Origin of the sequence: Nonomuraea sp. CA-143628 (assembly GCF_050942315.1) — a bacterium.
Lineage (GTDB): Bacteria > Actinomycetota > Actinomycetes > Streptosporangiales > Streptosporangiaceae > Nonomuraea.
Window position 1 is genome coordinate 617,587 of the sequence record NZ_CP192072.1, and the last position, 54,865, is coordinate 672,451.

The 54,865-nt window shown below is 69.6% G+C and carries 58 protein-coding genes, 1 tRNA gene and 1 pseudogene (2 of these 60 running past the window's edge); 38 read left to right on the forward strand and 22 right to left on the reverse strand.

Annotation, left to right across the window (positions count from 1 at the left end; all coding sequences use genetic code 11):
- Positions 1-306, forward strand: the 3' portion of a protein-coding gene (locus tag ACQP2T_RS02970) for an acyl-CoA synthetase (RefSeq protein WP_433514653.1). Its footprint begins 1,179 nt before the window's first position; the window shows 306 of its 1,485 coding nt (coding positions 1,180-1,485); the start codon falls outside the window, past its left edge; the stop codon is at positions 304-306.
- A 24-nt stretch (positions 307-330) separates the two neighbouring features.
- Entirely contained in the window at positions 331-633 is a 303-nt protein-coding gene (locus ACQP2T_RS02975) for an ArsR/SmtB family transcription factor (RefSeq protein ID WP_433514654.1), read from the forward strand.
- A gap of 61 nt (positions 634-694) precedes the next feature.
- On the opposite strand, the gene ACQP2T_RS02980 is transcribed toward ACQP2T_RS02975, so the two are convergent.
- Entirely contained in the window at positions 695-1,600 is a 906-nt protein-coding gene (locus tag ACQP2T_RS02980) for a hypothetical protein (RefSeq protein WP_433514655.1), read from the reverse strand.
- A 118-nt stretch (positions 1,601-1,718) separates the two neighbouring features.
- On the opposite strand from ACQP2T_RS02980, the gene ACQP2T_RS02985 reads away from it, so the two are divergent.
- The gene (locus ACQP2T_RS02985; RefSeq protein WP_433514656.1) at positions 1,719-2,573 is read left to right on the forward strand and encodes an AfsR/SARP family transcriptional regulator; all 855 of its coding nucleotides are present in this window, start codon (positions 1,719-1,721) and stop codon (positions 2,571-2,573) included.
- On the opposite strand, the gene ACQP2T_RS02990 is transcribed toward ACQP2T_RS02985, so the two are convergent.
- The gene (locus tag ACQP2T_RS02990) at positions 2,477-3,493 is read right to left on the reverse strand and encodes a GlxA family transcriptional regulator (protein WP_433514657.1); all 1,017 of its coding nucleotides are present in this window, start codon (positions 3,491-3,493) and stop codon (positions 2,477-2,479) included. The two genes, ACQP2T_RS02985 and ACQP2T_RS02990, sit on opposite strands and share 97 nt — an antisense overlap.
- 71 nt (positions 3,494-3,564) lie before the next feature.
- Between ACQP2T_RS02990 and ACQP2T_RS02995 the strand changes: the two genes are divergently transcribed.
- Together ACQP2T_RS02995 and ACQP2T_RS03000 are read left to right on the forward strand one after the other, a co-directional pair.
- Positions 3,565-3,879 carry a cupin domain-containing protein gene (locus ACQP2T_RS02995; RefSeq protein WP_433514658.1) on the forward strand — a complete coding sequence of 105 codons (315 nt, stop codon included), beginning with the start codon at positions 3,565-3,567 and terminating at the stop codon, positions 3,877-3,879.
- 89 nt (positions 3,880-3,968) lie between these two features.
- The gene (locus tag ACQP2T_RS03000) at positions 3,969-4,343 is read left to right on the forward strand and encodes a protein-tyrosine phosphatase family protein (RefSeq protein ID WP_433514659.1); all 375 of its coding nucleotides are present in this window, start codon (positions 3,969-3,971) and stop codon (positions 4,341-4,343) included.
- Positions 4,344-4,353: 10 nt separating this feature from the next.
- Here ACQP2T_RS03000 and ACQP2T_RS03005 read toward each other — a convergent pair whose 3' ends face one another.
- From ACQP2T_RS03005 to ACQP2T_RS03015, 3 genes are all read right to left on the reverse strand, one after another.
- Entirely contained in the window at positions 4,354-4,938 is a 585-nt protein-coding gene (locus ACQP2T_RS03005; protein WP_433519703.1) for a DUF305 domain-containing protein, read from the reverse strand.
- Between the two features lie 105 nt (positions 4,939-5,043).
- Positions 5,044-6,207, reverse strand: coding sequence for a pyridoxal phosphate-dependent aminotransferase (locus ACQP2T_RS03010; protein ID WP_433514660.1), 1,164 nt, complete (start codon positions 6,205-6,207; stop codon positions 5,044-5,046).
- A gap of 115 nt (positions 6,208-6,322) precedes the next feature.
- Entirely contained in the window at positions 6,323-7,858 is a 1,536-nt protein-coding gene (locus ACQP2T_RS03015; protein WP_433514661.1) for an FG-GAP-like repeat-containing protein, read from the reverse strand.
- 108 nt (positions 7,859-7,966) lie between these two features.
- On the opposite strand from ACQP2T_RS03015, the gene ACQP2T_RS03020 reads away from it, so the two are divergent.
- From ACQP2T_RS03020 to ACQP2T_RS03065, 10 genes are read left to right on the forward strand one after another with little or no spacing between them, the layout of a single operon-like run.
- A complete protein-coding gene (locus ACQP2T_RS03020) occupies positions 7,967-8,734 on the forward strand; it encodes a GntR family transcriptional regulator (RefSeq protein WP_433514662.1) in 768 nt (255 codons plus the stop codon).
- 51 nt (positions 8,735-8,785) lie between these two features.
- Positions 8,786-10,075, forward strand: a complete 1,290-nt coding sequence (locus ACQP2T_RS03025; RefSeq protein ID WP_433514663.1) for an ABC transporter substrate-binding protein — start codon at positions 8,786-8,788, stop codon at positions 10,073-10,075.
- A gap of 2 nt (positions 10,076-10,077) precedes the next feature.
- Complete coding sequence (locus ACQP2T_RS03030; protein ID WP_433514664.1) at positions 10,078-10,989, forward strand: carbohydrate ABC transporter permease; 912 nt, start codon at positions 10,078-10,080, stop codon at positions 10,987-10,989.
- Positions 10,986-11,786, forward strand: coding sequence for a carbohydrate ABC transporter permease (locus ACQP2T_RS03035; protein WP_433514665.1), 801 nt, complete (start codon positions 10,986-10,988; stop codon positions 11,784-11,786). Before ACQP2T_RS03030 ends, ACQP2T_RS03035 begins: the two co-directional genes overlap by 4 nt.
- Entirely contained in the window at positions 11,783-13,783 is a 2,001-nt protein-coding gene (locus ACQP2T_RS03040; RefSeq protein WP_433514666.1) for a GH36-type glycosyl hydrolase domain-containing protein, read from the forward strand. The genes ACQP2T_RS03035 and ACQP2T_RS03040 overlap by 4 nt, the downstream gene beginning before the upstream one ends.
- A complete protein-coding gene (locus ACQP2T_RS03045; protein ID WP_433514667.1) occupies positions 13,780-14,652 on the forward strand; it encodes an ROK family protein in 873 nt (290 codons plus the stop codon). The genes ACQP2T_RS03040 and ACQP2T_RS03045 overlap by 4 nt, the downstream gene beginning before the upstream one ends.
- The gene (locus ACQP2T_RS03050) at positions 14,649-15,413 is read left to right on the forward strand and encodes a sugar isomerase domain-containing protein (protein ID WP_433514668.1); all 765 of its coding nucleotides are present in this window, start codon (positions 14,649-14,651) and stop codon (positions 15,411-15,413) included. The genes ACQP2T_RS03045 and ACQP2T_RS03050 overlap by 4 nt, the downstream gene beginning before the upstream one ends.
- Positions 15,410-16,102 (forward strand): SDR family NAD(P)-dependent oxidoreductase, encoded by a 693-nt coding sequence (locus ACQP2T_RS03055; protein ID WP_433514669.1) that lies wholly within the window; start codon positions 15,410-15,412, stop codon positions 16,100-16,102. The genes ACQP2T_RS03050 and ACQP2T_RS03055 overlap by 4 nt, the downstream gene beginning before the upstream one ends.
- A complete protein-coding gene (locus ACQP2T_RS03060) occupies positions 16,099-17,316 on the forward strand; it encodes an FAD-dependent oxidoreductase (RefSeq protein ID WP_433514670.1) in 1,218 nt (405 codons plus the stop codon). The genes ACQP2T_RS03055 and ACQP2T_RS03060 overlap by 4 nt, the downstream gene beginning before the upstream one ends.
- Complete coding sequence (locus ACQP2T_RS03065; RefSeq protein WP_433514671.1) at positions 17,313-18,257, forward strand: phosphotriesterase family protein; 945 nt, start codon at positions 17,313-17,315, stop codon at positions 18,255-18,257. The genes ACQP2T_RS03060 and ACQP2T_RS03065 overlap by 4 nt, the downstream gene beginning before the upstream one ends.
- Here the strand turns inward: ACQP2T_RS03065 and ACQP2T_RS03070 are convergent.
- Positions 18,254-19,081, reverse strand: coding sequence for an alpha/beta hydrolase family protein (locus ACQP2T_RS03070; protein ID WP_433514672.1), 828 nt, complete (start codon positions 19,079-19,081; stop codon positions 18,254-18,256). The genes ACQP2T_RS03065 and ACQP2T_RS03070 overlap by 4 nt on opposite strands.
- A 75-nt stretch (positions 19,082-19,156) precedes the next feature.
- Here ACQP2T_RS03070 and ACQP2T_RS03075 point away from each other — a divergent pair, with 75 nt between their 5' ends.
- The gene (locus ACQP2T_RS03075; RefSeq protein ID WP_433514673.1) at positions 19,157-20,455 is read left to right on the forward strand and encodes a M28 family peptidase; all 1,299 of its coding nucleotides are present in this window, start codon (positions 19,157-19,159) and stop codon (positions 20,453-20,455) included.
- Between the two features lie 35 nt (positions 20,456-20,490).
- Here the strand turns inward: ACQP2T_RS03075 and ACQP2T_RS03080 are convergent, their stop codons facing one another.
- Together ACQP2T_RS03080 and rph are read right to left on the reverse strand one after the other, a co-directional pair.
- Complete coding sequence (locus ACQP2T_RS03080; protein ID WP_433514674.1) at positions 20,491-21,120, reverse strand: TetR/AcrR family transcriptional regulator; 630 nt, start codon at positions 21,118-21,120, stop codon at positions 20,491-20,493.
- A 122-nt stretch (positions 21,121-21,242) separates the two neighbouring features.
- A complete protein-coding gene (gene rph / locus ACQP2T_RS03085) occupies positions 21,243-23,873 on the reverse strand; it encodes a rifamycin-inactivating phosphotransferase (protein WP_433514675.1) in 2,631 nt (876 codons plus the stop codon).
- Positions 23,874-24,104: 231 nt separating this feature from the next.
- Between rph and ACQP2T_RS03090 the strand changes: the two genes are divergently transcribed.
- Entirely contained in the window at positions 24,105-24,719 is a 615-nt protein-coding gene (locus ACQP2T_RS03090) for a TetR/AcrR family transcriptional regulator (protein WP_433514676.1), read from the forward strand.
- 393 nt (positions 24,720-25,112) lie between these two features.
- On the forward strand, positions 25,113-25,547 hold the full coding sequence (locus ACQP2T_RS03095; protein WP_433514677.1) for a hypothetical protein: 435 nt from the start codon (positions 25,113-25,115) through the stop codon (positions 25,545-25,547).
- A gap of 209 nt (positions 25,548-25,756) precedes the next feature.
- Here ACQP2T_RS03095 and ACQP2T_RS03100 read toward each other — a convergent pair whose 3' ends face one another.
- The 4 genes from ACQP2T_RS03100 to ACQP2T_RS03115 form a co-directional block, all read right to left on the reverse strand.
- Entirely contained in the window at positions 25,757-26,023 is a 267-nt protein-coding gene (locus tag ACQP2T_RS03100) for an ECF-type sigma factor (protein ID WP_433514678.1), read from the reverse strand.
- Between the two features lie 17 nt (positions 26,024-26,040).
- Positions 26,041-26,268, reverse strand: coding sequence for a hypothetical protein (locus ACQP2T_RS03105; RefSeq protein ID WP_358539000.1), 228 nt, complete (start codon positions 26,266-26,268; stop codon positions 26,041-26,043).
- 412 nt (positions 26,269-26,680) lie between these two features.
- Positions 26,681-26,917: a hypothetical protein gene (locus tag ACQP2T_RS03110; RefSeq protein WP_433514679.1), complete on the reverse strand. Its 237-nt coding sequence runs from the start codon at positions 26,915-26,917 to the stop codon at positions 26,681-26,683.
- Positions 26,914-27,141, reverse strand: a complete 228-nt coding sequence (locus ACQP2T_RS03115; protein WP_433514680.1) for a hypothetical protein — start codon at positions 27,139-27,141, stop codon at positions 26,914-26,916. The genes ACQP2T_RS03110 and ACQP2T_RS03115 overlap by 4 nt, the downstream gene beginning before the upstream one ends.
- A 123-nt stretch (positions 27,142-27,264) precedes the next feature.
- Between ACQP2T_RS03115 and ACQP2T_RS03120 the strand changes: the two genes are divergently transcribed.
- The gene (locus ACQP2T_RS03120) at positions 27,265-27,519 is read left to right on the forward strand and encodes a GntR family transcriptional regulator (protein WP_433514681.1); all 255 of its coding nucleotides are present in this window, start codon (positions 27,265-27,267) and stop codon (positions 27,517-27,519) included.
- A 672-nt stretch (positions 27,520-28,191) separates the two neighbouring features.
- Here ACQP2T_RS03120 and ACQP2T_RS03125 read toward each other — a convergent pair.
- A complete protein-coding gene (locus ACQP2T_RS03125; protein ID WP_433513742.1) occupies positions 28,192-29,610 on the reverse strand; it encodes an IS1380 family transposase in 1,419 nt (472 codons plus the stop codon).
- A gap of 643 nt (positions 29,611-30,253) precedes the next feature.
- On the opposite strand from ACQP2T_RS03125, the gene ACQP2T_RS03130 reads away from it, so the two are divergent.
- The 3 genes from ACQP2T_RS03130 to ACQP2T_RS03140 all read left to right on the forward strand — a co-directional run bounded on the left by ACQP2T_RS03130 (position 30,254) and on the right by ACQP2T_RS03140 (position 32,604).
- Positions 30,254-30,766, forward strand: coding sequence for an NUDIX hydrolase (locus ACQP2T_RS03130; protein ID WP_433514682.1), 513 nt, complete (start codon positions 30,254-30,256; stop codon positions 30,764-30,766).
- 147 nt (positions 30,767-30,913) lie between these two features.
- Positions 30,914-31,411 (forward strand): SigE family RNA polymerase sigma factor, encoded by a 498-nt coding sequence (locus ACQP2T_RS03135; protein ID WP_433514683.1) that lies wholly within the window; start codon positions 30,914-30,916, stop codon positions 31,409-31,411.
- The gene (locus tag ACQP2T_RS03140; RefSeq protein ID WP_433514684.1) at positions 31,411-32,604 is read left to right on the forward strand and encodes a hypothetical protein; all 1,194 of its coding nucleotides are present in this window, start codon (positions 31,411-31,413) and stop codon (positions 32,602-32,604) included. Before ACQP2T_RS03135 ends, ACQP2T_RS03140 begins: the two co-directional genes overlap by 1 nt.
- 213 nt (positions 32,605-32,817) lie before the next feature.
- Here ACQP2T_RS03140 and ACQP2T_RS03145 read toward each other — a convergent pair whose 3' ends face one another.
- Positions 32,818-33,747: a LysR family transcriptional regulator gene (locus ACQP2T_RS03145; RefSeq protein ID WP_433514685.1), complete on the reverse strand. Its 930-nt coding sequence runs from the start codon at positions 33,745-33,747 to the stop codon at positions 32,818-32,820.
- A gap of 100 nt (positions 33,748-33,847) precedes the next feature.
- On the opposite strand from ACQP2T_RS03145, the gene ACQP2T_RS03150 reads away from it, so the two are divergent.
- Positions 33,848-34,651, forward strand: coding sequence for a TIGR03619 family F420-dependent LLM class oxidoreductase (locus tag ACQP2T_RS03150; RefSeq protein ID WP_433514686.1), 804 nt, complete (start codon positions 33,848-33,850; stop codon positions 34,649-34,651).
- A 102-nt stretch (positions 34,652-34,753) separates the two neighbouring features.
- Here ACQP2T_RS03150 and ACQP2T_RS03155 read toward each other — a convergent pair whose 3' ends face one another.
- Positions 34,754-35,290, reverse strand: a complete 537-nt coding sequence (locus ACQP2T_RS03155; RefSeq protein WP_433514687.1) for a DUF1345 domain-containing protein — start codon at positions 35,288-35,290, stop codon at positions 34,754-34,756.
- Between ACQP2T_RS03155 and ACQP2T_RS03160 the strand changes: the two genes are divergently transcribed.
- The 8 genes from ACQP2T_RS03160 (at position 35,274) to ACQP2T_RS03195 (ending at position 42,152) form a co-directional block, all read left to right on the forward strand.
- Positions 35,274-35,456: a hypothetical protein gene (locus ACQP2T_RS03160; RefSeq protein WP_433514688.1), complete on the forward strand. Its 183-nt coding sequence runs from the start codon at positions 35,274-35,276 to the stop codon at positions 35,454-35,456. The genes ACQP2T_RS03155 and ACQP2T_RS03160 overlap by 17 nt on opposite strands.
- 323 nt (positions 35,457-35,779) lie before the next feature.
- On the forward strand, positions 35,780-36,319 hold the full coding sequence (locus tag ACQP2T_RS03165) for a hypothetical protein (RefSeq protein WP_433514689.1): 540 nt from the start codon (positions 35,780-35,782) through the stop codon (positions 36,317-36,319).
- Positions 36,320-36,457: 138 nt separating this feature from the next.
- Positions 36,458-37,165 carry a GNAT family N-acetyltransferase gene (locus ACQP2T_RS03170; RefSeq protein ID WP_433514690.1) on the forward strand — a complete coding sequence of 236 codons (708 nt, stop codon included), beginning with the start codon at positions 36,458-36,460 and terminating at the stop codon, positions 37,163-37,165.
- Between the two features lie 140 nt (positions 37,166-37,305).
- The gene (locus ACQP2T_RS03175) at positions 37,306-38,187 is read left to right on the forward strand and encodes an alpha/beta fold hydrolase (RefSeq protein ID WP_433514691.1); all 882 of its coding nucleotides are present in this window, start codon (positions 37,306-37,308) and stop codon (positions 38,185-38,187) included.
- Between the two features lie 131 nt (positions 38,188-38,318).
- Positions 38,319-38,585: a hypothetical protein gene (locus ACQP2T_RS03180; RefSeq protein WP_433514692.1), complete on the forward strand. Its 267-nt coding sequence runs from the start codon at positions 38,319-38,321 to the stop codon at positions 38,583-38,585.
- 3 nt (positions 38,586-38,588) lie between these two features.
- Entirely contained in the window at positions 38,589-39,791 is a 1,203-nt protein-coding gene (locus ACQP2T_RS03185; RefSeq protein ID WP_433514693.1) for a phosphotransferase family protein, read from the forward strand.
- The gene (locus ACQP2T_RS03190) at positions 39,784-40,815 is read left to right on the forward strand and encodes a T3SS effector HopA1 family protein (RefSeq protein ID WP_433514694.1); all 1,032 of its coding nucleotides are present in this window, start codon (positions 39,784-39,786) and stop codon (positions 40,813-40,815) included. Before ACQP2T_RS03185 ends, ACQP2T_RS03190 begins: the two co-directional genes overlap by 8 nt.
- Positions 40,812-42,152: a lanthionine synthetase LanC family protein gene (locus ACQP2T_RS03195; RefSeq protein ID WP_433514695.1), complete on the forward strand. Its 1,341-nt coding sequence runs from the start codon at positions 40,812-40,814 to the stop codon at positions 42,150-42,152. Before ACQP2T_RS03190 ends, ACQP2T_RS03195 begins: the two co-directional genes overlap by 4 nt.
- Positions 42,153-42,212: 60 nt before the next feature.
- Here ACQP2T_RS03195 and ACQP2T_RS03200 read toward each other — a convergent pair whose 3' ends face one another.
- The 3 genes from ACQP2T_RS03200 to ACQP2T_RS03210 all read right to left on the reverse strand — a co-directional run bounded on the left by ACQP2T_RS03200 (position 42,213) and on the right by ACQP2T_RS03210 (position 45,431).
- Positions 42,213-42,983 carry a sulfite exporter TauE/SafE family protein gene (locus ACQP2T_RS03200; protein WP_433514696.1) on the reverse strand — a complete coding sequence of 257 codons (771 nt, stop codon included), beginning with the start codon at positions 42,981-42,983 and terminating at the stop codon, positions 42,213-42,215.
- A gap of 206 nt (positions 42,984-43,189) precedes the next feature.
- Positions 43,190-44,314, reverse strand: a complete 1,125-nt coding sequence (locus tag ACQP2T_RS03205) for a serine hydrolase domain-containing protein (protein ID WP_433514697.1) — start codon at positions 44,312-44,314, stop codon at positions 43,190-43,192.
- A gap of 85 nt (positions 44,315-44,399) precedes the next feature.
- A complete protein-coding gene (locus tag ACQP2T_RS03210) occupies positions 44,400-45,431 on the reverse strand; it encodes a patatin-like phospholipase family protein (RefSeq protein ID WP_433514698.1) in 1,032 nt (343 codons plus the stop codon).
- A 149-nt stretch (positions 45,432-45,580) separates the two neighbouring features.
- Here ACQP2T_RS03210 and ACQP2T_RS03215 point away from each other — a divergent pair, with 149 nt between their 5' ends.
- Entirely contained in the window at positions 45,581-46,363 is a 783-nt protein-coding gene (locus ACQP2T_RS03215; RefSeq protein ID WP_433514699.1) for a DeoR/GlpR family DNA-binding transcription regulator, read from the forward strand.
- On the opposite strand, the gene ACQP2T_RS03220 is transcribed toward ACQP2T_RS03215, so the two are convergent.
- Positions 46,364-47,683: a hypothetical protein gene (locus tag ACQP2T_RS03220; RefSeq protein WP_433514700.1), complete on the reverse strand. Its 1,320-nt coding sequence runs from the start codon at positions 47,681-47,683 to the stop codon at positions 46,364-46,366.
- Positions 47,684-47,830: 147 nt separating this feature from the next.
- On the opposite strand from ACQP2T_RS03220, the gene ACQP2T_RS03225 reads away from it, so the two are divergent.
- Complete coding sequence (locus ACQP2T_RS03225) at positions 47,831-48,715, forward strand: AraC family transcriptional regulator (RefSeq protein WP_433514701.1); 885 nt, start codon at positions 47,831-47,833, stop codon at positions 48,713-48,715.
- A 7-nt stretch (positions 48,716-48,722) separates the two neighbouring features.
- Here the strand turns inward: ACQP2T_RS03225 and ACQP2T_RS03230 are convergent, their stop codons facing one another.
- Positions 48,723-50,372, reverse strand: a complete 1,650-nt coding sequence (locus ACQP2T_RS03230; RefSeq protein ID WP_433514702.1) for a glycosylhydrolase-like jelly roll fold domain-containing protein — start codon at positions 50,370-50,372, stop codon at positions 48,723-48,725.
- On the opposite strand from ACQP2T_RS03230, the gene ACQP2T_RS03235 reads away from it, so the two are divergent.
- The 4 genes from ACQP2T_RS03235 to ACQP2T_RS03250 all read left to right on the forward strand — a co-directional run bounded on the left by ACQP2T_RS03235 (position 50,341) and on the right by ACQP2T_RS03250 (position 51,567).
- Positions 50,341-50,437 (forward strand) — tRNA-OTHER (locus tag ACQP2T_RS03235). The two genes, ACQP2T_RS03230 and ACQP2T_RS03235, sit on opposite strands and share 32 nt — an antisense overlap.
- A gap of 50 nt (positions 50,438-50,487) precedes the next feature.
- Entirely contained in the window at positions 50,488-50,763 is a 276-nt protein-coding gene (locus ACQP2T_RS03240) for a hypothetical protein (protein ID WP_433514703.1), read from the forward strand.
- A gap of 3 nt (positions 50,764-50,766) precedes the next feature.
- Positions 50,767-51,006 carry a hypothetical protein gene (locus tag ACQP2T_RS03245; RefSeq protein WP_433514704.1) on the forward strand — a complete coding sequence of 80 codons (240 nt, stop codon included), beginning with the start codon at positions 50,767-50,769 and terminating at the stop codon, positions 51,004-51,006.
- 414 nt (positions 51,007-51,420) lie between these two features.
- Positions 51,421-51,567: a hypothetical protein gene (locus ACQP2T_RS03250; protein ID WP_433514705.1), complete on the forward strand. Its 147-nt coding sequence runs from the start codon at positions 51,421-51,423 to the stop codon at positions 51,565-51,567.
- Here the strand turns inward: ACQP2T_RS03250 and ACQP2T_RS03255 are convergent.
- Positions 51,543-52,457 (reverse strand): annotated as a pseudogene (locus tag ACQP2T_RS03255) (hypothetical protein); the annotation flags it as partial. The gene ACQP2T_RS03250 and the pseudogene ACQP2T_RS03255 sit on opposite strands and share 25 nt — an antisense overlap.
- A gap of 236 nt (positions 52,458-52,693) precedes the next feature.
- Here ACQP2T_RS03255 and ACQP2T_RS03260 point away from each other — a divergent pair.
- Entirely contained in the window at positions 52,694-54,604 is a 1,911-nt protein-coding gene (locus tag ACQP2T_RS03260) for an amino acid transporter (RefSeq protein ID WP_433514706.1), read from the forward strand.
- Positions 54,605-54,610: 6 nt separating this feature from the next.
- Here the strand turns inward: ACQP2T_RS03260 and ACQP2T_RS03265 are convergent, their stop codons facing one another.
- Positions 54,611-54,865, reverse strand: partial view of a serine hydrolase domain-containing protein gene (locus tag ACQP2T_RS03265; protein ID WP_433514707.1) — the final stretch only. Its footprint extends 819 nt past the window's final position; only the last 255 of its 1,074 coding nucleotides appear in the window; its start codon lies beyond the right edge, outside the window; its stop codon occupies positions 54,611-54,613.

A 54,865-nucleotide genomic window follows, 5' to 3' on the forward strand; every position in this document is an offset into this window, starting at 1 on the left:
AAGGACATGTTCATCTCGGGTGGGGAGAACGTCTACCCGGCGGAGGTGGAAGGCGTCCTCTTCGAGCACCCGGCGGTGGCCGAGGTCGCCGTGGTCGGGGTGCCGGACGAGACGTGGGGCGAGGTCGGGCGGGCGTTCGTGGTCGGCGGGGCGGCGGTGACGGCCGACGAGCTGCGGGAGTTCCTGGACGGGCGGCTGGCCAGGTACAAGATCCCGCGCTACTTCGACCTGGTGGACGAGCTGCCCCGGACCGGATCGGGCAAGATCCAGAAGGCCCAGCTGCGAGATCGGCCGCTGGACAGCTAGTTAGCTAATTGCCACAATGCCCTGGTGCTGGATGTGGACCTGGTCAAGGCGCTGGCCAACGACAAGCGGCTGCTGATCCTCGAGTGGCTGCGCGAGCCCGAGCGGCACTTCCGGCCGCAGCGTGACGGTGACCTGGTGGCGGACGGGGTCTGCTCGCTGTTCATCGCAGAGAAGCTCGGGGTGAGCCAGCCGACCTGCGGCGGGCATCTGAAGGTGCTCAGCGGGGCAGGGCTGGTGCGCGGGAAGAAGATCAAGCAGTGGGTGTTCTACCGGCGTGACGAGGACCGCATCGCCGCCGCCAAGGCGGCGCTGGGCGGCGATTGGTGATCCCCGACGCGGACCGTGGGGCCGTGCACACGAGCCCATGGTCCGTGTGCACGGCACTCCGTTACGGGCAGGGGACGATCTGCTCGGCCGGGCCGCCGACCTGGACCCAGTTGGTGCCCGAGCCGGTCCACTTGTAGACGCCTCTGCGGTCAGGGCTCAGGCCGTAGATGTCACCGTTGGTGACCGCCCAGTCCCAGCCGGGACCGCCGACGAGCTCCCAGGCGTAGGGCGTGTTGAGGTAGCGCCAGATGCTGCCCCGGTCCGGGGAGGTGGCGAACAGGCCGAAGCCGCCGCCGTACAGCCAGTTGGCCGGGCCGCCGACCTGGGTCCAGTCGGTCCCGACGCCGTTCCACCGGTATACACCGCTGCGGTCAGGGGCGAGGCCGTAGAGGGCGTTTTTGGTGACAGACCAGGTGGTACCGGGGCCGCCCACGTTCTGCCAGAGGTTGGGCGTGTTGAGGTAGCGCCAGATGCCGCTGCGGTCCGGGGAGGTGGCGAACAGGCCGAAGCCGCCGCCGTACAGCCAGTTGGCCGGGCCGCCGATCTGGGTCCAGCTGGTGCCGGAGCCGTTCCACTTGTACACGCCGCTGCGGTCGGGGGCGAGGCCGTAGAGGGCGTTTTTGGTGACGGACCAGGTGAGGCCGGGGCCGCCGACGTTCTGCCAGGTGTTGGACGTATTGAGGTAGTGCCAGATTCCGCTGCCGTCGGGCGAGGTGGCGAACAGGCCGAAGCCGCCGCCGTACAGCTTCCTGGCGGGCCCGCCGATCTGTGTCCAGCTGGTGCCATCGTCGTCGTAGCGCCACACGCCCGCGCTCCCCGGGGAGAGCGCGCAGATGGTGTGGGCGACGGTGGCGGAGGCCGGTGTCGCCACCAGGCCCACCATGGCCATGACCAGGGCGAAGAGCCCGGCGATTGTCCTGATTATGCGTGCCCTGGCCGACAGGCCGGGTTTGACGGTCACCCTCATGTTGATCCCTCCTGGGTGGAAACTCCGTCAGGGTGCCATCACGGGCTGTAATGGAGCTCCAACCAGGCTGGAACGGGGTATGAGACGACGGGGGCTGGTGGTGCGGAAGGGGGCAGGCATGCGGGTGAGACTGTTGGGGCCGGTGGACGTGCTGGTGGACGACGTCCCGCGAAGGGTGAGGGGGCTTCGCCGCACGGCCGTGCTCGCCGCGCTGGCGCTGCGGCCCGGTGCCGTGGTCAGTGTCGATCTCCTGGTCGAGGCGGTCTGGGGTACGACGGCGCCGGCCTCGGCCGCCACGACCGTGCAGTCCCATGTCTCCTACCTGCGCGGCGTGCTCGACCGCCGGGAGGCGATCACGGCCCGCCGGCCCGGCTACCTGCTGGACCTCGGCGAGCGGGAGGCCACCGACGTCCAGACCGCCGAGCGCCTCATCCGGCAGGGCATGGAGCCCGCGGCCCCGGAGGTACGGGCCGACCGCCTGCGGGCCGCCGTGGCGTTGTGGCGGGGCGCGCCGCTGGCCGAACTGTCCGGGCTGGCCTGGTTCGACGAGCAGGCCCAGCGGCTGGAGCAGCTGCTGCTGGAGGCGCGCCACGCCCTCATCGACGCGCGGCTGGCCCTCGGGCAGGATCGTCAGCTCGTCCCCGAGCTGACGGACCTGAGCAGGCAGCATCCGCTCCACGAACAGGTGCACGCGCAGCTGATGCTCGCGCTGTACCGGGCCGGTCGGCAGGGTGAGGCGCTGGCCGTCTACCAACGGCTGCGCCGCACTCTGGTCGACGAGCTGGGCATTCATCCCAGCCAGCCGCTGCGGGACCTGGAGGTGGCCGTGCTGAGACAGGACCCCGTCCTGGACCGGCCTGTTTCGCCGTCGCCCGCTTACCTGAGACGTTGCCCCGCCTTGGCGGCCGGCTGCTCCCGGCCCTGGCCGGACGGTGGCTCGGTCCGCGTGCGCAGGTGGAAGGCGCGCCGGTAGGCGGCGGGGGTGGTGCGCAGGGCGTCGTTGAAGCGGCGGCGGAGGTTCGTGGCCGAGGATAGGCCAACCCGGGCGGCGATCGCATCCACGGACAGGTCCGTCTCCTCCAGGAGCGCCCGCGCCCCGGCGATCCGCTGGGCGAGCACCCACTGCCCGGGGCTGGTGCCGAGCTGGGCGGTGAACATCCGGGCCAGCGTCCGGGTCGACACACCGCCGCGGGCCGCCAGGTCGTCGACGGTCAGTGGCTCGCCGAGCCGCTCCGCCGCCCACTCCAGCAGGGGCGCGAGCGAGTCGGGCGCCCGGTCACGCGATGGCGCGATGGCGTACTGGAGCTGCCCGCCCTCCCGGTGCGGCGGCATGACCATGTGGCGGGCCACCTTCGCGGCGTACGCGGCGCCGTGGTCGGTCCGTACGAGGTGCAGGCACAGGTCGATCCCCGCGCTGGTGCCGGCGCTGGTGGCGACGTCGCCGTGGTCCACGTACAGCACGTCGGGATCGACCGGGACGGCGGGGAAGCGCTCCGCGAGCTCGGCCGCCAGCCGCCAGTGGGTGGTGGCCCGCCGCCCGTCGAGCAGCCCGGCCTGCGCCAGGACGAACGCGCCCGAGCAGATGGCGGCGATCCGCGCGCCGCGCCGGTGCGCCCGGCGGAGTGCGGCGAGTACGGCCCCCGAGGCCGTGCGGGTCTGCCAGCCGGGGATGACGACCGTGTCGGCGCACTCCACCGCGGCCAGGCCCTCGGTGACCGTGATCGAGTAGCCGGCCAGGGTGGGTACCGGTCCCGGTGTCTCGGCGCAGACGCGGAAGTCGTAGAGGCGGGCCAGCCCGGGCCGTACGGTGGCGAACACCTCGGCGGCGCAGCTCAGCTCGAACGTCGCCTGGGGTGGGCTGGCCAGCGCGACGACGCGATGCTCCGACGACATGGCAGAAAAGTACTCTATGACGTCTTTTCTGGCACTGGGTGGGTGCCTGTCGCGCTCGCCAGGATGGCGGCATGGAAACGGACCGGCAGGCAATGCACATCGACGACGTGGAGCCGGTGGAGGTGGCGCCCGGCATCATCAGGCGGCGGCTCACCGCGACCGGGCTGGCGCGGGGCTGGCTCATCGACTTCGCCCCCGGCACGCAGTGGCCCGAGGTGGACGTACACGAGAGGGAGGAGCGTTACTACGTGCTCAGCGGCGAGGTGATCGAGGGCGAGACGCGGTACAGGGAGGGAAGCTACGTGGTGTTCGCCGCGGGCAGCCGTCACCAGCCGCGGACCGAGGTGGGAGCCCGCATGCTCGGTATCAATTTCCTGGTCAGCTGATCGGGGGCAAAAATGGAGATATGACCGACGCGCAGCTTGTGGGAGCGATCCGACTCCCCGATGGAACCTATGTTCGCGGCCGTGGCCTGTTGGACGAGCCGCCTACCGGGCCTGCCCCCGACTACGGCCTCTACCTGGGGACCTCGCGGTTGCGGAAGCGCGGCGGGGCCGGGTTGTCGTGGCCGCACCACTGGATCGACTGGCCGGACTTCCTGCTGCCGCGCGACCGTGACGGCGCGGTCGGCCTGATCCGCTCGCTGCACGAGCAGGCCAAGGCCGGTCGTCAGGTGGAGGTGGCCTGTGGACACGGCGTCGGCCGTACCGGCACCGTCATCGCCTGCCTGGCCGTACTGTCCGGATTGTCCCCGGACGAGGCGATCACCTGGACACGGGAGCACCACAACCGGCGGGCGGTCGAGACCCCGTGGCAACGCAAGTGGGTGACGCGCTTCCCGATGAGCTGAAGGCCCGGTTTCAGAGACGCTCGACGATCGTCTGGAGCTGGGCGACCTCGTCCCGCTGGTGGGTCGCCATATGAGTGGCCACCTTCTTGACCTTGGGGTCGGACCCCTCGGCCTCCTGGGTTCGGACCATCTCGATCGCGCCGTTGTGGTGCACGATCATGTGCCGGGCGAACAGCTTGTCGAACTTCTTGCCCTTGGCCTTCCTGAGCTGCTCCATGGCCTCCTCGGAGATGAGACCCGGCATCTCATGACCCACGTGGCTGGACATCTCGGGCTTGTTCCACGCCGTCAGCCAGCCCTTCATGGTCTGGATCTCCGGCTCCTGGGAGACCTTGATCTTCTCGGCGAGCTCCGTGACCTCGATGTCGCTCGCGCGGGACGGCGCCAGGCCGGCCATCTCCACCGCCTGCTCGTGGTGCGGGATCATCATCTGCGTGAACATGACGTCGGCGTCGTTGAACACGACCGACGGTGCCACGGACGTCGTGGCGGCGCCGCCCGACCTGCCGTCCTGGCCGGTCATGTCGTTGCCGCCGCACGCCGTGAGCAGGGCGAGTGTGCCCGTGGCGGCGGTATAGGAGATCTTGCGTTTCATGCGCACCGCGACGCGATCCCTTCTCGGTCCAGTACTGGGGAGGGCCGGGTGCCGCGCCCGGGTGGACGGGCGCGGCACCACGAATGTGGGGTTACCGCCGGTGGGTCAGGCGGACAACGGGTTCACGGCTCGATGGTGCAGGCCGGTGACGGGGATCTCGTGCAGGCTGCCGGAGTACAGATACTGGGTCATGCCGACCAGTAATCGCCGTACGTCCTCCTGCGGCCGGACCACCAGGCGAAGGAACTGGCTGGTCGTGCCCAGCTTGTTGCCGCACTCGCGTACGTACACGCCGTGCTCGGAGAGCAGGTGGTCGCGCAGCGGCACCCCGTCGTGCCCCGGGGGCAGCTTCACCAGCAGGAAGTTGCCCTGCGAGGCGTAGACGGTCAGCTCCGGCATCGCGCTGAGCTGGTGGAACATCGCCCGCCTGTCCTGAGCGAGCCGCCTGAGGCTCTCCTGGTACTCGGGCCGGCACTGCTTCATCATGAACACCACGACCTCGGCGAACGAGTTGAGGTTCCACTTGGGCAGCGCGTCGCGTACCTTCCCGGCCAGCGCCGGGTTGGCGACCATGTAGCCGAACCGGATGCCGTGCAGCCCGAAGTTCTTGCCCAGGCTGCGGAGCACGATCACGTTGGGCCGGACCGCGGCCTCCGCGGCCACGCCCGGATACGGCTCGGCGTCCACGAACTCGCCGAACGACTCGTCGACGATCACCAGGTCCAGGTCGATGAGCAGGTCGAGCAGGCGCAGGACCTCGTGCTTGGGCAGGTACCCGCCGTCGGGGTTGTTGGGGTTGCAGATCACCGCCACGCGGGAGCCGCGCATGCGGACGAAGCGTACGAAGTCATTGACGTCGAGGCCGAAGCCGTGGCCCTCCATCAGCGGGTACATGTCGACCCGCTTCCCGGTCTCCATCGGCTGGTCGGTCCAGCGGCCGAAGGTGGGGATCGGCACCGCCAGGCTCTCCTTCACCAGCAGGTGGTCGATCCAGGTGATCAGCTCGGTGGATCCGTTGCCCATCGCGACCGTCTTGGGGTGGAGCCCGAGGGTGGAGCAGAGCTCCGCGGTGATCGTGTCCGCGTCGCTCGGATAGAACTTGAGGATCGTCTCCAGGTTCCTCCCGAGATGCTCGAATATTTCCGGGGTCGGGAAGTAAGGGTTACACGGGATGCAGAAGTCCACCGGGGCAAGCTGACCCGATGATCCGCGCAGCAGTGAGAAGTACGAAGGGCTGTGCGCCTGCGCTCGCAAAAGGCTGAGCTCCACGACACCTCCTGGGGCACGTGTCCGGACGTGAGTAGGTACGCGGGGCTTTGGGAGTCGGTTCAGCCGAAACTGATCTTTCGGCCCGTGCCTTCGCCGGGGCAGCTCACTGTCGGCCCTATTTGGCGGACCACATTCCCAGGTGGGAGCCCGTGTCGGACGCCTGGATGGCGGCCGGGTCGAACGAGAGGGCGCCGTCGGTGGTCAGGCCGCCGGGTGAACCGGGCAGCACCCAAGCCGCGCCGGTCTCGGCGACCGTGCGGCTCTCTCCGGCGCTCGGCTTGGCCGGGCCGTCCTCTCCAGGAGGGCCGACGCCTGGCTTGGCCCCGCTGTCCTCGCTGGGGGCGCCCACGCCGAGGTCGGCGCGGCCGTCGCCGTTGAGGTCGCGCAGGCTGACGGAGGCGCCGAACCGGTCCCCGTCCTCGGCGGTCCCTGGGACACCCGGGCTGGCCTGGGTGAACAGCCGCGCCCCGGTCGGGCCCCCCTTGCCGCCTCTGAGCAGCAGCACAGCGCCGCCACCGGTCTTGCCGGGCACGCCTGCGGCGATGTCGGCGTACCCGTCGCCGTCCACATCCCCGGCGGCCAGATCGAAGCCGAACTGGTCACCTCGCTCGCCGCTCCCCGGCACGCCGGGGCTGTCCTGAGTGAAGGTGCGGGTACGGCGGCCGGGGCCGTCCGGCGAGCCGTACAGGACCTTGATGGTGCCTTCGTCGGACTTCAGGGTGTCGACGAAGCCGCTGGGGATGACGCGCAGCACCAGGTCGCCGTAGTGGTCGCCGTCGAGGTCGCCCACGGCCCCGGTGGCCGCCGCGTCCAGCCGTCTCGGCCGTCCGGCGAGCCCTTGCGGGCCGCCCTTCCAGAACAGGGACGGCTCGGCCGTCTCCTCCCAGGCGTGCGTGGTGACCAGGTCGTCCTTGCCGTCGCCGGTCAGGTCGCCGGCGACCAGCCTGGTCGGCTGCTCGTAGGTCCCGTCCAGGATGACCTTGCGGGCCGGGCGGCCGTCACGCGGGAGCGGGCCGTGGAAGACGTTCACCAGACCCCGCTCGCTGGTGGCGGCCAGGTCGTCACGGCCGTCGCCGTCGAAGTCGCCGACCGCCAGCTCCCGGCCCTCGGTCGGGTCGACCAGGTCCGGCGGGACGTCGGTGCGCGGGGGGTCGATCAGCGGGGTGCCCAGCGCCAGCCCGTCCTTGCCGCCCCACAGCAGGGTGACGAACCGCCGGTCCAGCTCGAAGGGGTTGTACGAGCTGACCGCCAGGTCGGTGTAGCCGTCGGCGTCGAAATCACCGGCGGCGGTGCGCGCCCCGAACGCGTCCGCGGCCACGGGATCGCCCGCCACGTTGGAGCTGTCGAGGTGCAGGATCCGGCGCCGGGCGGGATCTACACCACCAGCCGCGCCATACAAGATGGCGATATATCCGGCTTTGAGGATGTGGCCGACCGTGCCCGCCGGGGCCGAGACCGCGTAGTCCTCGAAGCCGTCACGGTTGAAGTCGACCTTGGCGGCGGTGAAGCCGACCGGGGTGGCGGTGAACCGGGCCGGGGCGGCGGTGCTCGGCAAGCTCGTGGCAGGCCGGGCGGCACTGTCAGAGGGCCTGGATTCGGCACCGCCCAGCACGAGGGACGCGCAGATCACCGTACACATGACGCCCCGCACAGACCCTCCACCGGCGCTAGACCTCAGCACGATACACAACGAGTGGTTGACACCATCCGGGTCGAGCGGAAAAGATACGGTCGTCCGTACAACTTAGGACGTGAGCGTATGACCGACTGGGAACGCCGGCTGGCCCTCGACCCGTCAGCCGTGGTGCCGCTCTACTACCAACTGCGCGAGCGCCTGAGGGCGGCCATCCGCGACTGCGAGCCCGACACGCCCATCCCCGCCGAGAAGGACCTCATGGCGTACGCGGGCGTGAGCCGGGCGACGGCCCGCCGGGCGATCGGCGACCTGGTGCAGGAGGGCCTGCTGGTGGCCAGGCAGGGCAGCGGCACCTACACCGCGCCGCTGGCCGTGGCTCCCGAGCTGGGCGCGGGCCCGGTCGGCTTCACCGAGACGATGGCGCGGCTCGGCCGCAGGCCGACGACGCAGGTGCTCAAGGCCCATCTGCAGCCGGCGGGCGCCGAGGTCGCCGTGGCGCTCGGTGTCCGGGAGACGGAGCAGATCGTCTTCGTCGAGCGGCTGCGCCTGCTCGAAGGCGCGCCCTGCATGCTGGAGAGCGCCCACCTGCCCGCCGAGCTGGTGCCCGGCATCCTCGACGAGGACCTGACCGGCTCGCTCTACGACCTGCTGCGGGTGAAGTACGGGCTGTCCCCCGCCAGCGGCAGGGAGACGATCGGCGCGGTCAACGCCGACTACCGGCTCGCCCAGCTGCTCCATGTCCCCATGGCCGCGGCCCTGCTCGCGACCGCCCGCAACACGTGCACCGAGAGCGGTGTCGCGCTCGAATACACCATCCGCCACGCGCGCGGCGACTTCGCCGTGTTCTCCGTGGAGCTCAACGACGCCAAGAACGCCCTGATGGGCCAGTAACCCCCCAAACAGTCATCTACCTGGACGGCATCGCCGTTCCGGAGGTTGAGCATGTCCATGATGACCCGGCGCAACTTGCTCAAGACCGCCGCACTGACCACGGCGTCCGGCCTGCTGGCCGCCTGCGGCTCCGCCGATCCGGTGGCCTCGGTGCCCGCCGACGGGGTGCCGCGCGGGAAGATCTCCGTCTGGCTGCACCAGACCAAGGCGTACGACGCGGTGTTCACCCCGTTGCTGCGCAGTTACATGCAGGAATTCGGCGGCGTCGACATCACCCCGCTCTACGTGCCCGTGGACAAGCTCGACGCCAAGCTGCTGACCGCCTTCGCCGGTGACGTGCCGCCGGACCTGTTCAGGATCGGCGGCTGGACCATCCCGGGTCACGCGCGCAAGGGCCGCCTCGCCCCGATCATCCCCAAGGCCATGGGCGTGGCCGACGAGAAGGCGCTGGTCCAGGACTACGACGAGCACGCGATCAGCTCGTTGTCGTACGAGGGCAGGCTCTACGGCGTCCCCACCGACTACACGATCTGTTACCTCTACTACCGCAAGGACAGGTTCAAAGAAGCCGGCCTCGATCCAGACAAGCCGCCCACGACCTGGGAAGAGGTCGCCGAATACAGCAAGAGGCTGACCTCGGCCGACGGCAAGAAGGTGGGCCTGCAGTGGATCCTGGGCAATCCGCAGTGGACGCTGATGCAGCTGCTCGCCCTGGTCAAGGGGAAGGGCGGCACGATACTCAGCCCCGACGCGGGCAAGGCGACGCTGGCCAGTGACGCGGGGGTCGAGGCGCTGCGTTACTACGGGAGCCTGGGCAACCCGAAGCTGTCGAGCCCGCTGTCCGGCTTCGGGCTGTTCGCCACCGGTGAGGCGGCCATGCTGGTCTCCGGGCTGTTCGCGATGGACCTGTTCCCGACACTGAACCCCAAGCTGACCTTCGGCAACGTCTTCGACATCGCGCCGATGCCGCGCTGGGACGCGGGCAAGCCGGTCGCCCCGGCCTACACCTGGGGGTGGGCGGTGGCCAAGCAGTCGAAGCTGCAGTACACCGCCTGGCACTTCGTCGACTACCTCCAGCGCCAGGACGTCGCGGCCAAGCAGCTCAAGGACGCCAGCATCCTCACCCCGGTCAAGGGCTGGGAGAAGTTGTCGGGCGCCGACCAGAAGGCGCTGGACATCATGGCGGACGCGGCCCCGTACGCCGACTTCGGCCCGCAGACGCCGGTGTGGAACGAGATGGCCAAGGCGCTGACCGACGCGGCCGACGCGGTGGCCTTCGGCAAGAAGACGCCCGAGCAGGCGGCGGCGGACTTCGACCAGGCCATGCGGATGACGCTGTGACGGTGTCCTTACAACTGGTGCCGCCCGTCACGCAGGTCTCGGGCAAGGGCCAGCGGTGGGCGGAGGCGCGTACCGGCGGCCTGCTGGCCCTACCGGCGGCGGTCTACTTCCTGGTCTTCTGGCTCGTGCCGTTCGTCGCGGCCGTGTATCTCAGCTTCACCAGCTACGACTTCGCCGGGACGCCCGAATGGACCGGCCTGGACAACTACCGGAGGATGCTCGGCGACCCCGGCTTCTGGAACTCGGCCCGGGTCACCGCCGTCTACACGATCGCCTCCGTGGTCCCGTCGATCGTGCTCGGCCTGGCGATAGCCGTGCCGCTGAGCAAGCCGGGCCGCTACAACGCCTTCCTCCGCGGGCTGGTCATGATCCCGGCGGCGATGCCGCTGGTGGCCACCTCGATGGTTTGGTCGGTGATCTTCGCTGACAAGGGCCTGGCGAACGCGCTGATCGGGATCGTCGGAGCGGAGCCGAAGCCGTGGCTGACCGACGAGGGGCTGGCGCTCTGGGCCCTGGTGATCATGACGACCTGGAAGCACCTCGGGCTCTTCGTGATCATCCTGACCGCCGGGCTGCAGGGGCTGCCGCTGAGCGTGTTCGAGGCGGCCGCGCTCGACGGCGCCGGTCCGATCCGGATCTTCTACCGCATCACGCTCCCGCTGCTGCGCCGCACGCTGCTGTTCGTGCTGGTCATCGCGGTGGTCGGGGCGATGCAGTCGTTCGTGCCCGCCTTCCTGCTCACCAAGGGCGGCCCGGCGGGCGCCACCGAGGTGCTGCCGCTCTACCTGTGGGCGACCGGCTTCGGGTTCGAGCGCATGGGCTACGCCTCGGCCATCGCGATGGTGCTGCTGGTGGCCATGCTGGCGCTCTCGCTCGTGCAGTTCAGGGTGCTCAGGGGAGGCGATGACGGGTGAGGGTGGTCCGCAACACTCTGCTGACGCTGGTCGTGGCCGTCCTGCTGCTGCCGGTGTACGCGATGTTCGCGGTCTCGTCCGCGTCGGACGCGACCGACCTCGGCGGGTTCGGCTTCGACGTCTCCCAACTGGGCGCGCACGTCTCGCAGCTGTTCGACCAGGGCGGCTTCCCCGTCTACCTGCGCAACAGCTTGATCCTCGCGCTCGGCATCGGCGTCCTCGAAGTGATCTTCTCCTCGGCCGCCGGATACGCGCTCGCGCAGCTCAGGTTCCCCGGCAGCCGGGTGCTGTTCGCGGTCATCGTGGGGACGCTGTCGCTGTCGCCGATCGTGGTGCTCGTGCCGATGTACCTCATCGTCAAGGAGCTGGGCTGGATCAACTCCTACCAGGGGATGATCGTGCCGTTCATGATGAGCGCGTTCGGGGTGTTCCTGGTCCGCCAGTTCGCCCTGGCCCTGCCGCACGAGCTGCTGCTGTCGGCGCGGGTGGACGGTGCGAGCGAGTTGCGGATCTTCCTCCGCATTGGCGTGCCGCTGCTGCGGCCCGCGCTGCTCACGCTCTTCCTGCTGCAGTTCCTCGCGCAGTGGGACAACCTGCTGTGGCCGCTCATCGTGGCCAACGATCCCGGCCTCTGGCCGCTGCCCGTCGGGCTCTCGCAGCTCCAGACGGAGTACGACTTCAGCATCGGCCTGGTCAGCACCGCGGCCCTGATCACGGCGGTACCGCCGCTGGTGCTGATGTTCCTGTTGCAGCGCTACTACGTGGCGGGGCTGACCTTGGGAGGGGTACGGAAATGAGCGCGTTCGGCGCATGGACCACCGCGTACGGGCTGCCCGCCTTCGCCTACACGGCGGACCAGGAGAGCGACCCGCGCGCGGAGTGGGACCCCGTCCTGGACCCGCTCACCCGGCGGCACTTCGTCCATGTCGGGAACCGGCGGATCACGCTGGTCGCGGACAACTACGGGCTCAGCGACCTGTTCGACGAGCACACCGGCCTGCTGTGGCTCACCCGTGGCACGGGGGTGACGCGCGTCGGCACCCTTTCCACCGATATTTCGGGATCTGAGCGGATCTTCGGGCCGACGTTCGCGATCGTCCGGGTCGCCGACGACCAGGTGTCACTGGAACGCACGGTGCTCTGCCCCGAGGGCGAGCACCCGTGGGTGCTGATCCGGCTGCGCGTGCGCAACCTGCTCGACGAGCCGGTACGGCTGGAGCTGACCGAGGAGTGGACGGCCGGCGCGGCCCGGGTCGAGCTCATCAGCGGCGCGAAGCCGACCGAGGATCCCGGGCTGGAGCTGGAGCTCGTCGGCGGCCCCAGGACCCGGTCCGGCCGCCTGGCCGTACCCCTGGAGCTGGCGGCGGGCGGAGAGCGCCTGCTGGAGCTGAGATACGGGCTGCTGGACGACGAGACGGACAGCCGAGCCGGCGAGGTGACGGGGGCGTTCGCCGGCAGCCTGGCCGCGCTGCGCGACCGGCTGCCGAAGGCGGTCGCCGCGCGGGCGCCCGAGGCCGAGCGGGAGGTCCCGTGGCACGCGGCGCTGCTGACCGGCGCGGCCTGCGCCGACGGCGTGCTCGGCGGCCACACCCTCGACCAGGGCTCGTGCTACTCCTTCCGGCACGGCTTCAACGGCGCCGCGCGCGACCCGCTCCAGCACGCCCTGCCGCTGGTGTACATCGAGCCGGACCTGGCCCTGTCCGTGCTGCGCAACACGTGCGCATGGGGCGGCCCCGACGGTGACCTGCCTTATGCGCTCGGACCGGACAAGCAGCCATGGACCGACCTGTTCCGGCCCTCGGACCAGAACCTGTGGGCCCTGTGGCTGGCGGCCGAATACCTGAGCGCGACGGATGACCTGGCGGCCTTCGGCGAACCCGTGCCGTATCACCCGGTCCACGGGGCCGCGCCGGTGTCGCTCGGCGCGAACCTGCGCCGACAGTTCAGGTTCCTCACCGACGTGGTGGGCCGGGGAGAGCACGGCCACCTGCGGATCCTGAACGCCGACTGGAACGACATGGCCATCACCGAGAGCGGGGTGGACCGCGAGCTGATGATCTCCCACGGCGAGTCGGTCCTGAACTCGGCCATGGCCGCCTGGGTCCTGCCCCGCTACGCGATCCTGGCCGAACGGCTCGGCGACCACGCGACCGCCGCCGAGGCCCGCAAGCTCGGCGAGGAGCTGCGCGAGCTGGTGGCGGGCGAGTGGAACGGCCGGTGGTACCGGCGCGCGTACGGCCCGGGAGCCGTCGTCGGTGAGTCCGACCTGTGGCTGGAGGTGCAGCCTTGGGCGATTCTGTGCGGCGCCGCCCCTCCTGAGCGGGCCGTGGACCTTTTGCACACGATCGAGCGGACCTCCGCCGCCGATTCGCCGCTGGGCGCCCGGCTGCGCTGGCCCGACAAGGGCGCTTACGGCCCCGGCGGGGTCGGCACGATCTGGTACGCGATCAACATGACGCTGATCTGGGCCGCCGCCGAGCACGCTCCCGAGCTGGGCTGGCAGTGGTGGCGCCGCATGTCCCTGGCCGCCCATACGGCTGCCTATCCGGAGGTATGGGAAGGCACGCTGTCCGGCCCCGACGCCTACCTGGCGCCCGAGACCGAGCGGCCGGGGCGCACCTGGGACCTGGCCGACGTCGGCGTGGCCATGCAGGCGTACCCCGTCGCCAACCTGCACAGCCACTCCCAGCCGCTGCTGGCCTACCTGCGGCTGCTCGGCGTCGAGCCGTTCCGCCCGGTCGCGGCGCCCGAGGACGCCGGGTTCGCCTCGCGGGTCCTGAGGGTCGGGCTGTGACGCGGCTCGGGATCGACGTCGGCGGCACGTACACCAAATGGGTGGTTTTGGAGGGCGAGACGGTGGTCGGCGAGGGCACCGTCCCCACGCCGCCGGACCCCGACGAGACGATGACGTTCGTGGCCTCGCTGGCCGCCCGCCGGGTGGAGAGCATCGGGATCGGGCTGCCCGGCCACGTGGACCGCGACACCGGGACCGCGCTGTTCGTGCCGAACCCGCCCGGCGACTGGGACGGCTATCCGGTCGGCTCGCGGCTGAGCGCCCTGACCGGGGCGCCGGTGACCGTGGTCAACGACGCCCGCGCGTTCGGGCTCGCCGAGCTGCTCCTCGGGGCGGCTCGCGGGCTGCCCGACGTGCTGTTCGCGGTGCTCGGGACCGGGGTGGGCGGGGCGGTGGCGCTGCGCGGCGGGATCCTCGTCGGCCCGCGCGACAATCTCGGCGAGATCGGGCACGTCACGGTCTCCCCCTGGGGGCCGGTGTGCTGCTGCGGCAACCGGGGCTGTGTGGAGACGTTCGCCGGCGGGCCGGGCATCGTGCGGGCCTTCGGCTCCGGCTCGCCCAAGGAGATCGCCTCGCCCAAGGAGATCGCCGAGGCCGCCAGGGCGGGCGACGGGCGGGCGCTGGGCGTGCTGTCCAGGGCCGGCTGGGCGCTCGGCGTCGCCCTGGGCGACGCGGCGGCGTTCTTCGGCGTCGGCACGGTGGTCGTGGGCGGCGGGATCTCCGGCGCGCTCGATCTCATGCGATCCGCCCTGGACAAGGAACTTGAGCGGCGACGTCCGCTCATCGGGGAAATCGCGGTGCTACCCGCCGTACTCGGCCCGATGGCCGGGGCGATCGGCGCCGCGCTCTACGGGAGGAGATCTGGATGAAATGGATACGGCGCGCGATGGACCTGCTCAGCGAGATCGAGCGGACACAGGAGGACGCGCTCGCCGCGGCCGCCCGGACGGCCGCCTCGGCCATCGGCGGCGGGGGCGTGGTGCACACGTTCGGGACCGGGCATTCGCGGATGGGTGTGGAGGAGATGTTCCCCCGCTACGGCTCCTATCCCGGCTTCCATCCCATCGTGGACCTGTCGATGACGTTCTACACACAGGTGGCCGGGTCGAACGGGATGCGGCAGGCGATGTTCATCGAGCGGGTCGAAGGGCTCGCCGACGCCATCCTGGCCAACTTCGAGCTGCGGCCGACCGACGCGGCCATCGTGTTCAGCGTCAGCGGCCTGAACGCCGTGCCGATCGAGATGGCGATGGGATTGCGCAAGGCGGGACTGCCCGTGGTGGCCGTCACATCGATGCGGGAGACCACGGCCGTCGAGCCCGGTCACCCCAGCGGGACCCGGCTCGCCGACCACGCCGACGTGGTGATCGACCTGTGCACCCCGGTCGGTGACGCGCTGTGCTCCGTCGACGGGCTGGCCGAGCCGGTCGGTCCGGGCAGCACGCTGGCCGCGGTCTCCGTGGTCAACGAGATCAAGGTCCGTACCGCCGAACTGCTCGTCGCGGGCGGCTGGGTGCCGCCGGTCATCTCCAGCGCCAAGCTCGTCGGCGGCCCGCGCTCGGAGGAACTGTTCGAGGCGGCCTACCTCGAACACGCCCGCCGCGCCGCCGCCGTGCTCAGGAAACCATGAGCGCCGTATTGGTGGCCGGCTCGGACGGCGGCATCGGCCGGGCCTGCGTGGCGGCGGTCGAGGCCACCGGCGGGGCCGCCTACGGCGTGGACCTGGCCGGCGGGATCGACATCACCACGCCGGGACACGCGGAGAAGGCCCTGGCCCAGGCGACGGCCGCACACGGGCAGATCTCCGGCGTCGTGCACGCGGTCGGCATGTCGGGCCGCTCGCTCGGCGACGGCGGCGTGGTCGAGTGCACCGACACGGCGTGGCACGAGGTGCACCGGGTCAACCACGAGTCGGTGTTCCGGCTGCTGCGCGCGGCGATCCCGGCGATGCGGGAGGGCGGGTCGATCGTGGTGATCGGCTCGGCGCTGGCCTCGTCGCTCGACGACGACTTCCGCACCGTGGCCTACGCCTCGGCAAAGGGCGCGCTGATCCCGCTGATCAGGACCGCGGCCCGCGAGGCGGCGCCGCACGGCGTGCGGGTCAACCTGATCTCGGCCGGGCTGGTGGCCACGCCGATGAGCCGCCGCGCCCAGACCTCCGAGGCGATCAAGGCCAAGCTGCCGTCGCTGATGCCGCTCGGCGCCGAGCTGTGCCAGCCGGAGGAGGTCGCCCAGGCCGTGCTGTGGCTGCTGTCCCCGTCGTCCGGACGGACCACGGGCGCGGTCATTCCCGTCGACGGAGGGTGGCACCTGCGATGAACGTCCTGTGGGAAGGCGATGTCGTGGTCGCGGGCGGAGGCAGCGCGGGGTGCGCGGCCGCCGTCGCCGCCGCGCGTGCCGGGGCGTCGTGCCTGCTGGTGGAGTCGGCGGGCTTCCTCGGCGGTACGGGTGCCGCGGTGCTCGACACCTTCTACGGCTTCTACGCCCCCGGCCCCGTCTCGCGGCGGGTCGTCGGCGGCGTCGGCTGGGAGGTGTGCGAGCGGCTCTTCGAGGCCGGCGCCGCCTTCGAGCGGCCCAACACCTACGGCGCGGGCACCGGGGTGACCTACGAGCCCGAGGAGCTCAAGCTGGTCTGGGACGAGCTGGTCCCGGACGCGCTCCTGCACGCCAGGGTCTGCGACTTCGTGCCGGGTACGGGCGTCGTCGTGGAGACGGTGGCGGGCCGGTTCCTGGTCAAGGCCCGGGTGGTGATCGACGCCACCGGGGACGCCGAGGTGGCCTGGCGGGCCGGGGCCACCCTCGAACGCCCCGGGATGCGGCTCCAGCCGATGACGGCCACGTTCCGGCTCGGCGGGGTCGATCTGTCGGCCACCAGCACGGCGGAGCTGCACGCGCTGATGGCCGACGCCGACCTGCCGAGGCGCGAGGGGTCCGTGCATCGGACCGTGAACGACGGGATCGTGCACACCAACCTCACGCGAGTGGCCGGCCTCGATCCGACCGACCCGGTCGAGCTGGCGGAGGCCGAGCGGGAGGGGCGGCGGCAGGTCCGCGACTATGTCGCGTTTCTGCGGGCGAAGGTCCCGGGTTACGAATCGGCCGTGCTGCTCAGCACGTCCGTACGTATCGGGGTACGGGAGTCGCGACGCCTGGTCGGACGATATGTCCTGACTTCTGATGATGTGTTGGCCGGGCGGGATTTTCCCGACACGATCGCGCGGTGCGGCGCGCCCATCGAGGACCACGACTCGGGGGCCGCCACCCGCTGGGAGTACGTCCACGACTTCGGCACCTACGGCATCCCCTACCGGTGCCTGCTCCCCGTCGAGGTCGGCGGGCTGATCGTGGCCGGACGCTGCCTGTCGGCCACGCACGACGCCCACGCCTCCGCCCGGTCCATGGGGCAGTGCATGGCGATGGGGCAGGCGGCGGGGACGGCCGCGGCGCTGGCCGTACAGGCCGGGGTGGAGCCCGCTGCGGTGGACGTGGAGCTGCTGCGCACGCGGCTGCGAGAAGAAGGAGCGCTTCTGTGACCGTCCGTACCGTGCTGGGGGATGTCGAGGAGCTCGGCATCACCTATGCGCATGAGCACCTGTTCATGACCGGTGGCTGGCCGGTGCGCAACGAGCCGGACTACCGGCTCGACTCCCTCGACGCGGCCGTGGTGGAGGTGACGGAGGCGCAGCGGCTGGGCCTTTCCGCGGTGGTCGAGATGACACCGCTCGGGTTCGGCCGCAGTCCGTCCCTGATGAAGGAGCTGGCGGAGCGGACCGGGCTGCACGTGATCGCGGTGACCGGGTTCCACAAGAGCGGTTACTACAGCGACGCGCACTGGATGCACCGCTACTCGGTCGACGAGATCACCGAGCTCCTCGTGGCCGAGATCGACCAGGGCATGGACGAGTACGGGCTGGTGGGGCCGCTGGTGCGGCGGTCGTCGGCCCGCGCGGGCGCCATCAAGATCGCCACGTCGTACCACTCGTTCGGGCGCGGTGTGGCGCGGCTGGTCGGCGCGGTGGCCGCCGCCGCCCGGCGGACCGGCGTGCCGGTCGTCACCCACTGCGACAAGGGCACGATGGGACACGAGCTGCTCGACGCGCTGGCCTCGGAAGGCGTGGCGGCCGATCGGGTGGTGCTCGGGCACATCGACCACAATCCCGACGCCGGATATCTCGCCTCATTGGCGGAGCGAGGGGCCTATCTGGCCTTCGACCGGCCGGGCCGGGTCAAGTACGGGCCGGACAGCGCGATCGTCACGCTGGTCGCCGAGCTCGCCGAGCGCGAGCTGGGGGATCGGGTGCTGTTCGGGATGGACCTGGCGCGCAGGTCGTACTGGCCGAGCCTGGGCGGCGGGCCCGGCCTGACGTACCTCCTGGAACGGTTCGTGCCGCGGCTGGAGGCCGCGGGACTGGGCGAGGTGGCGAAGGCGGCGCTGATCGGAAACCCGCGCGCCGCCTTCGCGCTGCGCCGTTAGGGCAGGTTCTTCTCCACCTGGTTCTGCCAGTTGGCGTTGGTGTTGAGCTCCGGGGTGGTGCCGGCGAAGGCGCCCCTGGCGTAGGTGTCGCCCTGGAGCTGGTACATCAGCCAGGCCGTCACATAGCCGAGGAAACCGCCGCCCGTGCCCTGGATCGTGTTGTGGTCGGCGCCCTTGAGCTGCGCTTTCGCCGCCGCTCCCGGGACCTGGCCGTAGTACGTCTGGAGGGCCGAGTTGGGCGAGATGAGGGTGTCGTTGGCGCCGCTGACGAACAGCACCGGGCAGGCCAGCTGGTCGACGTAGAACTTGTCTCCCGAGCCCACCCAGATGGGCGCGGGCAGCGCGATGGGGATGACGGTGTCGATCAGGCCGCCGGACTTGGTCGCGGTGTTCACCGAACCGCCGGCGCCCTGGGAGTGGCCGACCGCGCCGACCTTCGTCACGTCGAGCTTGCCGTAGAAGACGCTGGAGCTGTCGGTGTTCCTGGCGATCAGATATTGGGCGGCGGCGATCATCTCCGACCCGGTGCCGGTCGTGGTGTCGGTCGAGGCGACCACGGCGAAGCCCCAGGAGGCGAGCTGGTTGAGCAACCCGGAATACTGCGTGGGCACGGCACCCGTGCCGTTGCCCCAGGTGATGATCGGATGCTTGAACCCTCCGGCGCCTAGGTCGGCCGGGTAGTAGAGCTTGTAGCCCGTGACGTCGGCGGTGGTGACCGCCCAAGGGCCCGCGACCTTGTAGTGCGCCTCGATGGTGTCCGCGGCTTGGGCCGGTCTGGCCATGATCCCCAGCAGGACCATGATGACGGCCACGACGAGCTTCATACAGCCTCCACAAGTTGTACGGATGACCGAAACTGTCGCTTCACAAAGGACCGCTGTCAATGGTTGGATCAGCCCATGGATCACGTGCCTTCCGCCGCCGAGATGCTCGGCTGGATCGAGACCGTCGTGTCCCGGGGCATCCGGCGGCCGGGCTATCCGGCGGACGCGTGGACCGAGCGGTGGCTGGCCGAGCGGCTGACGGAGTTCGGCCTGGAGGTCGCGCTGGAGCCGGTGGAGGTGCCCCGCTGGCAGCCCGGCACCGGGGTGCTGCGGCTCGACGATGGCACGGAGCTGACCGGGTTCCCGCTCCCGCACACCCTGCCGACGGACGGCTTGCGCGCCAGGATCGCGCCGCTCGCCGACGCGCGGCCCGGCGACATCGCGGTGGACGAGCTGGCCTTCACCGAGCTGCCGCAGTCGTACGTCAGCACGCTGGCCACGTCGTCCTACGACCCCGAGGGCGTCTTCGACACGCTCGTCCAGACCCTCCCGTTCGGCCCGCGGATGATGGAGGTCGTCGAGCCGGCGCTGGAGGCGGGCGCGGCCGGCTTCATCGGGGCGCTGACCGGGCTGCCGTGGGAGACGCGCGACTACTACGTGCCCTATGACGCGATCGAGCGGCCGATCCCCGGTCTGTGGCTGTCCGCGACCGACGCCCGGCGACTCCTGGACCGGCTGCCCTGTACGGGCGAGCTGGTCGCCCAGTCGGTCACCGACACGGTGACCACGCACAACGTGGTCGCCACGCTGCCCGGCGACTCGCCGCACACGGTCATCATCGGCTCCCACCACGACGGGCCGTGGGCCTCGGCCGTCGAGGACGCCTCCGGCATCGCGCTCGTCCTGGCCGCCGCGCGTCACTGGGCCGCTGTGCCCGTCTCGGCGCGGCCGCACAACCTGACGTTCCTGTTCACGTCCGGGCACATGGCGCATGCGGCGGGCACCAGGGCGTTCATCGAGCGCCATCGCCCGATGCTGGCCGACGTGGTGCTCCAGCTGCATCTCGAACACGCGGCGCTGCGCTGCGAGGCCGTGGACGGCGAGCTCGTCCCCACCGCTGACCCGGAGGTGAGGTGGTGGTTCACCAGCCGGGTGCCGCGGCTGGAGAAGCTGGTCGCCGAGACGCTGGCGGAGGAAGGGCTGCGGCGGTCCTTCGTGCTGCCGCCCGACGTGTTCTCGCCCATGCCGCCGACCGACGGGGCGTTCTTCCATCCGGAAGGGGTGCCGCTCGTGCACTTCCTGTCGGCGCCGATGTACCTGTTCGACGCGGCCGACACCATCGACAAGATCGACGTGGCGGGGCTGGAGCCGCTGGCCCGCGCGGCCGTGCGCATCGTGGCCGGGACCGCCGGGTGGTCGCCTCAGCTGGGCTGAGCCTCGACTGCGCTGAGCCTCAACCGGGCTGATCCTCAGCTGCGCTGATCGAGGGCGGCCTGGGCCTTGGCGGCGTCCTCCAGGCTGAGCATGGGATGCGAGTAGATGTCGATCAGGGTCCTAGCGAGCAGTTTGTCCCCCTCCGGGCTCAGCACCTCGACGCCCAGGGCCCGGGACATGTGGTGGCGCAGGACGGTGACCGACAGCGCCATCGCGGTAACCACCGCCGCCCGGGCCTTGCGGGGCACCTGAGGGGGATCGGGCCGGGTCCTGTCGTACTCCTCGATCCACTCCTCGCTCAGCCGTACGAGCTCGTCGAAGACCGCCTCGGCCCGCCCCTCGGCCAGGGCCCGCCCCACATACGACTGGTAGTGCCCCAGGAGAGTCCGGGCGACGGCGATATAGTTCACGTCACTCGGCATGGGGTCGCTCCGGACCTGGTCGTTGAGCCGGCGGATCAACTTGGCCAGGTGTTCGTCGCAGGCGTCGCGCAGCGCCTCCTTGGAGCCGAAGTGGTGGCGCACCAGCCCGGAGGACACACCGGCGGTCTCGGCGATGCCCCGGATCGTGGCCCGCTCGAACCCGTGCTCGCCGAAGTGCCGCAGCGCCGCGTCGCGGATCCGGGCGCGGGCGGTGAGGTCTTCGGGGTCGGGTGCGATCGTCACGCTGTCACCGCCGTTTGTGTAGCCCGCTACCTTCGCATGAAGCCTACTATGCGTACGTATAGTGGCCACAGACGTCCGGACAACCAGGACGGCGGCTACGCGAAGATCGACCGTACCGGCGATCAGGACAGCAGCTCCACGTAGCCCTCGCTGCCGTTCACCCGGATGAGCTGCCCGTCCTTGATGCGCTGGGTGGCGCCCTCCACGCCGACGACCGACGGCAGGCCGTACTCCCGCGCGACCACCGCGCCGTGCGTCATCACCCCGCCGACCTCCATCACGACGCCCTTCACCGAGACGAACAGTGCCGACCAGCTCGGGTCGGTGAAGACCGTGACCAGGATGTCGCCCTCCTCCACCTCGGCGTCCTCCATGCTCAGGACGACCCGCGCGCGGCCCTCCACGACGCCGGACGACACCGGGATGCCCGCCAGCGCCCCCTCGGGCCGGTCGCCCGCGTCGTACTCGCCGTTGATCACCTCGCCCTCCGAAGTGATCACTCGCGGCGGGGTCAGCTTCTGGTACGTCTCGTGCGCCTCCCGCCGCTCGGTGATCACGGCGTAGTCCAGCTGCCCGCTGTTGACCACCTGCCTGAACTCCTCCAGCGACAGGAAGTAGACGTCCTCCGGCTCCTTGATCACGCCCTGCGCCACCAGCTTCCTGGCCTCGCCCATCAACGCCTGCTTGTACAGGCCGTAGCGCTGCAGGCACGCGTGCTTGGAGTACTCCCGGTAGCCGATGAAGTGGCGCACCAGGCTCATCTGCCGCGCCGCCTTCTTCGCCTTCCGGCCGCCCACCTTGCTTCTCAGCTGGTCCAGGAGGTCGTTCATCGAGCGTTCGGCGTCCGCGCGCCCCTGCTCGACGCGGCGCTCGCGCTCGCCGGGCGGGAAGTTCTTGATGTTGCCGAGGATGAGCGGGACGAGCAGCGTCGGGTCCTCGCTCCATCGCGTCCTGGTGAGGTCGATGTCGCCTTGGCAGTGCATGCCGTACTTGTGCAGGTACTCCTCGATGGCCTGGCGCACGACGTCGCCGCCGTCGAGGCCGGAGAGCCCGGTGAAGAACGTGTCGCGCTCAGCCCTCGCGAAATAGTCGACGACGATCGGGTACTGCCGGACCACGTCGGAGACGTCGAGCAGGTCGAGCCCCATCGCCGCGACGACGTTGTGGTCGGCCGACTGGCCGACGGCGTCGGCGGCGTTCTTCACGCCCAGCCAGGCGTTCATGTGCTTGTTGACCCAGTTCACCGACTGGATGCCGAGGAACGCCGACGCCACGCTCCGCGGCTCGAACATGATGTCGGTCAGCTCGCGATGGTCCTCGATGATGAACGCGAACACGTCGTCACCGGACTTCCCGGCGATCGCCTCCCGGAGCCTCGCCACGGACTCCTCGTTCTGCTCGATGAGCTCGGGAACCACGCGGGGGTCGTCCTCGCGGGACAGCTTGAGGTATTGGCGGGCCATCGGCAGGGGCCCGCCCTTGCCGAAGTTCATCACCGACGTCTTCCCGTGGGCCAGCCCCTTGACGAAGTCCTTCCTGCTCAGCACGGTGCGCAGGGCGTTGGCCATCAGCACGTCGACCTGGCCGAGGCTCTTGATCGTGACCGGTCGGGCCCACGTCGAGGAGAGCTCGAAGGACATGTCCTTGTAGAACCGGTTCCCGGCCACCGCCATCTTCGGGCGGCCGAGCCACTCGTCCAGCAGGAGGAAGAACGACAGGCCGAGCGGCATGAACGCGTCGGTCATCATCTGGCGGTGCCCGTAGGAGATGTAGACGTGGTTCTTGCCGTCGTCCGAGGCCGGAACCGGGTACAGCGTGGTGATGGGACGGCTCTGCAGCACGTGGAACACGCCGTCGGACAGGCCGTACTCGATGTCCTGTGGCCGGCCGAAGTGGGCCTCGATCCGCCGCCCGAGGGTCTCCAGCTGAAGGATCTGCTCGTCGGTGAGGGTCTGCGCGTGCTGCCGCGCGGCCTCCACCGGCCGCTCCTCCGTGCCGCCGTCCGCCGAAGCGCGCAGCTCCATCGTCTGGACGGAGACCACCTTGTCGATGATCTGCCCCGCCTTGACCCGATAGGTGTCGGCGTTGACCAGGCCGGAGACCATCGCCTCACCCAGGCCGAAGCCCGCGTCGATCGAGACCACCGTCCGGTTGGACGTGACGGGGTCGGCGGTGAACATGATGCCCGCGGCCTCGGGGAAGACCATCATCTGCACGACCACCGAGACCTGGACCGCGCGGTGGTCGAAGCCGCTCTTGATGCGGTAGGCCACGGCCCGGTCGGTGAACAGCGAAGCCCAGCACCGCCTGACGTTGTGGACCACCGACTCGGGGCCGCGGACATTCAGGTAGGTGTCCTGCTGGCCGGCGAAGGAGCTCGACGGCAGGTCCTCGGCAGTGGCGCTCGACCGTACGGCACAGGGGACGTCGCCGAGGTCCGCCAGGTGGGTGATGATGTCCCGCTCGATCTCAGCGGGAATGGCCAGCGCTTCGATGGCCGTACGGAGGCGGGCGCAGGCGGCGGCGATAGCCGGGCGGTCGTCGGCCCGCAGGCCGGCCAGCCCGTCGATCAGCATGCTGACCGTGGGATCCCCCTCCACGATCGCCCGATAGGCCGCAGTGGTCACGCAGAACCCGTCCGGCACGCGAACGCCGTCGATGCCGGACAGCTCGCCGAGGTTGGCGCCCTTGCCGCCGACCTGGGGGAGCAGAGTCTTGTCGATCTCGTGGAAGCCGAGTACGTAGGCGCTCATCGCTGAATCCCATCTGCCCTCTCGTGTGAAGGGCTTCGAGCCACTACCAATACAGTACAGTACTGTATTGAAATCAAACCGCAGGAGGCCCCATGCCCTTCGATCACCCCAGCTCGCCGCTCGGGCCGGTGTGGCGCCGCGCGGCTAGAATGCGGTCGTGTCTCGCACCTTCGCCGGCGCGTTCGTCGGCGCTGAGAGGATGAGCGTGGTGGCTATCCCCGAGCGGTCGACATGACCGGCACCGCAGCCTCCCAGCGGGGCACCGCAGCCTCGCAGCGGCCAGCCGGTCGTCCGCGCAGCCAGGAGGTGGACGCGGCCATCCTCGCCGCCGCGCTGGACCTGCTGATCGAACGGGGCGCCGTGCTCACCAGCATCGAACAGGTCGCCCAGCGGGCCGGCGTGACCCGGGCCACCGTCTACCGGAGATTCCCCGACAAGACCTCACTGCTGATCCAGGCCATCGAGTCAGTCCACCAGGCGCCCGAGTCGGTGGCCCTCGACTGGCCGGACATCGACCGGATGCTGACCGACTGGGCCACCTATCTGAGCATGCCCCGAAACCGCTGCATGCTCCGCCGGGTCTACGGCGCCGTGGACGACTATCCCGAACTGCTCCAGACGTACCGCAAGTCCTATAGCGGCGGCCGCGCCTCGGCCGAGCTCATCACGCTGGGCCGGGCCCGCGACAACGGCCAGCTGCCGCCGGACAGGGACCTTAACATCATCCAGCAGATGCTCACCGGCGCAATACTGCACCATCTCGGTGCGTATCCGGACTCGACGAGCGCCGCCGACGTCAAGACGTACCTCACAGCCGTACTCCAGCAGTTCGGCTACCAACCCTGACAAGCAAGGTCCTCCCTTTGGGCGCTTCGCGCTATGGGGTCGGGCTGTGCTTAATGGAGGGCTGCGCCCCCCATGCCCCCACAAAGGCATGGTCCTCGCTTCGCTCGGGCGCCCTTATCGGGGGCATCGCCCCCGCGCGAGGGGCTTGCCAGCCCCTCGCGCTCCCCGGCGTTCGGCTGATTGGACTTCGTACAGTGCTTCAGTTGTCACGGTCATTGAGACCCGAAGGCGGCTGAGCTCTGATCACGGTGTGGCACCTCGGGGAAGCCAAGAGCCGTGCCACGTTCGTTCCCGCGCCCATGGTCTGCTGTGGCCTCGGCGGGAGACAGGCAACGGCGCGCAGAGAGGTCAAGGGGTGGGCGGCGCCCCAACGTCACCCGCCTGCACTGGGATATGACGTCAATCTCTCTGGTCGGAGCTTATGAAGAGGCCGACACTGACTATCCGGCGCCGCGCTGGGGCCATCCCAAGGACCGGCGCACCGATCTCGAACAGATCCAGGCCGAACTGGCCGCGATCGGCGATGGCGGCATCCCGATCTTCCACGAGGACTTCGACGGCGGGACCAGCGAAGTCGCCCAGGTCGTGGGCGCCATGACCTGCCTGAAAGACCTGGCCAAGGGTTGGGACTTCCTACTGATCGGTGACTCCCAGTTGCTGTCGAAGGACACTATCGGCCGCAGGGGTGGCCTTCATCGCACAATTGGCCACCCACCCATGTCCAGGCCGGGCTGTTCGGTGGAACGCGAGGTTCGTCGCGCCCTGGCCCTGGCCACCAAACTCAAGGGCTTCTGCGCCGACAACAAGGCAGTCCGCCCCACCGGATGACCGATCCTCCTGGCCCTGAGCCGACTCAGCCCGATCCCCGCTGGCGACTCATATTAATCCCGGATCCTGATCCTCGGCCAGATCCAGCACCACCTCATCGACCTACCCGACATCGATGTCACCCGGCCACGCTGGCTGACCTGGTGAGCCCGTCCGCAAGCGGAGTGGCACACCAAGACAACCTCTGCCTCCATGAAGCACGAGAGCCGTTATGCGACCTTGTCGGCGTACTTCTGCCGGGCGGCTTGCCGGGAGACGCCGAGTGCGGTGGCGATGTGGTTCCAACTGTGGCCGTGGGCGCGCGCAACCGCCACCGCCTCGGTGAGTCGAGCCTCATCGGCTCGGACCTGCTCGGAGGTCTCGGCGATCGCACGCAGTTCGGACACGTCGTCGAACTCGACGTCGTCGGGCAGGGCGTCAGCCAACTGCTCAAAGCGCATGGCTGCGCGCTCGATCTCCTCATCGGTGTGCCTCATATGATCACCTCTCTTCGCTACAAGGCTCGTCGGAACTTGGCGCGTAGCGGCATCGCATGGATGGCCACCGGGTCGTCGCCGTCGAGGTCGAGAACGCCAATCTCCAGCATCCGCCCCGCCGAGTCCGGGCCGATCAGCATCGTGAAGCCTTCACCCATGTCAAGGCGGCGCATGGCGCACCGCCAGGCGTGGACGATGTCGGCATCGGCCACATCATGCTTGCGGGCAGGCTCTCCAATCCGCACACAGACAATATACCTTGTCTAGTGCGTGTTCTCGGGTTGAAACCCGAGCCGGGTCGACCCGGCGTTCCCATGTGTGCGAGAGACAGGCCTAGCGGACGGCTCCATTCAGCAGGTCGGCCCAGAGGGACCAGGCGTCGTTGATCGACATCGGCTGTGTCTCATGCACTTTGGGTTCATCATCGAGCTGGATCGTGCGACGGGGGAGCCCACGACTGCCGCTGACGAAGAGGGCGCAGGTTCAATTCAGCCAGGACGGCCGTGGGTAGTTGGGTGGCGAGGTCCATGGGGGCGGCGACACGAGCAAGCGACACGAGCGTTCCCTATGGACGCGTGCGCAGGTGCGGTGTGCATGCGAGGGAAGATCAACCCGAGCGACCAAGCGACTCGAAGCGACACGACCGGCCGTGAGCAGTCAGCCCCAGAGCCGGACCGTCCGCCAGACCTCTTGAACATCGCGCGGCCGTCCCCGGCTCGACTCCGTGACGACGGTCCGGCCGTTCGTCCGTTCGGTGCGCCGGATGACCCACTGTCCGCCTTCGCCGCACAGCTCGTACTCGACTCTGCCCATCGTGACGAATTCCAGCACACGGGAGCGCTCGACACGCTCGATGTACGGGGTCCACTCCAGGCCGACGTGAACGGTAGTCACTTGGATTCCCCGGTGTCTTGGGTGACTCGCTTGAGAAGGTCGTTCACACTCGCGATCGCTACGAACATGACCGTTTCGCGGGCCCGCCAGACGAGCAGTTCCCAGCGTTCGGCGCTGATCTCCCGGCCGCTGTCCGTGTGCCGACCGCGCCACGTCCTGTCATTCTCACGCCAGATCTCGAAGCCGGCTATCGGGGTCGGGGTCTCGTACTCGGGCTGATCCATTGTGCCTCGCCTCGCTCGCCTGTCCTCTCCTGATGCCAAGAGTAGGCATAGTGCGCCACGTGCGCTAGGTCCGCTAGGTGCGCCGCTATCGCCACGTGGAGTAGACGTCCCTAGCGTGATCGCGTGGCACAGATCGAGACCGAACAGCCTCGTTGGCGACAGGTGTACGCGGTGATCAGCGGACGGATCCGCTCAGGAGAAATTGACGTCGGAGAGCGCGTCCCGTCGCTCGTGGACCTGACGGCAGAGTTCGGCATCGCGAACGCCACGGCACAGAAGGTCGTCCGGCAGCTTCGCGCGGACGGCTTGATCCGGACAGAGCCGGGCATCGGCTCGAAGGTCGCTGACCGCGAATACTGGGAACCGGAGACCGCCTAGCCCTCGAAGACCCCGTGCCCGCTCAAGTGGACATTTTGGAAGTCCAAGAAGACTGCGACACGCTCGGTCATGTCGTCTCCATGAAAAAGCCCCGCCAGTCCCGGAGGACGGCGGGGAGTAATAAGCACAGCGTAGCAAACGGATCTGCACGGATGTGGGCCTCGCCGAGTAGCCAAGTTACATCTGGGACGGCCGCGCCACCTGCCACTTCCAGCGTGCAGAGCGAGGTGGCATAACGGCGGGCATCCATGCGGCAAGAGCGACGGAGAGGTGCGCCGCCAGTTCAACATTTGCCTGACGGCACGCGTCATCGGTGGAGCGCTCGCGATCAGCGAGGAGTCGACCGACGTCCGCTGGGTCAGCTTGGACGCGATCGAGGAACTACCCATGCACGGATCCCAACGACTCCGGATCGAGCACTTCCTCCAAGTAAAGTCGACGCCCTACATCGGGTGAAGAGGCCCCTGAGCCTGAATCCACGGCGTGATTTCGTCTGATCGTTTTCTGGTTCAATTCCTCGACGAGGGCCGGTTCCGCAGGTGGAAGGGCTGTTGTCGGGCGTGTGAGGGCCGCCGCGTTCGGGTCGCGGCTTGTCCAGGTGCATTTCGGGGGCTCGGGGATGCGCGTGACCGCGGTGGGTCGTCGGCTGTGCGTGACCTGGATTTCGGCTGGTCAGGCCACTGCGGCAGCGGGTGGGTCGTGGGTGGCGGTGAAGGCGTTCAGCCAGGCGGGCTGCCAGCGCCAGCGGGCGGGCAGGCGAAGGGTCAGGTGGCCGCGCCCGTCGGCGGGTCCGCGTCGGGCCAGCCGGGCGGGCACGGCGATGAGGTGGCGGCGCAGGGTCTGGCCGCGCGCCTTGGCGTGGAAGGCCGAGGCCAGGCAGCCGAGAGCGCGCAGCAGGTTGTGGGTGATGGCGGCCAGGGTGAGCCATGCGGCGTTCGCGGTGAAGACGCCGGAGGGGAAATGCGCGAGCGGCCCGTTGATCACATCAGCGTTGACCTGCTCCTGGACTGCATGATCGCGGTGCTGTTCCTCGGCCTGCAGGAGGGTATAGGGACTGTCGGTGAAGATCGGGTAGTAGCGGTAGGCGGGGAACAGTTCGTCTTGGCCGCGCGGGGCCTGCTCGTTGCGCATCTTGACCCGGCGCACGATCAGCCGGGCGCAGGCGGCCTTGCCCTTCTTGCTGGTGAAGGCGATGTAGGACGTTTCGGCGACCTCGGCGTCGGAGACCCAGCCGCCGGCCTGCTCGTCGAAGATCGCCCGCGGGTAGGCGATCGGCGTCCAGGCGTTCTCGTCGATGGCGGCGATGGCGGCTTTGACCTTGGGGTCGAGTTTGGCGGTGACCGAGAAGCGGGTGTCGTGGTCGCGGCAGGCGGCGATCACCTCGGCGCTGTAGAAGGCGCTGTCGCCGCGCATCAGGAGGGTGCCGGTGCAGCCCGCTTGGCGGGCGGTGCCGATGGACTCGCGGATGGCCGAGGCGGCGCCGCGCGCCGACCCGGTGGTGCCGCCGCGCAGCCTGGTGGTGGCCAGCACCGGGGCGGCCAGCGGCGTGGACAGCGTGACGGTCAGCGCGTTCAGCCCCTTGACCAGGACATTCTTGCCTTGGATCTTGGTGTGGCCGAAGCCGGAGCCCTGCTTGGCGTACCCGTAGGTGCGCCGCTGCATCGAGTCGATGTCCAAGAAGGCCAGCACGTCCTTGCCGGGCAGCAACGGCGTGTGCGCGGCGAGCGCGACCAGCAGCTCGCGGGCGACCTTGTCGAGCTGGCGGACGTTGCCCCAGGTGAAGGCGCGCAGGAACGAGCCCAGCGTGGACGGCGCCCGGATCCCGGCGAACATCGTGTCCATGCCGCCGTGTCGCAGCAGGTCCAGGTCGTCGATGCTGTCGGCGCCGCAGGTCATCCCGGCCACGATCGAGGCCACCTTCGCCGGCGCGTTGACGCCGTCGGCCGCGCCCAGCGCCACGTGCTCGCCAACCAGGCGGTCCAGGCCGCAGCGCTCGGCCAGTCGCAGCGCCGGAGCCAGCCCGGCGTAGGAGATCACGTGTTCGTCATCGAAGATCGCCCGCGTACGGCTGGCGGCGTGAAAGAATTCCAACTTACGAGGTGTCCTTTGCAGCGGGCCGATGGAAGCGTAGAGAACTCCCATCCTCCCAGCTCAAGGGACACCTCACTTCATTTCGCGAACCTCGCCCCGAACTTCACGCCGTGGATTCAGGCTGAGAGCCACTCCAGGGGCTTCCTGCATCGTGGCCGCCTTCTGGTTTCCCGTAGTTTCCTGGCAGCACAAAGGGCGGTATCGTCGAGGCATAAGCCCCGGTTCTGCCTCTGCATCGCACGCAGCCGGGGCATAGCTATGCCTGGCCGCCATTCGTTCAGCCCGCAGCGCGCCGATGTCGGCATAGCTCGCGTGCGGCCTGGGCGCGCGCAGTATTTCACTCCGTGGCTGCGGTGCTGCCCGTGCTGACTGCGGCCGCGTTGGTGCACGAACAAGTCATCGCAGGTTTCGCTGGCGCACCGCTGTGCGGGCATTCGGTGGTACAGCTGGAGGAACATCACGCCGTAGATGCTGTGATAGCGCTCGGGCGGGTCGCCGAGTCCGACGCTGAACCCGGACAAGGTCCTGATTGAAGACACCCCGGAAATCCGTTAGCCGTGCCTGGAGCAGGAACTCGCGAAAGTCGTCCAACGACATGTCGCCACTGGGCTGCTTGTCGGTGGTGCCTGCGATCGTGTGCTGCATGGGCGAGCTGGTCGAGCGAGTGGATGAACTGGACCGCGTGCTGGGAGTCGTGGATCGCGCAGAGGCGGAGCGTCGGCGATGGATGCATCGGATCGCGACGACGATCTGTCGCGATCCGATGCGGCGGATCCTGGTGCTGCGCCGAGCGGAGCAGCACACTCGCTTTCCCGGCCACTATGACGTGATGGCCGGCGGTGCCGTGAATGTGGGCGAGTCGTATGAGGACGCGGCAGTCCGTGAGCTGTCCGAGGAGCTGGGTGCCGGCGTCCCGGTGCGTTTCATGTTCAAGTTCTTGTGCCGGGATGGGGTCAGCCCTGTCTGGTTCGGGGTGCACGAGGCCGTGATCACTGAGCCATTGGTTCCAGATCCGTCCGAGATCGCTTGGCATGCCTGGCTCACAGAGCTCGAACTGCGGGAGGTCGTTGATCGATGGCCTTTCGTTCCCGGTGGGCGAGAGGCGGTGCGCCGATATTTGGTATCGGGGAACGAGGGCCGGCCGTCGGCCGGCTGATCGGCGGCATCATGTCGACATTTGCCGCCGGGCGGCAGGTCGCCGCGCAGGAGCCGTTCCATGGCAGCCCGCTGCTGACCCCCGTGACGGTGAAATAGATTCGGCCCAGCCGTCAACCTGGCGGGCCGCCGGAGGCATCCACCAGGCGTGAACACCGACGAGGAGTACACCGCGTACGTCAGCGGACGCCTGCTCTGGTTACGCCGGATCGCGTACGCGCTGTGCCATGACTGGCATCGGGCCGACGACCTGGTGCAGACGGCGATCACACGGCTGTACCTCAAGTGGCGCCACGCCCGCGAGGCCGCAGACCTGGACGCGTACGTACGGGTGATCCTTGTCCGGGTCTTCCTGAAGGAGCAGCGGGCCGGCTGGTTCTCCCGTACCAGGCTGAGTGCGGCCCCGCCCGAGGCGGTGGCCCGTGCGGGGGACGCGGACCTCGCCATGGATCTGCACCGCGCGCTGGACCTGGTGTCACCGCGGCAGCGGGCCACCTTGGTGCTGCGCTTCCACTGCGACCTGAGCGTGGAGCAGACCGCCGCGGTGCTCGGCTGCTCAACCGGAACCGTCAAGACCCAGACCGCCCGCGGACTGGCGGCCCTGCGCGCGCTGCTGGACATGGCGGCGACCAAGGAGGATCGCTGATGGACCTCAAGCCGATATTCGACACGCTGGTGCCGGAAGAGCAGCCACCCTCGCGGGTGGACGTGAAGGGCGCCATCCAGGCGGGACGCAGGCTGCGCCACCGCCGCCGGGCGCTGGCGGTCCTGGTGCCGGCCGCCGCCGCAGCCGCCACCGCGCTGGTGCTGGCGACCGGGTCGCTGACCGCGCCCGGCCGGCAGGACGTGGCCACCACCCCTTCACCCACGCGCACCGATGCGCTCCGGCCCGTCGCCGAGGTCTGGCCGTCCGCGGTCACCACCATCCCCGCCATGGCGGCGGACGGCTCGACGTACTGGCCCGTCACCGCGATGAGCGCCACCGAGTTGTTGCTGCGGGCGGACAAGTCACCGCAAGAGGGCCACAGGCTGGAGGTGTACGACACGGCGCGGCGAAAGGCCACGGTCCTGGGCGAGATTCCTAACGTGCGGGACTACTCCTTCCCCCAGGGCGTCGAGCTCGGTCCCACGTACATCCTCTGGTGGGCCACGGTTCTGAACGCGCGCGACGCCGTCGATCTGTGGGTGCTGCCCCGCTCGGGCGGAACGGCGGCCAGAGTGGCCCGGATCAGTGGGCCACCGATGTCGATCGACCGCATCGGAGTCCTGCGTGACCGCGTCGTCTGGTCGGTCAAGGAGGGCGGGCTGTACTCGGTCCCGATCACCGGGGGCACGGCGCGGGCCATGCCCGGCACCGATGGCCTGCACCTGGTGTCCTGGCCCTGGGCGGCCGACACGGGGCAGGCCATCGATCACCAGGCGAACCAGCGCGTGCTGGTCAACCTGGAGACCGGCAAGCGCACCCCTCTGCGCGCGCCGCAGGGAGTCAAGCAAATGCGCTGTTCCCCGACCTGGTGCATGGGCATGCAGGACGAGCACGCGGTGGTGTGGCGCCGCGACGGCGGTCGCCCGCAGCCCTTGCGCGGCACCTTCAGCCCGACGTTCTCGCAGATCCGAGGGGATCGGTTCGTGAACACCACCGGCCTGGACGTGTACGACCTCACGACCGGGCAGGGCGCCGAGATCGGGCCGAAGGCCATGAAAGGTGTGGTGACGATAAGTATGGGCCTTTCATCCAGTCTGGTGATCAGTTGGGACGCGCCGCCCTGCGCGAACCCCTGCCGCCAGGGGAAGGCCCCCGAACTGGTGGTGCTCAATCTGGCAGCTGTGCCTGACTGATCAGGCGGCCCGGGATTCGGCGGGGGAGCAGCAGGGGCCAGCAAGGGGTGATGCGCCGACCATGCGAAGCGGTCACAGCAGGTTCGACGGACAGCGACCGGGACAATCCATCCAAACCCGGTCGAGGTCCGGATCCGGCGGCCGGGGTGGCGGAATTTTCCGGCTGATCGTTCTTTTCGCGGCGTTCGCCTGGATCGCAGACGCCGCTGGCCCCTAAAGTGCGCCCGAATGTTCTTCGTCGCCGCGGTGGTCTGCCTGGTGGGGCGCTGATGACCACCTTCCTGCGACGGAGGTCTCTCGCAGGCACCGGATGAACTCCGACTGGATCGGTACCACGCCCTTCCTGGTGGCCGCGTAGACGGTCCTGGTCGGCTCGTCCTCCAGGGGCGAAAGCGTGATGTCGGGGCGGATGGCGCCCACCGCCAGTGACGGTACGAGCGCCAGCCCAAGTCCTGCGGCGACGAAGCCCTGCTTGGCAGCCCACTCCCTGGCCGCGAAGGCGATGCGGGGCCGGAAGCCGGTGCGCCGGTGGAGAGCGATCAATGTCTCCGAGCCATTGGGGAAGCCCTCGATCCAGGACTCCCCCTCTAGCTCGGCCACGCGCAGGCTCGTCCTGCCCGCCAGCCGGTGCCCTGCGGGCAAGGCCACCATCAGTGGGTCGTCCAGGAGATGGTGCAGGGTGAATCGGTCCTCCTCCAGTGGCTTGCCTGGGTAGGCGCTCACCACCGCTAAGTCGATCTCGCCGATCTGGAGGCGGGCCAGCAGCGGGCTGGTCGTGCTCTCCACGAGCGACAGGAGCACGCTCGGGTGTGCCCGCCCGAACGCGGCCATGGCGCGAGGGACCAGATCAGCGTTGGCGGTGTCGAACGCTCCGACTCGCAACTGGCCCACGTCGTGAAGATCGTTCCTCGCCGCCGCCAGCCTGGCCAGGATCGCGATCGCGTGCTCCAGCAGGCGGCGGCCCTCCTCGGTGAGCTCCACGCCGCGCGGATGACGATCGAACAGCGCGACGCCGAGCTCGCCCTCCAGGGACGCGATCTGGCGTGACACAGCGGACTGGGTGTAGCCGAGTGCCTCCCCGGCCGCCGTGAAGGTCTTCCTGGCGGCCACCTCGGCGAACACCTCCAGCCAGGAGACATCCATGACACTTCCCTCCAACAAGGGCTCGCTATGCGGGTTTCGCATGGTAGCGATGCCAGACATTCGTTGGTCACATCGGCGCGGACAACCTACGGTGATCGCCATGAAGATCGGACTTTATGGGCTGCACCGCGGTGAGAACGTCGACCCGGATACGCTGGCCAGGCGGGCGCGGCTGGCGGAAGAGATGGGCTTCGAGTCGATCTGGGTGGGTGATCACATCGCGATGCCCCCCTCCTCGGATGAGCAGGGCCGCCTGGAGGCCGTGGTTGCTCTGGCCCATTTGGCAGCTCTGACTACCACGATCAAGCTCGGCTTCGGCGTTCTGGTGCTGCCCCAGCGCCAGCCGGTCCTGCTGGCCAAGCAGCTCACCTCTCTCGACCTGCTCTCGCGGGGCCGCCTGATCGTCGGCGTCGGCGCAGGGTATGTGGAACAGGAACTGGCCGCCATGGGTGTCTCGCTGGATAGCCGCGGTGCCCGTACAGACGAGTATCTGGCCGCCATGCAGGCTCTTTGGGACGATCGGCCATTTGACGGAAATTTCGTGACCTTTGCTGATGTTGTGCAGCGTCCGCGTCCGCAACGGCGCCCGACGATCGTGGTCGGCGGCCACTCCCGGGCGGCCATGCGCCGGGCGATTCAGTCAGCCGACGGCTGGTATGGCGTCTACCTGACCCCGGATGAGGCGGCCCGCGCGCTGTCGGACCTTCAGGACGCGGCCAAGCTCTACGACAGGCCCGCGGTTCTGTGCGAACTAGAGATCACGATCACCCCGCCCCCGGGTCCCGTCGATCGAGACAGCGCCCAGCGCTACGCCGCATTGGGCGTCCACCGGCTGACGATCCAGCCGCTGGACGCCGAAATGGAAGCTACGGTGAGAGCCGGCGCAGGTCTCGTGGGGGCCTGAGGCAACACATTCGTGCCGCCCAGTCAAGGCCAGCTCGGCGGCCTGTCCGGGGAGCCACCGCCCGAGCACGGCTCGGCCGAGCGCGTGCGCTTCGTCGGGGAGCTATCGGCTCAGGCCGGCGACAAGGTTGATGGCGAGCGCGACGATGACCGTGCCGAACAGGTACGACAGCAGGGCTTGGCGGAGCACGGTCGCTCGGAATGTGGCGCTGCGCAAGTCGGTGTCGGAGACCTGGAAGGTCATGCCGACGGTGAAAGCCAGGTAGGCGAAGTCGGAGAACCGCGGCTGGGCATCGGGTTCGCTGTAGTGGAAGTCCACGCCGCCGCGAGCCGAGTAGTACAACCGGGCGTACCGCAAGGTATAGACGGTGTGCACCACCGCCCACGAGGTGATCACGCTGGCGACACCGAGCCCCGCGTGCAGCACGACCACGGACGGCTCGGTGGTGTCACCCTGGACGATCATGTAGCCGACGGCCATCAGGCTGGCCACCGCGGCGGTGAGGAGCAGCAGATCCGCACCCGCGCGGGTCGGGTCTTCCCGTAGTGCGTCGGCGGCTGTCGCGGCACCGTCGAGCCGGGCGATCCGCCACCAGGTCACGAGCAGGAACACCAGCGCCGCCATGTCCCAGCCGATCAACGGCACATATGGCAGCGGCATTGCCACCGAGGCCACAGCCAAGGCCAGCAAACCGCTGGCGGCAGCGATCAGTGCGGTCCGGCGCGGCGAGATTCCGGATGGTTCTGACGCCACCTTCGGCCGCATCGCGGGTCACCCCCTCTCCGACCAGCTCTTCTCAGAGTAGGGTCTTTCGGCTCGCGGCCGGCGAACGGGGTTTGGGTGTCAGGTGCCGAAGCCGGCCGCGAGCGTCGTCATAGTTCTCCGTACGTCACGTGCCGTGCACATCGCGTTATCGAGACGTCCAGGACCTCCCGGCGTTACCGTCAAAACGACCCGACGTCCTCAGTCCCCCGAGGTGCACCGTGGCCAACGCTGGTTGCAGGACGAACTCGCCTTCCACGCCTCCGACGCCAGTGGTCCGTCGGAGAGGCACTAGGAGCTGAGACATCCGTGCTATGGCCAGACGCCCTTCGCAACACCCTCAAAACTGGGCCGGATCGCGAAGTCTTGACTGTCTATCCGTATCGTTCCGCGTGTCCGAAATCGATCTGGTGCAATCTGATCAACTCTGCGGACAGCGAGATCGTCTTCGCCGACTACACCAACTACTTCCTGTGGCTCGAGCACCCCAATCTTGTGACGCTCCTTGAGTGGAAAGCCCGGCAGGGATGCAAGATCTGGTTCGTGGTCGGAGACCCGGAGAGCGACATGACCCGTCGCCGTGAGGAGGCGGAGAACGCTCCGTTGGCCGTCTCGACCCGCATCCGGATCACTCTGTCCGCGATCGAGCGACTGCGGGACGTCGCGGGGGTGGAGGCCCGGTTCGGCGATGAGCACCTCGGCATGAGCGTGTTCCGCTTCGACTCCGAGATGCTTGTCACCCCGCACCTGGCAAAGCTGGTGGGGCACGATTCGCCGATGCTGCACCTGCGGCGCCATCAGGACGACGGCCTGTTCGACCGGCTCGCGCAGCATGCTTCCGAGCTTTGGCGCAATGGCCGTGATGTGTGGGAACGGCCCCAGGTGCTGGGTGGCGGATCTTGCTGACCGCGTTCGGGGTGGAGTCCCGATTTCGTGGTACTTCCGGAAATGTACTAGTGCAATATCCGGCAGGACTAGTGCACTTGTTTTGGCTAAATGTCCGGATAGAGCGCACGCGGTGGGTGGCGTCGATACCGTGTGCGCATGGCACTTGATACGGCGTACGCATCTGTGCGGCGGGCGGACGTAGAAGACCATCAGGCGGTGATGGACGTCCTCGCCGTGGCGTTCATGAACGATCCCGTCGCCTGCTGGGTCTTCCCTGAGGCGGGAGAGAGAGATCGGCTGCAGCCGCGCTTCTACCGCTCCTTGCTCAGCCATCCCGCCGGGGAGGCATACCTGGTCGGCCGTCGCGAGGGGGCGTCAGTGTGGCTGACGTTGGCGGCGGGCCAAACGCTCTCTGGGGAGCATCCGGTCTCTGAGGGGCGTCCGGATGCACCAGAAACAGGCCCGGACGCGGGGCCGGACATGGCCTTCAGTGAGGACGAGGCGGGGCCGGACATGGCCTTCAGCGAGACCGAGGCGGGGCCGGACACGCTCTTCAGCGAGAGCGCCGCGCGGGGGCGGGCTCTGAGTGAGGCGCTGGATGGGCGGCACCCCGCTCACGAACCGCACCTCTATCTGCCGTGCATCGGGGTGATCGGCGAGCGGCGGGGCGCCGGGCTGGGGTCGGCGATGTTGCGGCACCGGCTGGCACGAGCGGACGCCGACGGGCTCGGCACTTATCTGGAGGCGAGTTCGCCCCGGAGCCGGGCCCTCTATCTGCGGTACGGATTCGAGAATCTCGGCGAACCGCTTCGCGTGGCCGACAGCCCGCTCCTGTGGCCGATGTGGCGCCCCCCGAGCCGCTGACGGCCGACGTACGACAACGCCGCCGACTGCGGGCCTGACATACGACGCCGCCGACTCGCGGCGTCCAGCAAACACAGCCGCCGACTCGCGGTGCCCAGCAAATGCAGCGGTATCCACCAACAAGCACAAAGGAAGACCAGATGACTCACGAAGCAGCTGCCAACGTTGATCGGCGCCCGCCGACCCTGGTGTTCGTCCACGGCACCAACTCCTCGTCCGCCCTGGTGTCGGGGCTGGTCGCCGAACTCGACCGGCGCGGGCACCGAAGCGTGGCCGTCGACCTTCCGGGACACGGCGGCGAGGCGTTCTTCCCCCGTGGGTACGAGGCGCCGCAGGATCTTGAGGCGCTGGCGACCGAGCCGTCGCCACTCGCCAAGATCACCATTGACGACTATGTCGAGCGGGTCGCGGATGTGGTGCGCGGCGCCCGCCAGGACGGTCCGGTGATCCTCGCCGGCATCGACCAGGGCGGTGTCACCGTGAGCAGGGTCGGCAACGCCATCCCCGACCTGCTCGACCGGGTGGTCTATGTCGCGGCGTACTGCTGCGTGGACCTGCCGAACATGGCCGCCTATCTCGCAACGCCGGAGAACAGTGAAAGCCTGTTCCCCCAATTGACCGCCGCGATGGTCGTCGATCCAGCGGTTCTGGGAGTGAGTCGGCTCAACTGGCGCTCGGCCGACCCGGCGGTGTTTCAAGGCGTCAAAGCGGCCCTTGCCGGTGACTTCACCGACGAAGGTGTGAGCCGGCTGCTCGACATGCTCGAACCAGACGAGACCGCCGGCATCCCCGTGGCCGAAGCCCGGGGCGAAGCGGAGACCTGGGGCCGGATCCCCCGGACCTATGTGCGCCTCACCCTCGACCGGCTGGTTCCACTGGCGCTGCAAGACCGGTTCATCAACGAGGCCGACCGCCTCACCCCGGACAACCCGACCGACGTGCGCAGCGTCGCGGCACCCCATTTCGGCCCGTTCGACCGGCCTGAACTGGTGGACATCTTCGCCGAGCTCGCCAGCCACTGACCTCACCCCGGAGGTCCCGGCCATGCGGCATGGAACGGGTTGGAACGTGCTGGAACGCCATATCTCCAGGGGACCGCCTCACAAACGGATGCGACGACATCGTTCGCCGCACACTCATGGGGAGAACAAGCATGAGCATTCAGTACGGCGTCACCGCGGTCACCGCGCAAGCGTCCTTCCTCCAGGGCGGCATCGCGGCCCGGTACCTGCCTTCGGCCGACGTCACCCCGTTCGCGGTGCGCCGGGACCCCTACGTCCGCGCCTCGGGGACACAGGGCATCGACTGTTCGATCAACCAGCACATCCCGACCTGCCGATTCCCGACGACCGACTGCACCAACCGCTGCCCCGACCCGGGGACCGGCTCCTTCTGCCCGACCCGCGAGTTCGTGTGCTAGCCGATGGTTCTCGCTCTGCCGGAACTCACCACCTACCTGCTGGATCGGCAGTACGTTCACCCGGAGGCGGTGGTCGACGGTGGTCTCACCATCGTCGACGCGTCCCGCCGCAATCACAACGTCCTGGTGAGCGCTGAGCCGGCGGTCGGGCTGTTCGTCAAACAGGGTCGTTCCGATCCGGTCCAGTCGGCTGCCGGCTGGACCGGGAGCGGATCGCTGGCGCACGAGGCGGCGGTCTACTCCCTGCTCGACTCACTGCCACGCCCTTCCAGCGACGGGGGGATAACGGGAGCACTGCCGCGCTGCCGCGGATTCGACGCCGAGCGCGATCTGCTCATCCTGGAATCGCTGCCGGACGCGTTGGATCTCACCTCGTACCACTCTCGTACGCGCCGTTTTCCGGCCACCGTCGGAACCCGGCTCGGGACCGCGCTCGCCGACCTGCACGAACGCGCCTTTCACGCGGCGCGGCGAAATCCGGCGGACTTTCCCGGGCGGCTGCCCTGGGTCCTCGGGATCGACCGTCCGGGAACGGCGTTCTACCGCGAGATGAGCAACGCGGGCCTCGAACTCGTCCGCATCCTGCAGTCGTCCCCGGAGCTCCGGGCGGCGCTCGCGGCGCTGCGTACCGGCTGGCGTCAGGATGCCTTCGTCCACCACGACGTCAAATGGGACAACTGCCTGGTCCTCGCGGGCGGGGCGTCGGGGCGGCGTACCCGGGTGGCGCTCGTCGACTGGGAGTTCGCCGGCCTGGGAGACGCGTGCTGGGACACCGGTTCGGTGTTCGGCGCCTACCTCGGCTGCTGGCTGGCCTCGATCCCGGTGACCGGCAGCGAGCTGCCCGACCGCTACCTGGAGCTGGCCGATTACCCGCTGACGCGCATGCGGCCGGCGATGCGCGCGTTCTGGGCGGCGTACTCCGGCGCGCGTGGGTGGGACGCCGCGACAGCGGACGCGGCGCTGATCCGCAGCGCCCGCTACGCCGGGGCCCGCCTGCTGCAGTCGGCGTACGAACGGGCTCAGGGCGCTGCCCGCGTCTCCACGACCGTGGTGTGCCTGGCGCAATTGGCGGAGAACGTGCTGGTACGGCCGGAAGAAGCGGTCGAGCACCTTCTCGGTGTGCCTTTGCGAGGAGGAGCAGGTGCACCACTGCGAGGCGAAGCTGACCTGGTCGGCGTGACCCTGCGAGGAGGGGCTGATGAGTGACAGCCGCGCGCTGGTGGCCGAGGCCGTCGCCGCGACGCGTATTCACCCGCCGACGCGCTACACCTGGTTCGGACGGATGTCGCCCCGGCTGACCGTACGTGCCGCCCGGGTGCTCAGTCCGCGTGCCGGCCGGGACTACCTCGTGCACCGGCTGGCCGGTCAGTTGTACGGCGACTTCTACCGGCGCGGCCGGGCCGAGCCGCCGCGATGGAGTGCCCAGGGGTCGTCCGCGAGCCGTAGCGGCTTCGCGGCCGCGCTGTCGGCGGCGAACTGCGGGCAGGGATATCTGGACGACGGTTGGCAGGTGCGCGGGATCGACGAGCGCGGGGTCATGGTCGTCAAGAACGGTCTGGAGTTGACTGTCCACGCCACCGAGCTGGCGGGCGTACCGGTCGTCGGCGAACGGGCCGCGATGCGGCTGCCCAAGGAGCTCTTCGAGATCTCCCCGGGCTTCTACCTGGCCCGCGCCGACCGCCCGATGGACACCGGGCCCAGCGGCCGGGTGGTGCGGTTGTACTGGAACCTCCGCGCGGACGGGGCCGTCCCGTTCGTCGGGGCCGCGACGCGACTGCTCAACTCGGCGGGCGCGGCCTTCCAGCTCAAGGTGCTGAACGACCCCGGCGCCTTCAGCCGGTGCGACGCGGGGGTGGTCTACCTGGCCCGTGACGACTATCCGGAGCTGGCCGACCTGATGCTGACGCTGCATGCCGAGATCGGTGGGTTCCTGTCGCCTCGGACACCGGTGTTCACCGCCGAGCTGGCGCCCGGTCTGGGGTTCGCCGAAGATCCCGGAACGGGGGAGAGCTTCGGGGAGCACCGCTGCCGGCTGCTCGCGGAGGCGCTGGTGCGGTCGCACGAATCGGGATGGACGGACGACGCGGCCAGACTGGCGGCCGTCGAAGAACGCTTCGCCCGCGCCGGGATCGACCTGGACGCCCCACACCTGAGCCCCGACCCGCCCGCCGACCCGGACGCCGCGCACCTGAGCCTCGGTCCGTCCAACGACCTGGCTCCCGCGCCATGACCCCCCAAGACCGCGCCATGATGGCGCGAGCCACTGCCGCGCCGGTTGGCGAGGTAGCGGCCGAGCACTTGGCGGTCGCGGTGGCGATCGGTGAGCGGCTGGTGAAGGAGGCCGTCTGGTCGGGGGAGCGCTGCAACTGGGTCGGGGCCGAGCCGGTGGACCTGCGAGACCGAGTCGGTGCGCTGACCTATCGGGCGCTGGGCCCCAATCTGTACGTGGGCAGCAGCGGCGTCGCGTTGTTCCTCGCCCAGCTGGCCACGACCACCGGCCAGGACGAGTTCCGCCGGACGGCGCTGGCGGCGACGCGGCATGCGATCTCCCGGCGCGACGACGTCAGCCCGGCCGCCCGTCTGGGCTTCTACAGCGGCTGGGCCGGAATGGCGGCGGCGGCGCTGCGCACCGGCCGGCTGCTCGACTCCGCGGAGCTCGTCGACGCCGGGAGCGGCCTGCTCCGCGACATCGCCCAGCAGCTCAGCGGGGTGGCGGAGGGTGGGGAGCAGGAGTACGACCTTATGTCCGGGGTGGCCGGGGCTGTTCCGGCATTCGCCCTGGGATACCGGTACACCGGCGACGAGCGGATGGCCGAGGCGGCGGTCACGGCGGCCCTGTGGCTGGGGAGATCCGCCAGGAAGTCCCGTACCGGCTGGTCCTGGCGTTCGCCCGGCCTGCGCAACCAGCACGATCTCACCGGCCTCTCGCACGGGGCGGCGGGTGTCGCCGTGGCGTTCCTGGAGGCGTACCGGCTGACCGGCGAGGAGATGTTCGCGACGGGCGCCCGAAACGCGATGCGTTACGAGGATCGCTGGCTGGACGTCGGGGAGGGCAACTGGCCGGACTTCCGGGAGAACACGGCCGACCGCCGCGCCCGTACCTTCGTGACGCTGTGGTGCCATGGCGCGCCGGGCATCGCGCTGTCCCGGCTGTACGCGTACGAGCTGCTCGGCGAGGCGCGGTGGCGGCATGACGCGATGACGGCGCTCGCCACCACGGAGCGGGTGACACGCCCGCTGACGAACGGCGGCGGGGCCGACTTCTCCCTCTGCCACGGGCTCGCCGGCAACGCGGAGCCCTTCGAGGAGGCCCGCGAGGTCCTCGGCGCCGCCGGCACGGTCATCCCACGGCTCGGCGCCGACGCCATCGGCATGGACATCCCGCGGCTCGTCGCCGATCACGGTCTGGAGCGGTACGCGCGCACCGGTGTGAGCTGGCCGTGCGGGACTCACACCGCGGAGACCCCGAACCTGATGCTCGGTCTTGCCGGGATCGGCTACTTCTACCTGCGGCTGGCCGTGCCGCAGGTCCCGTCCGCGCTGTTGCCCGTGCGGTGGGATCGGTGACCGATCACCGCTACGGCACCAGGCGGGTGGTGGTGACGGTTCGGTGGGACCGGTGACCGATCACGGCCACAGCAGCAGGCGGGCGATGGTGACGGTGCCGATCGCCACGATCAGGGTTCGTAGCACCGCGGGGCTGAAGCGGCGGCCCATGCTGGCGCCGATCTGGCCACCCAGAGCGGACCCGAGCGCGATGAGTACGACGGCCGTCCAGTCGAAGTCCGCGACGAAGAGGAAGAAGAGCACGGCGACGGCGTTCACCACGGCGACCAGAACGGTCTTGATGGCGTTGAGGCGCTGCAGGGTCTCGTCGAGGAGCATGCCCATCAGGGACACGTAGATGATGCCTTGGGCGGCGGCGAAGTAGCCGCCGTAGACGCTGGCCAGGGTGAGGCCGATGTACAGCAGCGGACCGCCGTCCCGGCTGCCGGGGTTGCCGCGCGATTCGCGGCGGCTTCGTACGTACCTGCTGATCAAGGGCTGGAACGCGACCAGGACGAGGGCGAGGCCGACCAGAACCGGCACGATCGTCTCGAACGCCGTGGCGGGCAGCGTCAGCAGGAGCGTGGCGCCCGCGAGCCCGCCCAGCACGGCGCCCACGCTGAGTTTCAGGATGCGACGGCTCTGACCGCTGAGTTCGGCCCGGTAGCCGATGGCGCCGCTGATGGAGCCGGCGATCATGCCGAGCGCGTTGGAGACCGTGGCGGTGACCGGCGGCAGGCCCGTGGCCAGCAGAACGGGAAAGGTGATCAGTGTCCCGGAGCCGACCACGGTGTTGATGGTGCCGGCGCAGACCCCGGCCACGAACACCGCGAGCATCTCTCCCGGCGTCACGCCGCGCGTCCCGGCGCCACATCGCCGCCAGAGCCAGAGCCAGAGCCAGAGCCAGAGCCAGTGCCAGAGCCAGAGCCAGAGCCAGAGCCAGAGCCAGAGCCGGACAAGATTGCCATGCGGGCGACCTTATGCGGTGAATGCTTCGCCGCTCACCGAAGGGTGCGGGCGCCACTGCCCTGTCGGCGCTCACCGAAGCAGGAAAGCGCCTACTTCCCAGGACAGAAGACCGCCTTGGCCGTCTGTTCGAGGGCGGCTGGGGAGAAGTCCATGTTGCTCACGCTCAACGTGGCGGACACGGCGAGTTGCAGGCGGCCATCGGGTGAGGTGAAGGTCGTGGCCATAAAGCCGGGCGCGCTGCCCCCGACCGTCTGCAGCGCGGGCTCTCCCCCGCACAGGCGGCCGGCGGGGGAGGGCTGGGGCGGCGCGCCCTCCGGCGGGTCGGTGATCACCTTTTGCAACGACGCCGGCAGCAGCTTGCCCTGGACGAACGCGCGCTGGAAGGCGCTGACGTCACGTGCGGTAGAGATCACTCCACCGGCCGCGTACCCATAACTCGCGTTGAGCCGGTCCATGTCGCGCAGCTTGCCTTCGGGGTCGGGGTAATAGCCATGCCCGTGCGGGCCCTTGATGGCCGCGGGCGGCTTGGTGGGCAGGTAGGTGTGGTTCATCCCGACAGGGGCGAAGACGCGCCGGGTGAGTTCGGCGGACAGGGGGTGGCCGGTCACCTTCTCGATGATCATGCCGAGGAGCACGTAGTTGGTATTGGAGTAGGAGAACTTCTCCCCCGGCGCCCCCGTCCGGGGCAGGCCGCGGGTGGCCTTCACCAGCTCGACCGGAGGGTAGTAGGTCGTGAAGTCGAAGTCGTCGAACAGCTCGGATGCGAAGAAGTCGGGGATGCCGGAGGTGTGCCGGATCAGCTGTCGTACGGTGATCTCATCGGCCCGCTCAACCAGGTCCTCCTGAGCCACTTGCGGCAGGACGGCGCTGAGCTTGTCATCCAGGCCGAACTTGCCCTCTTTGACCAGTTGCAGCAGCACGGTGGCCGTCATCTGCTTGGTCTGGGAACCGACGCGGTAGCGGGAGCCGGAGGGGATCTTGCCGCCCTTGCCGTTGAGAAGACGGGAGCCGGCCGAGCCCTGGCCGACGCGCTTGCCGTCGACGTACACCTCGCCGATGGCGCCGACCACTCCGGTGGTCTTCGCAAGGGCGTCCAACGCCTCCTGTACGTTCCCGGTCTGCGGTCGGTCGGCGGCGGTCGCGGGCGTGGTGGTGCTCAGTGCCAGCATCACGCAGGCCAGGCCGGCAGTACGAGCGGCGGTCGCACGATTCACAACAATGGTCCTCTCCTCGCGGGAGCGCGCGGGGAGCATCCGGCAAGGCCAAGACGCTCCCAGCGTGCTGACGTTCGAGGACTTTCTAGGCCAGCGGCTGTTTCCCCACCGTTTCCGCGGGCAGCGTGGTGGCGGGCCAGGCCGCGCGCAGCCGTTCGGCTTCGTGCTCGGCCTGCGAGACCCCGGCATGGAAGGCCGGTTGCCAGGACGTCACGTCTGACATGTCGGAGCCGAAAGCCTTCAGCGAGGATGCATCGGGGCTGACCGCCACAGCCGTGTCCGCGCCGAGCCCGTCGAATGGCTCGCGGGGGAAGTCGAGCGGTTCGCGGGGGAACAGGTGCGCCAGCGGCTCGACGAGCAGCACGACGCGGGCGCCGGTGGCCAGGGCGACGTTCGCGCCGCCCGCCAGGGCGCCGTCCATGTACCGGTGGCCGTTGATCGTGATGGGCGGGTAGGCGCCCGGCATGGCGGAGCTGGCCGCCACTGCGGCTACCAGCGGCGCGCCGCTCTCGCGGTCCCAGACCTTCGGCTCGCCGGTCTCCGCGTTGACGGCGGTGATGAGCAGTCGTCGGTCGGGCCATTGACGCGCGTTGATCAGGGACTCCATCAGGGCGAGGCGTTCCTCCTCAAGGATGGTGGGAGCTTCGAGGGCGATGCGGCCGACCCGGCGCCGGGCCTCCCGCGGTTCCAGAGTGGGGTCGCCGAGCACGGTGAAGACCTCGGCCATCCGCGCCGGGTCCGTTCGCGGGCGCGTCGGCGAGTCCGTTCGTGACCCTGCCTGCGAGTTCGTCGGTGGGTCCGTTCGTGACTCTGTCCGCGAGTCTGCCCGCGAGTCCGTCTGCGGGTATGCCGGCGGGGATGTCGGCGAGGCGGTCGAGCGCCCGTCCCGATCCTGCCGGGGGTCGCGGTCGGGACCTGTGCGGGTGGCGAGCCGGTCGAGGTCCTGGCCGGTCGCCAGCATGGCGCCGACGATCGCCCCGGCTGAGGTGCCGACGATCAGGTCGGCGTCCGCGAGGTCCACTCCGCGGTGCCTCAGCCCGGCGGCCAGGCCGGCCATCCAGGCCGTGCCGGGGACGCCTCCGGGCCCGAGGACCAGTGCCCGCGAAGTTCTGTTCATGACTTCCCCCCTGTGGAATTGGTACGAGGACAGCCTCAGACCTCAACCAAGGTTTATGTCAAGTCGGCTCGTCGCTCCTCGCGGTGCCGGCGGTGTGAGAGATTAGAAGGATTCGTGGAGGTCTCACCGATGCATGGGGAGTGCCGTAGGTGAAGTCACGCACGGCCGGTGGGGCCACCAGGCGCCAGGCCATGGCGGAGCATGTCCTTCGGCATGGCTCGGCCTCGATGACGGAGCTCGCCGAGACGTTCGGCGTGAGCGTGATGACCGTCCACCGTGACCTGGACCAGTTGGAGAGCCAGGGCATGGTGCGCAAGTATCGCGGTGGCGCGAGTGCCCAGGCCTCCAGCATCTTCGAGAGCAACATCGCCTACCGCAAGACCGCCCAGACGGCGGAGAAGGAGGCGATAGCCCGGCACGTGGTGGGGTTGATCGAGCCGGGGAGCTCGGTCATCATCGACGACTCCACGACCGCGCTGGCCGTCGCGCGCCATCTCGACGAGGTGGCTCCCCTGACCGTCGTGACCAACTTCCTGGAGGCGATCAGGCTCCTCGCCCCCATGCCGGGCATCCGGCTCATGGCGCTCGGCGGCGAATACTATCCGACGCACGACTCCTTCCTGGGCGTGGCCTGCGTCGACGCGGTCGAGGCGATGAACACCGACACGGTGGTCGTCTCCACCTCGGCCATCTCCGACCGGCACGCCTTCCACCAGGAGCAGGAGATCGTGCTGGTGAAGCGGGCCATGCTGGCCGCGGGCACGCGGTGCGTCCTGGCGGTCGACCACACGAAGCTCGACCGCGTGGCGTTGCACCGGGTCGCTCCTCTCGACGCCTTCGACGTCATCGTGGTCGATTCGCACGCGCCGCCCGAGGCCGTGCAACGGCTCCGCGACCGCCACCACCGCGTCGACGTCGCCCAGGTGGACTGACTACGGGAGGGCGGTGCGGGGGACGGCGAAGATGGCTCGGCCGCAGCTCAGCGGGGTGGCCGTCTCAGTGGCGCACTGGTTCTTCGTCCATTCTGTCAGCGACCAGACCAGGCCGGTGGCGTAGTCGTAGGTGAGGGATTCGGGATGCATCCCCCAGCACTCGTAAGCCGAGCTGTAAGGGTTGGCGCAGGTGTGGGATCTGCCGGTGGAGGTGTTCAGGGCCCATAGCTCGCCTGCCTCGTCCGCCCAGCTGTGCGCGACGTACCAGGTGCCGTTCCAGGACAGCACCCCCTGCATGTTGCCGACCCGGGTGCGGTACGCCTGGGCCGCCGGGGTGTAGCCGCTGGCGTTGGCGCTGAGCAGGAAGTTCGCGCCGCCGAGGTTGTACCGGTAGACCCTGCCGTGCAGGGCGGGGTCGCTGAAGTACTCCACGGCGGTCAGGGAGTCGGGGGTGGTGCTGCGGTCCAGGGAGATGGAGGCGAAGCACGGCACGCCCGTGTCGCTGCTCATGGTGCACGTGCCGCTGGCGTAGCTGTAGAAGCCGACCTCCGGCATGACGTACTGGTAGCCGTACGCGGCGTACCCGCTGCTCGTCTTGCCGATCGCCGAGCTCGCGTCGTTCACCCGCAGGATCTCCGACATGCTGAACACCCTGATGCCGGTGGAGTTGGCGCCCGTCGCGCTGACGTACAGCTTGTCGCCGTACCAGGCCATGCCGCCCATGTGCGTCTTGGCGGGGCCGAAGGTGTTGTTGGCGTAGCTGGTGGCGTTCGAGTTGGTGGTGCCGTCCGTCGGCGCGACCAGATAGACCCAGCGGTACTTCGGCGCCGACGGGTTGGTGTAGTCGATGAAGGCGACTCTGGCGTCGTTGTTGCGGGGGTTAACGCCGCATTCGCCGGAGTTGCAGTAGTTCCAGCCGCTGAGGATGGCCTTGTACGCGCCCCAGGTGCCGTCGTCGTCGGCGTCGCCGGAGGTGGTGAGGCTCTGTGGGATCCACGTCTCGGTGCTCGCGTCACCGCCGTCCCAGCACCAGCTGACCGTGGCGGCCGGCTTGATCGGCAGCCCCGCGGCCTCGGTGCTGTCGCAGGTGCGCATGGGGTGGTTGGCGCTGGTCATGACGTCGGCGAAGTCGGCCTGGGTGAGGCCCGGCTGCGCCTTGAGCGTGCTCAGGCCGGTCGTCGGGTGCCAGATGACACCGGCTCCGGAGACGGCGACGAGGGGGGTTCCGTAGGCGGAGTCGTCGACGGGGTCGGCGTGCGCCGGAGTGGCGACGGCGAGGGGGACGATGAGTAGCAGAAGGATGGCCACGAGTCTGGACAAGGGGGTGTCCTCTCTTACCGGCACATGTCCCCATATGTCGAGATGGGGACAGCAGAAATCATGGAAGCCGGAGCGGGCCCTCAGATAGCACTAAACACGTCTTAGTCGGATGAAATTGACATCAATGCGACGACTAGGGTGGCGGCTGTGACGGCCACCCCCCTGAAGTTGTCCCGAGGTCTGCTCTTCATCGCCGACGGCTCTCCCGCCTACGCGCGGCGCTACACGCACGACGGCGAGGAGCCCGTGCACGCGCACAGCTTCGTGGAGATCGCCGTCGTGGTCGCCGGCACGGCCGTACACCTTTCCTCCTCGGGACGGCAGGAACTGCAGGCCGGGGACGTCGTCCTGCTGCGTCCAGGCGTCTGGCACGGGTACGAGGACTGCGCCCGGCTCGTCCTGTACAACTGCTGCATCGGCACCGACCTGCTCCGCAACGAGCTGTCGTGGACGCGCGAGGACCCCCGGCTGGGCTACCTGCTCTGGACCGGTCCGCACTCGTTACAGCGCCGCGGCCTGCTGACCACCCATTTGGCGGATCTTGATCTGCGTACGTGCCTCGGCTACCTGGAGGCGCTCGACGGACTGCGCGACCACAGCATCCACCGACACCGGGCCGACGTCATCGGCTGGCTCTCGCTGTTCCTCGGGCACCTGTCCCGCACCGTCGACACCGGCCAGGATGAGGCGGCGACCGACGGCGCGGCGACGCATCCGACCGTCATGCGCGTGGTGGGCATGGTGGAGGGGGACCTCGCCCACGACTGGACGCTGAACGAACTGGCCGGAGCCGTCGCGCTCAGCCCCGCCTACCTGGTGCGGCTGTTCAAGTCGGCCACCGGATTGCCGCCGATGGCCTACCTGGGCCGGCTGCGCGTCGAGACCGCGGCCGACATGCTGCTGCGCACCGAGGAGCCGGTGACGTCGATCGCCCGGGCGGTGGGCTGGCCGGACCAGAGCCACTTCGCGCGCCGCTTCAAGGCGTACTTCGGACTCAGCGCGACCACCTACCGCAACCGGTTCCGTACCTAGACCCGTCTTAGCCGAGCAGCAGCCGGACCGGGCCGTGCAGGCCGCTCACCCGCTGCCCGGGGAAGACGAAATGCGTGGGGCTGACCGCGTCGAGATGCGGCGCGAGCGTGCCGTACACCTCGACCTCGACCGTGTTCTCACCCTCCCGCAGCGCCGCGCCGACGTCGAACCGGTACGGCGAGCACACCCTGACCCCGCACAACCGGCCGTTGACCCGCACCTCCGCGGTGCCGCGCACCCGGCCGAGGTCCAGGAGGCCGGTGTCCGGACGCTCGTCGAGATGGACGGTGCGGCGGTAGCGGACGCCGCCGCTGTACTCCGGCAGGCCCGAACGCTCCCAGTCGCCCAGCTCGATCGGGCCGGGCCCGGTCTCGATCTCGATCGGCCCGGTGAGGATGGCGCCGCCGGTGTGCCCGGCCTCGGTCACGACGCGCAGCATGGCCTCGCGTGGCCCGGCCCGGCCGTCGAGGGACACCGCCAGGGGGCCGACGCCCTCCGCCACCGGCTGACCGTCGATCAGCAGCTCGGCCGCGCCGCGCAAGGGCACCCGGAGGGCGGTGGCGCCCGGCGGGACCTGGAAGCGCAGCCATTCGACCCGCCCCGCCGTGCCCGGCTCGGCCAGCACGGTCGGCAGCACGACCGAGGACACGGCCGGTAGCCCGGCTGAGGACGTGGTCGGTGACGTGGGGTCTCCCGGTTCGTTTCGGTCCCCAGACAGCCAGGAGGTGTCGGGGAGGGGGTGCGGGCGGCGCGGCAGGTGCAGGGCGGCGGGGTCGCGGTACTGCGTCCGGTGGATCTCGGCCGCGACGCGTTCGCCGTCGTGCACCGCCCACCAGCCGGGCCCGGAGGTGACGCAGCCGTCGACCAGGACCGGCTCGACGCCGTCACCGACCCGGACGGTCACCTCGTTCGCGCCGGGCCGCAGCACCCCGGCCAGGTCGTAGCGGCGTACCCGGGGCTTGCGGTGGTCGGCGTACGGGTCGAAGCCGCCCTGGCGGCCCATCTCCACCCCGTTGACCAGCACCTGGCAGGCCGTCATCGAGGCCACCTGGAGCACCGGCCCCTTCGGTATGAACGCGGCGGTCAGCTCGGTCGGCCCCGCCGGACCGGTGATCCATTCCGGGCGTACGTAGTGCTCGGGGTCCGTCACGACGGCGACGTGCGCGCGCAGCCACCCGTCGTCCTCGGGCACCAGCCGGACCTCCAGCTGGTGGCTGCCGGGCGAGAGGGGCCGGCGGGCCAGCGCCAGGTAGCCCCGGTCGTCCAGGTCGACGTCATGGCCGTCGATCCGCACCGCCTTGGCGGCCGCGGCGCCGACGGCGAGGAACCCGTGCTCCGGCACGGTCAGCTCGGCCCTGAACCGGGCGCTCCGCCCCATGGCCACCTGCCCGAAGTCCAGGAACTCCTCCGGCACGTGCCCCTTGGGCCCGAGGTCGAGGCGGTGGATGGGATCCTTCCTGATGCCGCGCGAGGTCGAGTACATGGCGGGCCGCCACTCCTCGCCGTCCGTCCGCAGACTGCCGTGCGAGCCGAACGTCGCGTACGCGGGCCGCCACTGCAGGCCGTCCACGCGGTGCTCGACCTCCCAGCGGTGCAGGATCGGCCCGGAGTGGCCGAGGTCGCCCCAGGTGTCGTCCAGGGTGGGTACGAGCTCCATCTCCCATCCGGTGCCGAGATCGAGCTCCCTCGTGGAGGACGCGGGTTCGATTCCCGCCACCTGCACGCCCCGCTCGCCCTGCTGGCCCGGCTCGCCCTGCTGGTCCCGCTCGCCCGTGAAGACGAGCAGTGCGGCGGGCCCGGCGTCGAACGGCACGACGACCTCGGTGTGCTCGCCCTCCACCGTGTACGGCAGCGCGCGCACCCCGCCGCCGAACGGGTCCACCAGCAGCGGCGTCCCCGAGACGCCACGCACTCTCACCGGCATCTCGGCGGCGTACCGGCCGGGGTCGAAGTCGATGGTGGCCGAGTCCCAGCCCTGGTCGGCGCCGCGGTCGCCCGGCCGTTCGACCGACACGTGGCTCGCCATGGGGAAGGTGGCCTGGAGGTAGACGATGGTGGCACCGTCGAACTCCCGTACCAGCGGGGGGACCGGCGCCTCGACCCGGCGCAGCGGCGACAGCAGCGGACCGAGGTCGGCCGTCGTCGCGGCGAAGCGGACCCGCGAGCGCAGCGGCCCCTCCGGGCGCGCGCCCACGGCGACGACCAGCCCGCCCCGATCGGCGAAGGCCACCAGCGCCTCTTCCGTGGCCGGGTCGAGCGTCGTGCAGGCGGGCAGTACGATCCCGGCATAGGACTCGCTCGCGACCTCCAACCGCGCGCCATCGGATTGGCCGGGCCGGATGGTGGCTCGCTGGACCGAGTCGTCGTCGATCACGTCGGCGTCCAGCCCGAGCCGGTCCAGCACGCCGGGAAGCATCCGGAACCAGGCCATCTCCCCCACGATCTCGCGGTAGACCTCCTGCGCCCGCGCGGCCTCCGCCCCCACCCCGTCGAGCCGCGTGTCCGCCTGGACCGTCGCGGTGGGCATGAGGACCGCCAGGTCACAGGCGTGCCGACCCAGCGAAAGGGCCGCGCACAGCCGGGTGACGGCGTCGGCGAAGACGCGGTGGTGCCGCCAGTACGGCTGCCGCCAGTCCGTGGCGGGCGGCGCCCACTCCCACCACCCCGCCTTGGTCGTGTAGTAGACGGCGTGCGGGTTGTACAGGGTGGCTCCGGCCCGCAGCCAGGGCAGCAGCCAGTCGAAGGTCTCCTCCAGCGTGCCGCCCCAGCCGCTGGAGTGGAACGCCTCGATCCAGGTGCGCGGCCGGTCGTACAGGTGGGCCAGCGAGGAGTGCACCCGCGCGTCACCATGATGGTCCGAGCCCGGCGCGCTGAACCAGCGGTGCGTGCGCGCGTAGTCGGCGTACAACTGCACGCCCTCCACCGGATGACCGGCACGGGCGGGATCCTGCTGGTCACAGCCGCTCAGCAGGCCATGGCGGGCGTGCCACTCGGCGAGCGGCCGGAAGAACGCCTCCTCCGCCAGTTCGGCGCGGGTGCGCTGGTAGTCGCGGCGGATCTCGCCCGCCCGCTCGCCGTCCGCCCACAGCAGCGGCAGGTGCGGGGTGAGGTCATAGCCCCGGCGCTTGTCGAACTCCACGGCGAAGGTGTCCGACCAGGTCGGGACCGTGGGCAGCTCGTCCTGGAAGGATCCGGCGATGACCCCGCCCAGCCGGTGCCCCAGCCGGCGCTCGAACTCGCCGTGCACCCGGTCGATCAGCGCCGCGCACGCGTCCGCGGACAGGTAGTCGAAGCCGCGGGTGGTCACCGAGCCGTCGGGGGCCAGCCAGCGGCCGGCGAAGCGGGGCTCCTCGTCGACCAGCCGGGCCTGGAGGTCGGCGCCCGAGAAGCCGAGCTGGTCGTAGAACCACAGGGAGATCCCCAGCTCCTCGGCGTCGGCGCACACCTGCTCCAGCAGGGCCCACCACTCCTCGGAGAAGAAGGGCGGGTCGTCGGCGTCGGAGCCGAACATCGGTCCAGACGGCGCCAGGTTGAGTATCACGAGGTTCCACACGCCGCCCTCGGCGAACCGCTCCAACTGCCAGCGCAGCCGGTCGCGTCTCAACCGCTCGCCGCTCCACCACCAGATGGCCGCGGGGGAGTACGCCCGGGGTGGGTCACGCAGGATGTCGGCGAGCGCGGCGGGCAGGGTCATGCCAGCTCCAAGGGGTACGCGGCGGCTGAAGCGGCCTAACATTCGCATGTGATTCTCACGTTGTCCAGCGTTACAAAATAGCCCGCCAGATCACCTGATCCGACCGGCGGGGCCCAGCTCAGAGCGGCTGTGAGCGACCGTGTTACGTGGCCGGTCGTTTTCACATCCGGACTTGTGGCCGGTCTGGCGCGATATATACGTTTTCTTGACGCCCTCACCAGCCGAAACACCCATCTGCCGTCACTAGTGTGCGTAGTGCGCGATATTGATGGAGGGTGACCGGGATGGTGCTGGCTAAACGGCCGGTCGCTACTGAGGGAACACTGCGGTCGTGGCTGCTCGAAGGGCTGCAGACCGACCGTAAGCAGATCGAGCACGGCCCGCATGTGAAGCACTCGTGGTGGCGGGTGATGTGCCTGACGGGTGTCGACTACTTCTCCACGCTCGGCTACCAGCCGGGCATCGCCGTGCTGGCGGCCGGACTGCTGTCGCCGCTGGCCACGCTGTTCCTGGTGGCCTTGACGTTGCTGGGCGCGCTGCCGGTCTACCGGCGGGTGGCCGCCGAGAGCCCGTACGGGCAGGGCTCGATCGCGATGCTGGAGAAGCTCGCCCCGCAGTGGTGGGGCAAGTTCTTCGTGCTGGCCCTGCTCGGGTTCGCGGCCACCGACTTCGTGATCACGATGACGCTGTCGGCCGCTGACGCCACCGCGCACATCCTGGAGAACCCGTTCGTGCCCGACTTCCTGTCCGGGGAGCGGGTGATCGTCACGCTGGTGCTGCTGGCGGCGCTCGGCGGGGTGTTCCTGATGGGGTTCACCGAGGCCATCGCCATCGCTGTCCCGCTCGTCTTCGTCTATCTGGGGCTGAACGCGGTGGTGGTGGCGACCGGGATCGTGCACGTACTCCAGGCGCCACGGCTGGTGTGGGACTGGGAGAGCGCGCTGAGCGCGAGTTACAGCAGCCCGCTGGCGATGATCGGGCTGTCGCTGCTGGTGATGCCCAAGCTCGCGCTGGGCATGTCCGGGTTCGAGACCGGCGTGGCGGTGATGCCGGTGATCAAGGGCGGCATCGAGGAGCGGATCGCCGGAACCAGGCGGATGCTCACCACGGCGGCGTTGATCATGAGCGTATTCCTGATCTTCTCCAGCTTCGTGACCACCGTGCTCATCCCGCACCAGGAGTTCGCGGAGGGCGGCAAGGCCAATGGACGCGCGCTGGCCTACCTGGCCCACGGCTACCTGGGCAACTGGTTCGGCACGGTCTATGACATCAGCACGATCGCGATCCTCTGGTTCGCCGGCGCCTCGGCGATGGCGGGCCTGATCAACCTGGTGCCGCGTTACCTGCCCCGGTACGGCATGGCGCCGGAGTGGACCGGGGCCGTGCGGCCCCTCGTGCTGGTCTTCTCCGCCATCGCGTTCGCCATCACGATCATCTTCGACGCCGACGTCGATGCCCAGGGCGGCGCGTACGCCACCGGTGTGCTGGTGCTCATGCTGTCGGCGGCGGTCGCCGTGACGCTGTCGGCCCGCAAGAAGCGCCAGCACGCGGCGACGGCCGGGTTCGGCGTGATCTCGGCGGTGCTGGCGTACACGCTGATCGACAACGTCTTCGAGCGGCCGGACGGTGTGAAGATCGCCTCGTTCTTCATCGCCGCCATCGTCAGCCTGTCGGTGATCTCGCGGGCGACGCGCTCGACCGAGCTGCGTGTCATCGACGTGCACCTGGACTCGCTGGCCGAGGAGTTCGCCAACGAGGCGTGCGGCGAGATCCATGTGATCGCGAACGAGCCGCAGCAGCGCGACCAGGCCGAGTACAACGACAAGCTGCGCGAGACGTGGATCACCCACCGGCTGCGCAGCAACGAGCCGGTCCTGTTCGTCGAGGTGACGGTGCCGGACGCCTCGGAGTTCGAGACCGAGCTGTACGTCCAGGGCGAGGAGCGGTACGGCCACAAGATCCTGAAGATCGAGAGCTCGGCGGTGCCCAACGCGCTGGCCGCGCTCCTGCTCTACCTGCGTGACCGGACCGGCGGCGTACCGCACATCTACTTCCACTGGACCGAGGGCAACCCGGTCGTGGCGATGCTGCGTTATCTGGTCTTCGGCGGCGGCGACGTGCCGCCCCTCACCCGCGAGGTCCTCCGCAAGGCCGAGTCCGACCCGGAACGCAGACCGCACGTCCACGTGGGCTGAACCGCGCTACTTCGCCGGAGAGCCCGGAGAGCACAGGGCGGCGTCGAAGGCGGCGAAGAGGTGCCGGTCGTCCTTCGGGGTGCCCGTGACGTACACGGTCGCCGCCCGGCCCGCCCGGTTCCGCCCGCTGAGCACCCGCACGCCCGGCAGACCGCCGTCGTGCATGAGGGCGAGGCCGCAGCTCAGCGGGTAGGTGTACAGCCCCAGGCCGTAGCGGCTGCCCGCCGGGTCGGTGGCGGGGACCGTGCCGGTGAGCATGGT

What these genes read in the sequence shown, in the direction of transcription:
- ACQP2T_RS03160 (WP_433514688.1), top strand. Translation starts at nt 35,274, where the DNA reads ATGTCCCAGCCGATCAACGGCACATATGGCAGCGGCATTGCCACCGAG.
- ACQP2T_RS03130 (WP_433514682.1), top strand. Translation starts at nt 30,254, where the DNA reads ATGGGCGAGCTGGTCGAGCGAGTGGATGAACTGGACCGCGTGCTGGGA.
- ACQP2T_RS03175 (WP_433514691.1), top strand. Translation starts at nt 37,306, where the DNA reads ATGACTCACGAAGCAGCTGCCAACGTTGATCGGCGCCCGCCGACCCTG.
- ACQP2T_RS03195 (WP_433514695.1), top strand. Translation starts at nt 40,812, where the DNA reads ATGACCCCCCAAGACCGCGCCATGATGGCGCGAGCCACTGCCGCGCCG.
- ACQP2T_RS03075 (WP_433514673.1), top strand. Translation starts at nt 19,157, where the DNA reads ATGGATCACGTGCCTTCCGCCGCCGAGATGCTCGGCTGGATCGAGACC.
- rph (WP_433514675.1), bottom strand. Translation starts at nt 23,873, where the DNA reads ATGAGCGCCTACGTACTCGGCTTCCACGAGATCGACAAGACTCTGCTC.
- ACQP2T_RS02990 (WP_433514657.1), bottom strand. Translation starts at nt 3,493, where the DNA reads ATGTCGTCGGAGCATCGCGTCGTCGCGCTGGCCAGCCCACCCCAGGCG.
- ACQP2T_RS03020 (WP_433514662.1), top strand. Translation starts at nt 7,967, where the DNA reads ATGACCGACTGGGAACGCCGGCTGGCCCTCGACCCGTCAGCCGTGGTG.
- ACQP2T_RS03055 (WP_433514669.1), top strand. Translation starts at nt 15,410, where the DNA reads ATGAGCGCCGTATTGGTGGCCGGCTCGGACGGCGGCATCGGCCGGGCC.
- ACQP2T_RS03095 (WP_433514677.1), top strand. Translation starts at nt 25,113, where the DNA reads ATGACGTCAATCTCTCTGGTCGGAGCTTATGAAGAGGCCGACACTGAC.
- ACQP2T_RS02980 (WP_433514655.1), bottom strand. Translation starts at nt 1,600, where the DNA reads ATGAGGGTGACCGTCAAACCCGGCCTGTCGGCCAGGGCACGCATAATC.
- ACQP2T_RS03140 (WP_433514684.1), top strand. Translation starts at nt 31,411, where the DNA reads ATGGACCTCAAGCCGATATTCGACACGCTGGTGCCGGAAGAGCAGCCA.
- ACQP2T_RS03005 (WP_433519703.1), bottom strand. Translation starts at nt 4,938, where the DNA reads ATGAAACGCAAGATCTCCTATACCGCCGCCACGGGCACACTCGCCCTG.
- ACQP2T_RS03245 (WP_433514704.1), top strand. Translation starts at nt 50,767, where the DNA reads ATGGTGGCACCGTCGAACTCCCGTACCAGCGGGGGGACCGGCGCCTCG.
- ACQP2T_RS03185 (WP_433514693.1), top strand. Translation starts at nt 38,589, where the DNA reads ATGGTTCTCGCTCTGCCGGAACTCACCACCTACCTGCTGGATCGGCAG.
- ACQP2T_RS03150 (WP_433514686.1), top strand. Translation starts at nt 33,848, where the DNA reads ATGAAGATCGGACTTTATGGGCTGCACCGCGGTGAGAACGTCGACCCG.
- ACQP2T_RS02985 (WP_433514656.1), top strand. Translation starts at nt 1,719, where the DNA reads ATGCGGGTGAGACTGTTGGGGCCGGTGGACGTGCTGGTGGACGACGTC.
- ACQP2T_RS03210 (WP_433514698.1), bottom strand. Translation starts at nt 45,431, where the DNA reads ATGAACAGAACTTCGCGGGCACTGGTCCTCGGGCCCGGAGGCGTCCCC.
- ACQP2T_RS03050 (WP_433514668.1), top strand. Translation starts at nt 14,649, where the DNA reads ATGAAATGGATACGGCGCGCGATGGACCTGCTCAGCGAGATCGAGCGG.
- ACQP2T_RS03040 (WP_433514666.1), top strand. Translation starts at nt 11,783, where the DNA reads ATGAGCGCGTTCGGCGCATGGACCACCGCGTACGGGCTGCCCGCCTTC.
- ACQP2T_RS03180 (WP_433514692.1), top strand. Translation starts at nt 38,319, where the DNA reads ATGAGCATTCAGTACGGCGTCACCGCGGTCACCGCGCAAGCGTCCTTC.
- ACQP2T_RS03145 (WP_433514685.1), bottom strand. Translation starts at nt 33,747, where the DNA reads ATGGATGTCTCCTGGCTGGAGGTGTTCGCCGAGGTGGCCGCCAGGAAG.
- ACQP2T_RS03260 (WP_433514706.1), top strand. Translation starts at nt 52,694, where the DNA reads ATGGTGCTGGCTAAACGGCCGGTCGCTACTGAGGGAACACTGCGGTCG.
- ACQP2T_RS03230 (WP_433514702.1), bottom strand. Translation starts at nt 50,372, where the DNA reads ATGGAGCTCGTACCCACCCTGGACGACACCTGGGGCGACCTCGGCCAC.
- ACQP2T_RS03070 (WP_433514672.1), bottom strand. Translation starts at nt 19,081, where the DNA reads ATGAAGCTCGTCGTGGCCGTCATCATGGTCCTGCTGGGGATCATGGCC.
- ACQP2T_RS03100 (WP_433514678.1), bottom strand. Translation starts at nt 26,023, where the DNA reads ATGAGGCACACCGATGAGGAGATCGAGCGCGCAGCCATGCGCTTTGAG.
- ACQP2T_RS03170 (WP_433514690.1), top strand. Translation starts at nt 36,458, where the DNA reads ATGGCACTTGATACGGCGTACGCATCTGTGCGGCGGGCGGACGTAGAA.
- ACQP2T_RS03115 (WP_433514680.1), bottom strand. Translation starts at nt 27,141, where the DNA reads ATGGATCAGCCCGAGTACGAGACCCCGACCCCGATAGCCGGCTTCGAG.
- ACQP2T_RS03060 (WP_433514670.1), top strand. Translation starts at nt 16,099, where the DNA reads ATGAACGTCCTGTGGGAAGGCGATGTCGTGGTCGCGGGCGGAGGCAGC.
- ACQP2T_RS03025 (WP_433514663.1), top strand. Translation starts at nt 8,786, where the DNA reads ATGTCCATGATGACCCGGCGCAACTTGCTCAAGACCGCCGCACTGACC.
- ACQP2T_RS03090 (WP_433514676.1), top strand. Translation starts at nt 24,105, where the DNA reads ATGACCGGCACCGCAGCCTCCCAGCGGGGCACCGCAGCCTCGCAGCGG.
- ACQP2T_RS02995 (WP_433514658.1), top strand. Translation starts at nt 3,565, where the DNA reads ATGGAAACGGACCGGCAGGCAATGCACATCGACGACGTGGAGCCGGTG.
- ACQP2T_RS03190 (WP_433514694.1), top strand. Translation starts at nt 39,784, where the DNA reads ATGAGTGACAGCCGCGCGCTGGTGGCCGAGGCCGTCGCCGCGACGCGT.